The organism is Mycobacterium sp. (genome assembly GCF_035314665.1).
In the GTDB taxonomy this organism is placed as follows: Bacteria; Actinomycetota; Actinomycetes; order Mycobacteriales; family Mycobacteriaceae; genus Mycobacterium.
Window position 1 is genome coordinate 1 of record NZ_DATFZD010000433.1, and the last position, 44,591, is coordinate 44,591.

General features: G+C 65.7%; 55 protein-coding genes. 12 read left to right on the forward strand and 43 right to left on the reverse strand.

Going from position 1 to position 44,591, the window contains the following annotated elements; translation table 11 throughout:
- A partial coding sequence (locus tag VKI00_RS31385) for a S49 family peptidase (RefSeq protein WP_324446936.1) occupies window positions 1-607 on the reverse strand: 607 nt, incomplete at its 3' end.
- A gap of 66 nt (window positions 608-673) precedes the next feature.
- Between VKI00_RS31385 and VKI00_RS31390 the strand changes: the two genes are divergently transcribed.
- Together VKI00_RS31390 and VKI00_RS31395 are read left to right on the forward strand one after the other, a co-directional pair.
- A complete protein-coding gene (locus VKI00_RS31390) occupies window positions 674-1,600 on the forward strand; it encodes an LLM class flavin-dependent oxidoreductase (RefSeq protein ID WP_324446938.1) in 927 nt (308 codons plus the stop codon).
- Between the two features lie 112 nt (window positions 1,601-1,712).
- Window positions 1,713-2,945, forward strand: a complete 1,233-nt coding sequence (locus tag VKI00_RS31395) for a serine hydrolase domain-containing protein (protein WP_324446940.1) — start codon at window positions 1,713-1,715, stop codon at window positions 2,943-2,945.
- Here the strand turns inward: VKI00_RS31395 and rplO are convergent.
- The 10 genes from rplO to rplN form a co-directional block, all read right to left on the reverse strand.
- On the reverse strand, window positions 2,942-3,382 hold the full coding sequence (rplO, locus tag VKI00_RS31400) for a 50S ribosomal protein L15 (RefSeq protein ID WP_324446942.1): 441 nt from the start codon (window positions 3,380-3,382) through the stop codon (window positions 2,942-2,944). The two genes, VKI00_RS31395 and rplO, sit on opposite strands and share 4 nt — an antisense overlap.
- Complete coding sequence (rpmD, locus tag VKI00_RS31405; RefSeq protein ID WP_324446944.1) at window positions 3,379-3,606, reverse strand: 50S ribosomal protein L30; 228 nt, start codon at window positions 3,604-3,606, stop codon at window positions 3,379-3,381. The genes rplO and rpmD overlap by 4 nt, the downstream gene beginning before the upstream one ends.
- 2 nt (window positions 3,607-3,608) lie before the next feature.
- A complete protein-coding gene (gene rpsE, locus VKI00_RS31410) occupies window positions 3,609-4,325 on the reverse strand; it encodes a 30S ribosomal protein S5 (RefSeq protein WP_324446947.1) in 717 nt (238 codons plus the stop codon).
- Window positions 4,326-4,356: 31 nt separating this feature from the next.
- Entirely contained in the window at window positions 4,357-4,725 is a 369-nt protein-coding gene (gene rplR / locus VKI00_RS31415) for a 50S ribosomal protein L18 (RefSeq protein ID WP_324447130.1), read from the reverse strand.
- Between the two features lie 41 nt (window positions 4,726-4,766).
- A complete protein-coding gene (gene rplF / locus VKI00_RS31420; protein WP_324446949.1) occupies window positions 4,767-5,306 on the reverse strand; it encodes a 50S ribosomal protein L6 in 540 nt (179 codons plus the stop codon).
- A gap of 10 nt (window positions 5,307-5,316) precedes the next feature.
- A complete protein-coding gene (rpsH, locus tag VKI00_RS31425) occupies window positions 5,317-5,715 on the reverse strand; it encodes a 30S ribosomal protein S8 (protein WP_324446952.1) in 399 nt (132 codons plus the stop codon).
- 143 nt (window positions 5,716-5,858) lie between these two features.
- On the reverse strand, window positions 5,859-6,044 hold the full coding sequence (locus VKI00_RS31430) for a type Z 30S ribosomal protein S14 (RefSeq protein WP_324446954.1): 186 nt from the start codon (window positions 6,042-6,044) through the stop codon (window positions 5,859-5,861).
- Window positions 6,045-6,048: 4 nt separating this feature from the next.
- Window positions 6,049-6,621: a 50S ribosomal protein L5 gene (gene rplE / locus VKI00_RS31435; protein ID WP_324446956.1), complete on the reverse strand. Its 573-nt coding sequence runs from the start codon at window positions 6,619-6,621 to the stop codon at window positions 6,049-6,051.
- Window positions 6,618-6,941, reverse strand: a complete 324-nt coding sequence (rplX, locus tag VKI00_RS31440; protein ID WP_324446958.1) for a 50S ribosomal protein L24 — start codon at window positions 6,939-6,941, stop codon at window positions 6,618-6,620. The genes rplE and rplX overlap by 4 nt, the downstream gene beginning before the upstream one ends.
- A complete protein-coding gene (gene rplN, locus VKI00_RS31445) occupies window positions 6,942-7,310 on the reverse strand; it encodes a 50S ribosomal protein L14 (RefSeq protein WP_324446960.1) in 369 nt (122 codons plus the stop codon).
- Window positions 7,311-7,545: 235 nt separating this feature from the next.
- Between rplN and VKI00_RS31450 the strand changes: the two genes are divergently transcribed.
- Entirely contained in the window at window positions 7,546-8,694 is a 1,149-nt protein-coding gene (locus VKI00_RS31450) for a hypothetical protein (protein ID WP_324446962.1), read from the forward strand.
- 13 nt (window positions 8,695-8,707) lie between these two features.
- Here the strand turns inward: VKI00_RS31450 and VKI00_RS31455 are convergent, their stop codons facing one another.
- On the reverse strand, window positions 8,708-9,625 hold the full coding sequence (locus VKI00_RS31455) for a DUF4436 domain-containing protein (RefSeq protein ID WP_324446964.1): 918 nt from the start codon (window positions 9,623-9,625) through the stop codon (window positions 8,708-8,710).
- 288 nt (window positions 9,626-9,913) lie between these two features.
- Between VKI00_RS31455 and pstS the strand changes: the two genes are divergently transcribed.
- A complete protein-coding gene (gene pstS / locus VKI00_RS31460; RefSeq protein ID WP_324446966.1) occupies window positions 9,914-11,011 on the forward strand; it encodes a phosphate ABC transporter substrate-binding protein PstS in 1,098 nt (365 codons plus the stop codon).
- A gap of 4 nt (window positions 11,012-11,015) precedes the next feature.
- On the opposite strand, the gene VKI00_RS31465 is transcribed toward pstS, so the two are convergent.
- The 14 genes from VKI00_RS31465 to rpsJ all read right to left on the reverse strand — a co-directional run bounded on the left by VKI00_RS31465 (window position 11,016) and on the right by rpsJ (window position 20,760).
- Window positions 11,016-11,900, reverse strand: a complete 885-nt coding sequence (locus tag VKI00_RS31465) for a formylglycine-generating enzyme family protein (RefSeq protein ID WP_324446968.1) — start codon at window positions 11,898-11,900, stop codon at window positions 11,016-11,018.
- Window positions 11,901-11,904: 4 nt separating this feature from the next.
- A complete protein-coding gene (locus VKI00_RS31470; protein ID WP_324446970.1) occupies window positions 11,905-12,618 on the reverse strand; it encodes a hypothetical protein in 714 nt (237 codons plus the stop codon).
- Window positions 12,611-14,962: an arylsulfatase gene (locus VKI00_RS31475; RefSeq protein ID WP_324446972.1), complete on the reverse strand. Its 2,352-nt coding sequence runs from the start codon at window positions 14,960-14,962 to the stop codon at window positions 12,611-12,613. The genes VKI00_RS31470 and VKI00_RS31475 overlap by 8 nt, the downstream gene beginning before the upstream one ends.
- A 139-nt stretch (window positions 14,963-15,101) precedes the next feature.
- Window positions 15,102-15,491 (reverse strand): 30S ribosomal protein S17, encoded by a 390-nt coding sequence (gene rpsQ / locus VKI00_RS31480; RefSeq protein WP_324446974.1) that lies wholly within the window; start codon window positions 15,489-15,491, stop codon window positions 15,102-15,104.
- Complete coding sequence (gene rpmC, locus VKI00_RS31485; protein ID WP_324446976.1) at window positions 15,491-15,724, reverse strand: 50S ribosomal protein L29; 234 nt, start codon at window positions 15,722-15,724, stop codon at window positions 15,491-15,493. The genes rpsQ and rpmC overlap by 1 nt, the downstream gene beginning before the upstream one ends.
- The gene (gene rplP, locus VKI00_RS31490) at window positions 15,724-16,140 is read right to left on the reverse strand and encodes a 50S ribosomal protein L16 (RefSeq protein ID WP_324446978.1); all 417 of its coding nucleotides are present in this window, start codon (window positions 16,138-16,140) and stop codon (window positions 15,724-15,726) included. Before rplP ends, rpmC begins: the two co-directional genes overlap by 1 nt.
- 3 nt (window positions 16,141-16,143) lie before the next feature.
- Entirely contained in the window at window positions 16,144-16,989 is an 846-nt protein-coding gene (rpsC, locus tag VKI00_RS31495; protein ID WP_324446980.1) for a 30S ribosomal protein S3, read from the reverse strand.
- Complete coding sequence (rplV, locus tag VKI00_RS31500) at window positions 16,989-17,636, reverse strand: 50S ribosomal protein L22 (RefSeq protein WP_324446982.1); 648 nt, start codon at window positions 17,634-17,636, stop codon at window positions 16,989-16,991. The genes rpsC and rplV overlap by 1 nt, the downstream gene beginning before the upstream one ends.
- A complete protein-coding gene (gene rpsS / locus VKI00_RS31505; protein ID WP_324446984.1) occupies window positions 17,633-17,914 on the reverse strand; it encodes a 30S ribosomal protein S19 in 282 nt (93 codons plus the stop codon). The genes rplV and rpsS overlap by 4 nt, the downstream gene beginning before the upstream one ends.
- A gap of 19 nt (window positions 17,915-17,933) precedes the next feature.
- Complete coding sequence (gene rplB, locus VKI00_RS31510; RefSeq protein WP_324446986.1) at window positions 17,934-18,776, reverse strand: 50S ribosomal protein L2; 843 nt, start codon at window positions 18,774-18,776, stop codon at window positions 17,934-17,936.
- 25 nt (window positions 18,777-18,801) lie between these two features.
- Entirely contained in the window at window positions 18,802-19,104 is a 303-nt protein-coding gene (gene rplW / locus VKI00_RS31515) for a 50S ribosomal protein L23 (protein WP_324446988.1), read from the reverse strand.
- A complete protein-coding gene (gene rplD / locus VKI00_RS31520) occupies window positions 19,104-19,787 on the reverse strand; it encodes a 50S ribosomal protein L4 (RefSeq protein ID WP_324446990.1) in 684 nt (227 codons plus the stop codon). The genes rplW and rplD overlap by 1 nt, the downstream gene beginning before the upstream one ends.
- The gene (gene rplC / locus VKI00_RS31525; protein ID WP_324446992.1) at window positions 19,787-20,440 is read right to left on the reverse strand and encodes a 50S ribosomal protein L3; all 654 of its coding nucleotides are present in this window, start codon (window positions 20,438-20,440) and stop codon (window positions 19,787-19,789) included. The genes rplD and rplC overlap by 1 nt, the downstream gene beginning before the upstream one ends.
- Before the next feature lie 14 nt (window positions 20,441-20,454).
- The gene (rpsJ, locus tag VKI00_RS31530) at window positions 20,455-20,760 is read right to left on the reverse strand and encodes a 30S ribosomal protein S10 (protein ID WP_003873519.1); all 306 of its coding nucleotides are present in this window, start codon (window positions 20,758-20,760) and stop codon (window positions 20,455-20,457) included.
- Between the two features lie 404 nt (window positions 20,761-21,164).
- On the opposite strand from rpsJ, the gene VKI00_RS31535 reads away from it, so the two are divergent.
- Window positions 21,165-21,641: a hotdog fold domain-containing protein gene (locus tag VKI00_RS31535; protein WP_324447087.1), complete on the forward strand. Its 477-nt coding sequence runs from the start codon at window positions 21,165-21,167 to the stop codon at window positions 21,639-21,641.
- Here the strand turns inward: VKI00_RS31535 and VKI00_RS31540 are convergent.
- From VKI00_RS31540 to VKI00_RS31550, 3 genes are all read right to left on the reverse strand, one after another.
- Window positions 21,638-21,997, reverse strand: coding sequence for a nuclear transport factor 2 family protein (locus tag VKI00_RS31540; protein WP_324447089.1), 360 nt, complete (start codon window positions 21,995-21,997; stop codon window positions 21,638-21,640). The two genes, VKI00_RS31535 and VKI00_RS31540, sit on opposite strands and share 4 nt — an antisense overlap.
- Entirely contained in the window at window positions 21,994-23,544 is a 1,551-nt protein-coding gene (locus VKI00_RS31545; RefSeq protein WP_414687347.1) for a carboxylesterase/lipase family protein, read from the reverse strand. The genes VKI00_RS31540 and VKI00_RS31545 overlap by 4 nt, the downstream gene beginning before the upstream one ends.
- A gap of 192 nt (window positions 23,545-23,736) precedes the next feature.
- Complete coding sequence (locus VKI00_RS31550) at window positions 23,737-24,345, reverse strand: helix-turn-helix domain-containing protein (RefSeq protein ID WP_324447132.1); 609 nt, start codon at window positions 24,343-24,345, stop codon at window positions 23,737-23,739.
- A gap of 142 nt (window positions 24,346-24,487) precedes the next feature.
- Here VKI00_RS31550 and VKI00_RS31555 point away from each other — a divergent pair, with 142 nt between their 5' ends.
- The gene (locus VKI00_RS31555) at window positions 24,488-26,167 is read left to right on the forward strand and encodes an MFS transporter (RefSeq protein WP_324447093.1); all 1,680 of its coding nucleotides are present in this window, start codon (window positions 24,488-24,490) and stop codon (window positions 26,165-26,167) included.
- Here the strand turns inward: VKI00_RS31555 and mftG are convergent.
- The 7 genes from mftG to mftA form a co-directional block, all read right to left on the reverse strand.
- Window positions 26,066-27,502, reverse strand: a complete 1,437-nt coding sequence (gene mftG, locus VKI00_RS31560; RefSeq protein ID WP_324447134.1) for a mycofactocin system GMC family oxidoreductase MftG — start codon at window positions 27,500-27,502, stop codon at window positions 26,066-26,068. The genes VKI00_RS31555 and mftG overlap by 102 nt on opposite strands.
- 3 nt (window positions 27,503-27,505) lie before the next feature.
- Window positions 27,506-28,918 (reverse strand): mycofactocin biosynthesis glycosyltransferase MftF, encoded by a 1,413-nt coding sequence (mftF, locus tag VKI00_RS31565; protein ID WP_324447095.1) that lies wholly within the window; start codon window positions 28,916-28,918, stop codon window positions 27,506-27,508.
- A gap of 52 nt (window positions 28,919-28,970) precedes the next feature.
- Window positions 28,971-29,714, reverse strand: a complete 744-nt coding sequence (gene mftE / locus VKI00_RS31570; RefSeq protein ID WP_324447098.1) for a mycofactocin biosynthesis peptidyl-dipeptidase MftE — start codon at window positions 29,712-29,714, stop codon at window positions 28,971-28,973.
- A gap of 127 nt (window positions 29,715-29,841) precedes the next feature.
- Entirely contained in the window at window positions 29,842-31,041 is a 1,200-nt protein-coding gene (mftD, locus tag VKI00_RS31575; RefSeq protein WP_324447099.1) for a pre-mycofactocin synthase MftD, read from the reverse strand.
- A gap of 2 nt (window positions 31,042-31,043) precedes the next feature.
- On the reverse strand, window positions 31,044-32,213 hold the full coding sequence (mftC, locus tag VKI00_RS31580) for a mycofactocin radical SAM maturase (protein ID WP_324447101.1): 1,170 nt from the start codon (window positions 32,211-32,213) through the stop codon (window positions 31,044-31,046).
- A gap of 155 nt (window positions 32,214-32,368) precedes the next feature.
- Entirely contained in the window at window positions 32,369-32,752 is a 384-nt protein-coding gene (gene mftB / locus VKI00_RS31585) for a mycofactocin biosynthesis chaperone MftB (protein WP_324447103.1), read from the reverse strand.
- The gene (gene mftA / locus VKI00_RS31590; protein WP_324447105.1) at window positions 32,737-32,862 is read right to left on the reverse strand and encodes a mycofactocin precursor MftA; all 126 of its coding nucleotides are present in this window, start codon (window positions 32,860-32,862) and stop codon (window positions 32,737-32,739) included. Before mftA ends, mftB begins: the two co-directional genes overlap by 16 nt.
- A gap of 101 nt (window positions 32,863-32,963) precedes the next feature.
- Between mftA and mftR the strand changes: the two genes are divergently transcribed.
- A complete protein-coding gene (gene mftR, locus VKI00_RS31595) occupies window positions 32,964-33,560 on the forward strand; it encodes a mycofactocin system transcriptional regulator (protein WP_324447107.1) in 597 nt (198 codons plus the stop codon).
- A gap of 98 nt (window positions 33,561-33,658) precedes the next feature.
- Complete coding sequence (locus VKI00_RS31600) at window positions 33,659-34,714, forward strand: DUF2332 domain-containing protein (protein ID WP_324447136.1); 1,056 nt, start codon at window positions 33,659-33,661, stop codon at window positions 34,712-34,714.
- A gap of 11 nt (window positions 34,715-34,725) precedes the next feature.
- Here VKI00_RS31600 and VKI00_RS31605 read toward each other — a convergent pair whose 3' ends face one another.
- Window positions 34,726-35,532, reverse strand: a complete 807-nt coding sequence (locus tag VKI00_RS31605) for an alpha/beta hydrolase (protein WP_324447109.1) — start codon at window positions 35,530-35,532, stop codon at window positions 34,726-34,728.
- A gap of 73 nt (window positions 35,533-35,605) precedes the next feature.
- Here VKI00_RS31605 and VKI00_RS31610 point away from each other — a divergent pair, with 73 nt between their 5' ends.
- Window positions 35,606-35,959, forward strand: a complete 354-nt coding sequence (locus tag VKI00_RS31610; protein ID WP_324447111.1) for a DUF962 domain-containing protein — start codon at window positions 35,606-35,608, stop codon at window positions 35,957-35,959.
- Window positions 35,956-36,537: a TetR/AcrR family transcriptional regulator gene (locus tag VKI00_RS31615; protein ID WP_324447113.1), complete on the forward strand. Its 582-nt coding sequence runs from the start codon at window positions 35,956-35,958 to the stop codon at window positions 36,535-36,537. Before VKI00_RS31610 ends, VKI00_RS31615 begins: the two co-directional genes overlap by 4 nt.
- Here the strand turns inward: VKI00_RS31615 and VKI00_RS31620 are convergent.
- Window positions 36,534-37,715, reverse strand: a complete 1,182-nt coding sequence (locus VKI00_RS31620) for an NAD(P)/FAD-dependent oxidoreductase (protein WP_324447115.1) — start codon at window positions 37,713-37,715, stop codon at window positions 36,534-36,536. The genes VKI00_RS31615 and VKI00_RS31620 overlap by 4 nt on opposite strands.
- 37 nt (window positions 37,716-37,752) lie before the next feature.
- Entirely contained in the window at window positions 37,753-38,205 is a 453-nt protein-coding gene (locus tag VKI00_RS31625) for an Lrp/AsnC family transcriptional regulator (RefSeq protein WP_324447116.1), read from the reverse strand.
- 112 nt (window positions 38,206-38,317) lie between these two features.
- On the opposite strand from VKI00_RS31625, the gene ddaH reads away from it, so the two are divergent.
- Both ddaH and rocD read left to right on the forward strand, forming a co-directional pair.
- Window positions 38,318-39,181, forward strand: coding sequence for a dimethylargininase (ddaH, locus tag VKI00_RS31630; protein WP_324447118.1), 864 nt, complete (start codon window positions 38,318-38,320; stop codon window positions 39,179-39,181).
- A gap of 49 nt (window positions 39,182-39,230) precedes the next feature.
- Window positions 39,231-40,475, forward strand: coding sequence for an ornithine--oxo-acid transaminase (gene rocD / locus VKI00_RS31635; RefSeq protein ID WP_324447121.1), 1,245 nt, complete (start codon window positions 39,231-39,233; stop codon window positions 40,473-40,475).
- A gap of 18 nt (window positions 40,476-40,493) precedes the next feature.
- Here the strand turns inward: rocD and phoU are convergent, their stop codons facing one another.
- The 4 genes from phoU to tuf all read right to left on the reverse strand — a co-directional run bounded on the left by phoU (window position 40,494) and on the right by tuf (window position 44,554).
- Entirely contained in the window at window positions 40,494-41,159 is a 666-nt protein-coding gene (gene phoU, locus VKI00_RS31640; RefSeq protein WP_324447123.1) for a phosphate signaling complex protein PhoU, read from the reverse strand.
- Window positions 41,160-41,310: 151 nt separating this feature from the next.
- Window positions 41,311-42,138 (reverse strand): mycofactocin-coupled SDR family oxidoreductase, encoded by an 828-nt coding sequence (locus VKI00_RS31645; RefSeq protein WP_324447125.1) that lies wholly within the window; start codon window positions 42,136-42,138, stop codon window positions 41,311-41,313.
- A 186-nt stretch (window positions 42,139-42,324) separates the two neighbouring features.
- Window positions 42,325-43,191 carry an SHOCT domain-containing protein gene (locus VKI00_RS31650; RefSeq protein ID WP_324447127.1) on the reverse strand — a complete coding sequence of 289 codons (867 nt, stop codon included), beginning with the start codon at window positions 43,189-43,191 and terminating at the stop codon, window positions 42,325-42,327.
- 172 nt (window positions 43,192-43,363) lie between these two features.
- Window positions 43,364-44,554, reverse strand: coding sequence for an elongation factor Tu (gene tuf / locus VKI00_RS31655; protein ID WP_324447138.1), 1,191 nt, complete (start codon window positions 44,552-44,554; stop codon window positions 43,364-43,366).
- Window positions 44,555-44,591 lie beyond the last annotated feature (37 nt).

Below are 44,591 nucleotides of genomic sequence, written 5' to 3' on the forward strand. Positions count from 1 at the left end.
CGCGCAGGCTCTCCAGCAGCCGGGTGTCGGCCTCTCGATGCGCATCGGTGTAGCGGTCTTCGGTGAAAAGGTTGACCGCCGACTTGTATTCACCGCGCGCGACGAACTGCGCTTCGATGCCGGCCTTCTCCAGCGCGTCACGCAGGAACAGGGCGCTGGTGGCGAAGCCGATCAGCCCGACGGTTCCCGACGGCTGCATCCACACTTCGCCGAACGCCGACGCCAGGTAGTAGGACAGCGTTCCCGGATACGTCTCGGCCCACGCCAGCGACGGCTTGACCGTGGTGAACGCGGCGACGGCGTCCCGCAGCTCCTGAACCGGACCCGCCGCGGCCGCGGGAAGCTGCACCCGCGCGATCAGGCCGGCGACCCGCGGATCACCGGCGGCCCGGTGCAGCGCGGATACCGCTTCGCGCAGCACCAGGGGGCGGCCGCCACCGCTGATGATCGTCAGGGGGTCCAGGCCGCCGACCTCCGGCGGCGTGGCACGCAGGTCGAGTTCGAGCACGCAGCCCTTGGGTACGCCGTGGTGGCGGGCGGTGTCGACCCGGCGGGCAAATGCGCGCACCTCGTGGGCACCGGGCGGGTCGGGCAGGAAAGCAAACATATCTCGAGCCTACCGATGACCAGCGGCACCGCCGCGGGGACGGAGCGTGGACAGTACGTTAGAGGCGTGCGATTCTCCATTTCAATCCATCAGCTCGATCCCGCCGGATTCGACGCGAGCGGCACACGCGACTACCTGACTCGGGCCGAGGAGCTCGGATTCGAGGGCGGCTGGGTGCTCGAGCAGATCGTCGGGGCGGCGCCACTGTTGGCGCCACTGGAACTGTTGGCGTACGCCGCGGCCTGCACCCAGCGGCTGCGCCTTGGCGTCGCGGTGCTGGTCTCGTCATTGCACGATCCGCTTCAGCTGGCCTCGTCGGTCACCGCCGTCGATCGGCTCAGCCACGGCAGGCTGGACGTAGGAGTGGCGCCCGGCGGGGGCTTCCGCCAGTTCCCCGCGTTCGGGGTGGACAAAGCCACCTACATCAGCAGCTTCACCGAGGGCCTGGAGTTGATGAAGGCAGCGTGGTCAGACGAGCCGCGGGTGACGTTTCAGGGCCGGTTCCGCCAGGTCGACGACCTGCCGATCCAGCCGAAACCCACCCAGCGGCCGCATCCGCCGATCTGGTTCGGCGGCCAGGCCCCCAAGGCGCTGGCCCGGGCGGTGCGCCACGGCGACGCGTTCCTGGGTGCCGGTTCGTCGAGCACGGCGAAGTTCGTCGAGGCGGTGAAAACGGTGCGCCACGAGCTGGCCGAGCAGGGCAAGGATCCCGGCAAGTTCCGGATCGGCAAGCGCGTCTACTTGATGGTCGACGACGATCCGGCCAGGGCGCGCGAGCGCGTGCTCGCCGGGTTACACCGCATCTACGGCGCGATGCCCGGCATCGACGCGGTACCCGTGTCCGGCACGCCCGACGACGTCGCTGCCGGTTTGCGCGAAGTCATCGACGCCGGCGCCGAAATGATCCTGCTAAATCCGGTCGGCCGTGACCTCGCTGAGGATCGCGAGCAGATGGAACGCCTTGCCGCAGAAGTGATTCCGCAGCTACGCTAGGGTAGCTCACCGGTTGAGCCACGGCGTCGACGCGGCCTGTGCTCGATGTGACTGCCCGCCGAGTTCGATTAACAGGCCCGTGCCGGCGGGCCGGGCGCGATATAACCACTCAATGGTTCTCAAAGTCACCGTCTCGCCGGACCTGGTCGGCGGGGACGTCGACGAGGGTTATGGCAAGGTCGCCGATGCATTTCGCGCCAACTTCGCCTCCGGTCGCGAGGTCGGCGCCGCGATCGCCGTCTATCGCAACGGCGTCAAAGTGGTCGACCTCTGGGGCGGCTACCGCGACGGAATCGCCAAGGCGCCGTGGCAGCACGACACCATGGTCAACATGTTCTCAACAACCAAAGGTGTTGCTGCCCTGGCCGTTGCGTTGGCCGTGTCGCGCGGATTGTTCGGCTACGACGACAAAGTAGTCGACCACTGGCCGGAGTTCGCGCAGGCCGGCAAGGCCGACGTGACGGTCCGGCAACTGCTAGGCCACCAGGCCGGTTTGTGTGTGCTGAAACCAGCGCCAACCGTGCGGGATGTGGCCGACCCGGCGCGGCTTTCGGCGATGCTCGCGGCGCAGAAGCCCGCCTGGTCGCCGGGCACCCGGCACGGGTACCACGCGATCACGCTGGGCTGGTACGAATCCGAGCTCATCCGCCGCGCCGACCCGGCGGGCCGCACACTGGGCCGCTTTCTCGCCGACGAGATTGCCGGGCCGATGGGGCTGGACCTGCATATCGGCCTGCCGGATTCGGTGCCGCACGAGCGGGTGGCACACCTGCACCACTGGAAGCGCGCGGAATCCCTACTTCACCTCAATTCCCTAGCGCCCGCCCTCGTCGCCGCGTCGCTCAACCCGGTCGGACTGCTCGCCCGTGCGGGTTGCCTACCAAGTGATGTGAGCCCCTGGGACGGCGACTACAACCGCGACGAGGTGCGCGCCATCGAGATCCCATCGGCCAACGGGATCGGGACAGCCGGCGCCGTCGCGCAGCTCTACGGAGCCGCCACGACCGGGGATGCCGCGCTGAGCCTGGCGCCAAACGTGCTCGACGAGCTCATGGCCGAGCCCACGGAGCCGAGCCACGGGCTGCGGGACCGGGTGCTGCACGTCGACGTCGCCTATTCGCTCGGATTGGCAAAGCCGGTGCCGTTGCTTATGTTTGGATCGTCCGACAAGGCTTTCGGCACACCGGGTTTCGGCGGCTCATTTGGCTTCGCCGACCCGGACACCGGAACCGGGTTCGCCTATTTGATGAACCGGCTCGGTTTCCACCTGTGCAGCGACCCGCGAGAACTGGGGGTGCGCCAGGCGCTGTTCCGCGACGTGTTGGGCGCGCGCCCGCAAGCCTAGAGCTCGGTAGCCGAGCCCCCAGCGGCGGTGATCTTCTCCCGGGCGCTGCCGCTGAACTTGTGTGCGGTGACATCCACCTTGACGGTCAGTTTGCCGTCGCCGAGGACCTTGACGAGCGAGTTCTTGCGCACCGCGCCCTTGGCCACCAGCTCGTCGACACCGACCGAACCGCCTTGGGGGAATAACCGATTGATGTCGCCGACATTGACGATCTCGTATTCGGTGCGGAACCGGTTGCGGAAACCTTTGAGCTTGGGTAGCCGCATGTGGATCGGCATCTGCCCGCCCTCGAAGGTCACCGGCACGTTCTTACGGGCCTTGGTGCCCTTGGTGCCGCGGCCCGCGGTCTTACCCTTGGAACCCTCGCCGCGTCCGACGCGGGTGCGCTTGGTCTTCGATCCGGGCGCAGGCGCCAGGTCGTGCAGCTTGATCGTCATTTCGTGCTACCTCCCGCCGTGTCAGCCGGCTCCACCTCGACCAGGTGACGCACGGCCGCGATCAGGCCGCGGGTCTGCGAGTCGTCCTCGCGGACAACCGAATCGCGAATCCGTCGAAGCCCCAAGGTGCGCAAGCTCTCGCGCTGCTTCCAGCGAGCACCGATCGTGCTGCGCACCTGGGTGATTTTCAGCTGAGTCTGTTGTGCTGCTTTTCCTGCGGCCATGGTTATGCCGTTCCTTCACGTGCAGCGTTGGCGGCGTTCCCAGCGGCGGCCAGCTGTTCGCTTTCCCGCCGGGCGCGCAGCATGCCGGCCGGGGCGACATCCTCGATCGGCAGTCCACGCCGGGCGGCCACCTCCTCGGGCCGCTGCAAGAGCTTGAGCGCGGCCACCGTGGCGTGCACCACGTTGATCGCGTTGTCGCTGCCCAAGGACTTGGCCAGAATGTCGCGCACGCCAGCGCATTCCAGCACCGCCCGGGCAGCACCACCCGCGATCACACCGGTACCGGGGCTGGCCGGACGCAACAGCACAACGCCTGCCGCGGCCTCACCCTGCACCGGATGCGTGATGGTGCCACCGATCAGCGGCACCCGGAAGAAGCCCTTACGCGCCTCCTCGACACCCTTGGCGATGGCGGCGGGGACTTCCTTGGCCTTGCCGTAGCCGACACCGACCATCCCGTTGCCGTCGCCGACGATGACCAAAGCGGTAAAGCTGAATCGCCGACCACCCTTGACCACCTTCGAAACACGGTTGATGGTGACAACCCGCTCGAGGTAGTTGCTCTTGTCCCCGTCGCGGTCGCGACCGCCGCGGCGATCGTCCCGACGGCCCCGGCTCTCGCGGTGGTCACGGCCCTCGCCGCGGTTGTCACGGCCCTCGCCGCGACCCTCACCAGTGCCCGTCGCCTGGCCGGCCGTCCTGGCCGGTTGCTCCGCCATTATGCGGTCCTTCCAAAGTCGTTGCTTGTCATCAGAACTTCAACCCGCTCTCGCGTGCGGCGTCGGCCAGTGCCGCGATCCGCCCGCCGTAGGTGTAGCCACCGCGGTCGAACACCACCGTTTCGATTCCGGCCGCTTTGGCCCGCTCGGCGATCAACTGACCGACCCGCACACTGTGGGCCTTCTTGTCGCCGTCGACGCCCCGCACGTCGGCCTCGATCGACGAGGCCGCCGCCAGCGTGGTGCCCGTGAGGTCATTGACCAGCTGGACGTGGATGTGCCGCGACGAGCGGTGCACCACCAGGCGCGGACGCTCCGAGGTGCCCGAGATCTTCTTGCGCAGCCGCGCGTGCCGCCGCAGCCGGGACTTCCGCCGCGCGGCGGATACGCTCTGCCCCACCGACTTTGGTGCGGTGGTATCAACTTTTGATGGCGCCATGACTACTTACCTGTCTTTCCGACCTTGCGGCGGATCTGCTCACCCTCGTAGCGCACGCCCTTGCCTTTGTACGGGTCGGAGCGGCGGAGGCGACGGATGTTCGCCGCGATCTGGCCGACCTTCTGCTTGTCAATCCCGGAGATGGAGAACTTCGTCGGCGACTCGACCGCGAAGGTGACACCTTCGGGCGGCTCGATCACCACGGGATGGCTGTATCCCAACGCGAATTCGAGATTGGAACCCTTCAGCTGCACGCGATAGCCCACACCGAAGATCTCCATCTTCGTGGTGTAGCCCTGCGTCACCCCGGTCACCAGGTTGGACACCAGCGTGCGCGACAACCCGTGCAGCGACCGGTGGTGCCGCTCGTCGTCGGGACGGGTGACCACAATGGCGCCATCGTCGTTGCGCGCCACGGTGATCGGTTCGGCGACGCTCAAGTTCAGCGTGCCCTTGGGCCCCTTGACCGAGACGCTCTGGCCATCGATCGTCACCTCGACCCCGGTGGGAACCGGAATCGGCTGCTTACCAATACGCGACATGGTTACCCCCTCACCACACGTACGCGAGGACTTCGCCGCCCACGCCCTGTCTGGCTGCCTGGCGGTCGGTGAGCAGGCCCGAGGAGGTCGAGATGATCGCGACGCCCAGACCGCCGAGCACCCGTGGCAGGTTGGTGGACTTGGCATACACCCGCAACCCCGGCTTGGACACCCGCCGCAGACCGGCGATGCTGCGCTCCCGGCTGGGCCCGTACTTGAGCTGAACGACCAACGCCTTGCCGACGCGTGCGTCTTCGGTGCGGTAGTCGGTGATGTAACCCTCCCGCTTGAGGATCTCGGCGATGTTCGCCTTGATCTTCGAATGCGGCAGCGTCACCTCGTCGTGAAACGCCGAATTGGCGTTGCGCAGACGTGTCAAAAAGTCTGCGATCGGATCCGTCATCGTCATCGAGCGCTACTCCTCTTCATCGCTGCGCTCTGTATCGTCGTTAGCGCGGTCATGACAGCGGTGTTGCCTTCCTCGCAGTGGTTCCCGATCCGGGCCTGCTGCGCACCTGTTTTCGGTTTGGTCTCGTCGGGTCGTAGCCGGTGTTACCAGCTGCTCTTCTGCACGCCGGGCAGCTCGCCGGCGTGCGCCATCTCTCGCAGGCAAATCCTGCACAGCCCGAACTTGCGGAGCACCGCGCGCGGGCGGCCGCACTTATTGCAGCGGGTGTACGCGCGCACCTTGAACTTGGGCTTGCGCGCGGCCTTGATCACTAATGCCTTCTTCGCCATCTGGTCAGTTCTCCTTGAACGGAAAGCCAAGGGCCCGCAACAGCGCTCGCCCCTCGTCGTCGGTCGTCGCTGAGGTGACGACGGTGATGTCCATGCCTCGGACCCGGTCGATCTTGTCCACGTCGATCTCGTGGAACACCGACTGCTCGGCCAGCCCGAAGGTGTAGTTCCCGGACCCGTCGAACTGCTTGGGCGACAGCCCGCGGAAGTCGCGGATACGCGGCAGCGCAATCGATGTCAGCCGGTCGAGGAACTCCCACATCCGATCGCCGCGCAGGGTCACCCGCGCGCCGATCGGCATGCCCTCACGCAATTTGAACTGCGCGATGGACTTTCGCGCCTTGCGGATCTCCGGCCGCTGCCCGGTGATCAGCGCCAAGTCGTTGACGGCGCCGTTGATCAGCTTGGCGTCACGGGCGGCGTCGCCGACGCCCATGTTGACCACAACCTTCACCACGCCTGGGATCTGCATGACGTTGGCGTACTTGAACTGTTGATTGAGCGCATCCCGAATCTCGCCGCGGTAGCGCACCTTGAGCCGTGGCTGAAATTTCACCGGGGTCTCTGCCGTCGTCATGCCTGGATGTCCTTGCCGTTGCGCTTGGAGATACGGACCCGCTTGCCAGTCTCCTCATCGACTCGGTAGCCGACTCGGGCGGGCTTGCCGTCGGAGTCGACCACCATCACGTTGGAGACGTGAATCGGGGCTTCCTGCGTGACGATCCCGCCCGACCGCGCGCCGCGCTGGTTGGTGGAGATCGGGGTGTGCTTCTTGATCCGGTTGACGCCCTCGACGAGGACCTTGTTGCGGGTCGGGTAGGCCTGAATCACCTTGCCCTTGGCGCCCTTGTCCTTGCCCGAGATAACCAGGACGGTGTCACCCTTGTGGACCTTCACCTACAACACCTCCGGGGCGAGCGAGACGATCTTCATGAAGCGCTTCTCCCGCAGTTCGCGGCCTACCGGCCCGAAGATGCGGGTGCCACGCGGGTCGTTGTCGGGCTTGATGATGACGGCGGCGTTCTCGTCGAACTTGATGTAGCTGCCGTCGGCGCGGCGGCGCTCCTTGACGGTGCGCACCACCACGGCCTTGACCACCTCACCACGCTTGACGTTGCCGCCGGGGATGGCGTCTTTGACCGTCGCCACGATCACGTCGCCGATACCGGCGTACCGACGCGACGAGCCGCCGAGCACGCGGATGCACAAGATCTCCCTGGCGCCGGTGTTGTCGGCCACCTTCAGCCGCGATTCCTGCTGAATCACTAGATCTCCTGACCTGGTTCACGTATGCACGCCCACGCGTGGACGGGCCGGAGGACGCCGGAGTGCATGGTCCAACAGACCCGTCGTGCATGGTCTTCGTCGCCGAAGGGCACGCGGGGCTGACGGGTAACTCTTGGGTGCCAGCCGAGGTCTGCCCACGGCAACCCCTAGAGTCTAGGTGAAGACCTGCTCAGAGCCAAATTCCTGCCCGACGGCGGAAGGGCGACGGTTGCACGTGCTGGTGGGAGTTTCGACGTGGGTCCTGCGCGCCTGCCTGGCGCTGTCCCTAGTTCTCTGCGCTTCCTGCGCCCACCTGCCGGTCAAGGGCCGGGGCGCCGCGCCGACGCCGGGGAAATCTGTCGGGCGCCCCGGCTGTGGACCGCCGATCAGCTATCAGGTGTTCCAAAAGGACGCCTTCGGCGCGGACTGGTCGAAGACCAACGACCTGCTGGCCTACAACGCCAAGGGCAGCGACGGCCGCTACCACATCTATACGGTCAAACCTGACGGCACGAACCCCGCACAGTTCGGACTGGGCGGGGCGAATTTTCCGCAACGCACCACCGGCTCGCCGGTGTGGAGCCCGTCGGGCAAGTTCGTCGCGTTTGTCGCGGAGAAGCCCGACCCCCCCGGCAACTCGGTACCCGCGACACCGGGATGGGGTAGCTACTCGGACCTATGGGTGGCCCGTGCCGACGGTTCACACGCCTGGCAGCTGACCGACGTCCCGACCGACAAGGACCACGGCACCATCATCGCGGAATTCTCGCCCGACGGCCGGCTGCTGGAGTGGACCGAGCGCACCAAGTCCCCGAAGTTCCTGAACCCGAACCGGTTTGCCGGATTCTGGGCGATCAAGGTCGCCGACTTCAACGTCAGCCCGGACGGCACACCGTCGCTGTCCGACATCCGTACCGTCTCGCCCCCCGGCGACGCCTTCAACGAAACCGGTGGATTCTCCGCCGATTCCTCGTCTTTGGTGTTCACCAGCGACTTCGAAACACACAACATGTGGCACAACCAGATCTACCGCCTCGACCTGAAGTCCGGTGCAACCACCCGACTCACCCGAGGCGACAGCTACAACGAGCATCCCCGTTACACCCCCGACGGGCAGGTGTTGTGGATGAGCAACGCCGGCAACCCGTCACACGGCACCGACTGGTGGACGATGAGCGCCGACGGATCAAACCCGCAGCGCCTCAGCGACTTCAATGCCGACGGCCACGCCGATGCGATTGGGCACAAACCGGTGTACGCGACCGTCGTTCAGACCGCCAACTGGGGCCCCGACAATAGCTACTTCTACGGCGACGTCGAGACCAATCTCTTGACATCCGACAGCGTGATAGCGCGGGTTGCGCTCACCTGCCACGGCTCTTGACCTCGACGCGGTGTCAGTCCCCTTGCCGTACCCAGGAGTAGACGTACAACGCCATCGCCGTCGCCAGCGCCAGCAGCACCCACTGCACCAGGGCCTGGTCGATCATGGAACCCGGCGGTGGGGCGCCGGGAAGGATATTTCGCAGCGGAACGATCGCGAACAGGTTCGCGGCATACCAGGTGGCGAACGGCGGCACGAACTTTCTTCGGCCCATCGCCATCGGAATGGCCACCAGCAGCGCCAAGGTGGGCAGGCTGATCAGGACCACGATGATGCCCAGGTCGAAGATCAGCGGGCCCTTGGCACGCTCCAGGGTGAGGACCACGTTGCTGGTGTTGTGGCTTCCGGTTTCGCTGGTGTCGGTATTGCGCTGGACTGCGGCGTCCCAGCCGTCCATCGATCCGGTCACCTGGACAACGGCGGGGATCCGTTTGCGGTCGGCGCCGGTCCCGACGAACACATCGGCCGACTGCGGCTCGGTCCGGTACGAGTCGAACGGCCAGCTGCCGGGATTGCCGTGCGCCTCGATCGTGGTGTTGACCTGCGCCGGCGCTTTACCTTTCGGGAATTGCAGGTCTCCGAGATCGTTCGGCGGATACAGCCGGACGGCGATATCGGTGTTCAGCTCGTCGAAGCGCTTGTCGTACAGCGACTCGCCCGGATAGATCAGCACGTTCACCGCGAGGCGATTCGTCGTGGGCTTCAGCTCTTGGAGGCGTATCTGCACAACGGTGTCATCGGGGCCGGCCTGGCTGAGGTCCAGTGGCGGCAGCGGACCCTCCGATTTCTGTAGTGCTTGGACGCCGAGCAGCGACAGGGCGTAGGCGACGAAGAAAGCCAGCAGAATAGCCAGCCCGATGATGGTGCCCCGTCTATGCCCCTTGTGCGCCGGCGGTGACGGCGGCGCTGTGGGCGGAGCGTCAACGCTCATTGGTCGCTACCGGAAAGTCGTGACAGTCGGCGCAGCACGGGCTCAGGTTAGCGAATGCCGGAGCCGACTGCGCGGCGAAATAACTTTGCCGGCAAGACTCCAAAATTCCGTCACCCGTTGGCCATCCTTCGGTAACTCGCAGTTCAAGATTGATCGCCGATCGGCAATTCGACATCGCAACCAGGCGGCAGGCCGGGCATTGACCAGTTAGTCTGATGTTTGGTTGCATGCGGGTTCCGGTAGCTGCAATTCTCAACACGTATCGAGTTACGGGGTGAGGCAATCAAGATGAAGCACAAGCGATTAGTCGCCGCCGCGAGTTTGCTGGCTGCAGGCACAATCGTGCTGTCGGGATGCGAGGTCCCACACACCAGCATGGCCTACGCCGGCGAGGTGGTGAACTGCGGCGGCAAGGCGACGATCAACGCCAGCGGCTCGACGGCGCAAGCCAACGCGATGAAGGGGTTCATCAGTGCGTACGAGAAGGCCTGCCCCGGGCACACACTGAACTACACAGCCAACGGGTCGGGCGCCGGAATCAGCGACTTCCTAGCCGGCAAGACCGATTTCGCCGGATCGGACACTCCGCTGGACGACGACCAACACGCAGCCGCCAAGCAGCGATGCGGCTCCGACGCCTGGAATCTGCCCGTGGTGTTCGGCCCGCTGGCCATTACCTACAACCTTTACAACGTCGACTTTTTGGTGCTGGACGCGTCCTCGCTGGCCGGGATCTTCAACGGCAGCATCAAGCGGTGGGACGACCCGGCGATCACGGCGCTCAACGCATCGATGCCGTCCGAGGACATCAAGGTCGTCTACCGCAGCGACAAATCCGGCAGCACCGCCAACTTCCAGGCCTACCTGCAGGCCGCTGCCGGCGGCGACTGGACCCAGGGCACCGGCAAGGAGTTCAAGGGCGGCGTCGGCACCGGCGCCAAAGGCAACGACGGCACCTCGGCGATGGTGAAGAACACCGAGGGCGCGATCACCTACAACGAGCTGTCATTCGCGATGGATGAGGGACTTTACGCCGCCGAGATCAAAACCCCGGCGAGCCGCAAGTCGAGGCGCCCGGTACGCATCGGCACCGACTCGGTCGGCAAAACCATCGCCGGGGCCAAGTTCGTCGGCAAAGGCAACAACCTGGTGCTCGACCTCTCGTCGTTCTACAACCCCACCCAAGACGACGTCTACCCAATCGTCCTGGCCACTTACGAGATCGTCTGCTCCAAGTACGCCGACCCCCAGGTCGCCCAGGCGGTCAAAGCGGCCCTGCAGGCGATGCTGGGCCCCGGTCAGATCGACCTCGACAAGCACGGCTACATCCCGCTGCCGCCCGACTTTCAATCGAAAGTCATCGGCGCGGTAGCCGCCATCAGCTGATCTGTCAGGGCAGATCGCTTACACATCGGAACCCGATGTGGGTGGTCGCCGTGTCCTGCGATTGCGGTGACCGCGCCGCCGGCCGATACCGGTGGCAGTACTCGGGTGCGCACAGGTGCGAGCCGCCCTTGAGCGTCTGGGCAATGGTCGGGTCGGCGGGTCCCGACGGCGCACAACAGGCCTTCGGCGGCTCATCGAGCCGGTGGTGGGCCGAAAATTCGGTCGCCGTCCATTCCCACACGTTGCCGATCATGTCGAGAAGGCCGAACTCGTTCGGCGGGAACGCACCCACCGGCGATGTTCCGGCCCAACCGAGCGCACCGTCGTTGCGGTAAGGGAATCTGCCCTGCCAGGTGTTGGCCATCAGCTTCCCGTCGGGCTTTTCCTCGTCGCCCCAGGCATACGTGGTGGTGGCTCCGCCGCGGGCCGCGTACTCCCACTCGGCCTCGGTCGGCAGCCGCCGCCCGGCCCAGCGCGCATAGGCCGCCGCGTCGGGATAGGCCACCTGGACGACCGGATGGTCGGCCCGGTCGGCAACGTCGCTGTCCGGCCCGAACGGGTGCCGCCAGCTTGCGCCCGGCGCCCAGACCCACCATTGCCGCCAGTCGCGCAGGTCGACCGGGCCCGGCGGCGGACGAAACACCATCGCGCCCGCGCGCAGCTCTTTCGCGTCGGCTCCCGGAAAGAGCGCGGGGTCGATGGGTTGCTCGGCGACCGTCAGATACCCTGTCGCGGAGACGAATTCGGCAAATTGAGCATTGGTCACCGGATGCCGTTCCACGGCGAAGGCGGACACGCTCACCGTGTGGATCGGCGCTTCCTCGGGGTAAAAGCTCGTCGAGCCCATCCGGAACGACCCGGATGGCAGTTCGACCAGCTCGGTGCGCATACGTTCAGGGTATGACCACCGCGAAGTCTTGCATCAGCGCGGTTTTCGCCGCGTCGAATCCGGGCGCGCCGGCCGACCCTTCCAGGTGCGTGGTGACCAGGTATTTGTTTGTGTTGGTCCAGATGTGGGTGATCCGGTCGGCGAAGTCGAGCGTGCCCGGCGGCCCGAGGAATGTGCCGGTGAGCTTCTGGCTGCTGTAACCGCAGAACTTGGCACCCACCGTGTCCACCTGTAGGTCGGGCTTGGAGCGCCGCAGCATGGCCGCGTAGTCGGCGAAGGCCGCGGCGGGGTCGAGCGTTGTCGTGGCGATGGTCACCGTTCCGGTCATGCCGTCGGGTCCGTTGAGCGTCAACGCCACATCGCCTTGTCCGGGATCAGAAGTCCAGCCGTCGGGCGCCGCGACGGTAATTCTCGGTGCGGCCGGATCGGAGACCTGCGCGACGGTGCCGATGCCGATCCCGGTCGGCTCCGGAAAGCAGACGAATGCGTTGGGCGGGATGTGGTCCGGCAGCGTCTCCTCGATCCCGGGAACCGGCTTACCGCCGCTGGTTGTGGGCTGCTGCGTCGCCGAGGAGTTGGTCGTCGTGGCCGCGGCCGACCCACCGGTCCAGGCGGCGACCCCGTCGACGGTCCTGACGCATCCCGACAGCACAGCGATCGCCACCAGGCCGGCCGCCGCCAGCACAGCCCAGAAAGACCTCGACGGGATCTCAGTCACGTGAAAAAGCCAGCGCCAGTTCCTTTTCCAGGTCTTCGTACGGCCGGCCAGTCAGGTCGACCGCGACTTGGGCGATGGTGCCGCCGGTGAACGCGAACGGCGCTTTGTAGCGGCTGGACACCGCCGAACCGCCGTTGCGCCCGACGGTGATACCCGCACCCGCCAGCCCGAACGTTCCGGGGTGGGATTGCACATCCGCCAGCGTGCCGACCACGTCGTCGTCGATGAACATCGTGACGTCACCGAGGGGCGTATGGCTGTTCGCGACGGTGCCGGTGCGCGAATAGCTAACGCCGAGCAGATGTCTGCCCAACGGCACCGCACCCGACGAGGAAACCAGCTGCTGGCGCTCACCGAGGAAGTTGTACACGTAGTGCAACCGTCCGTCCTGGATGAAGAGCACGTGCCCGCCATGGGCGCCACCCTGCTTGAACAGCACACCTTCGGCGCCGGTGGTATCGACCGTCACGTCGGCCAGCAGAGCGAAAGAGCGCCCGCGGATTTCGGCGGCGGCACCGATACCGACGTCTGCGCAATCGGGATAGTAGGTGTAGCTGGACCGCTCGCCGACCAGATAGGGCCGGAACCTGGTCAGCGTTTCCATCAGGTTCAGATCCGCCAGCGGCAGACCGTTGTACTTGCCGGCCTCGGAAAACCACAGCGCCTTGAGTTCTTCAAGCTTGTCGGGCTGTTCGGCGGCCAGGTCGTGGCATTGGCTGCGGTCGGCCTCGATGTGAAACAGCTCCCAGCGATCGGCGTCGAAATGCGACCAACCCGCGGGCGTGGCCGCATGCACGGTGTTGGCGAACCAGCCCCGATGCCAGATCCCGCGGGTTCCCAGCATGGTGTAGAACTGGGTGTGCTTGCCCGTATCGGCGGCCGAATCAGCAAGGGCCGCTTTGAAACTCAACCCGTCCAGCGGCTTCTGCGCGACGCCTTTGACAGTGTCCGGCGGCGCCATGCCCAGCAGGTCGTAGACCGTCGGGGTGATGTCGCAGACGTTGACGTAGTTGTCGCGGACCTCGCCGTGCGCCGCAATACCGTTGGGCCACGAGATGATTGCCGTGTCCGCGATACCACCCTCATGGGAGGCGTAGCGCTTGTAGAGCTTGTAGGGCGTGTTGAAGGCCATCGCCCACCCAATTGGGTAGTGGTTGTAGGTATCCGGTCCACCGAGGTGGTCGAACACCTTCATGCTCTCTTCGACCGTGTCGATGTAGCCGTTGAAGAACTTGCCCTCGTTGACCGATCCGTTCGGACCGCCCTCGCCACTGGCGCCGTTGTCGGAGATCACCACGATGATGGTGTCGTCCAGTTGACCGGATTCCTCGAGATAGTCCAGGATCCGGCCGATCTGGGCGTCGGTGTAGCTCAGGAAGCCGGCGAACACCTCGGCCATCCGGCTGAACAGCTTCTTCTCTTCGTCGTTGAGCGAGTCCCACGGCCGCACGGTGTCCTGCAACGGCCAAGGCTCACCGTTGGGGCCCTTGACGTCGAGATACGGGTTTACGGGCGACAATTCGGTGTCCGATGGGACGATCCCCATCGCCTTCTGCTTTTCCAGCGTGATCTCGCGATAGCGCTCGTAGCCCATGTCGAACTTGCCGGCGTACTTGTCGGCCCATTCTTTGAAGACATGATGCGGGGCGTGTCCGGCGCCGGGGCACACGTAGCTGAACCACGGCTTGTCCGGCGCAATCACCTTGGCATCGCGAATGAATTCGATCGTCTTGTCGGCGATGTCCTTCGACAGGTGGTAGCCGTCCTCGGGTGTGCCGGGAGGGTTGACCGGGTGGTTGTCGTAGACCAGGTCGGGGTACCACTGATCGGTCTCGCCGCCCAGGAATCCGTAGAAGCGTTCAAAGCCGCGGGATGTCGGCCAGTGCCGCTTGGTCGACGCCATGTTCGACTCTTCCAGCGGCGTCAGGTGCCACTTGCCGACGCAGTAGGTGTTGTAGCCACGTTCGTTGAGCGCCTCGGAAAGCAATGCGGTATCGGCCGGAACCCGACCGTTGCAGTTCGGAAAACCATCGGTGAATTCCTCGATGGTGGCCATTCCCACGGTGGTGGCGTTGCGGCCGGTCAGCAATGACGCCCTGGTCGGCGAGCACAGCGCGGTGGTGTGGAATTGCGACAGCCTTACGCCCCGCTCGGCGATGCGCATCATCGCCGGCATCTCGACCAGGCCGCCGAAGCAGTCCCAGGTCGCGATGCCGGTGTCGTCCCAGACCAGGTACAGGATGTTCGGCGAGTGGTCCGGCGCGGTCGGTGCGGCGTACGGCCCCCAGTCCGGCTCCGAATCACGGATGTCCAGTTCGATCTTGCCGTTGAACTCAGTCGTCATCGCCGGCCTCACTCTCGTGGTGGACCCCCAGAATCCCGGAAGAAGCCTATACCGGCGAGCTGACGACTGACGAGGGAATCCAAAAGCCCCCAAAAACATTCAGGTTTTGGGGGCTTTTGCGAATGTTGGCCTGGGGCGGTTACTTAGCCTTCTCGAGGATGTCGACGAGCCGCCAGCGCTTCGTTGCCGAGAGCGGACGAGTCTCCATCAGCGAGACGCGGTCGCCGATACCGGCGATGCTGTTCTCGTCGTGCGCCTTGACCTTCGTGGTGGTCCGGATGATCTTGCCGTACAGCGGGTGGCGCCTACGGTCTTCCAGCTCGACGACGATGGTCTTCTGCATTTTGTCACTCACCACGAAGCCGATGCGGGTCTTACGCCGACCGCGCGGCTTCGGAGTGCTCGGTGTGTGCTTAGGGCCCTTGGCATTGGCCGCCGTCTCTTTCGCGGCGGCGGCTTCCGGAGCGGCCTTAGCTGGAGCCTTGGCCGGGGCCTTGGCGGTCTTCGCGGGGGTTTTCGCTTCTGCCATTACGAGTCCTCACCATTGGGGCCCGCGGCCAGCCCGAGTTCACGTTCACGAAGCACGGTGTAAATGCGTGCGATCTCCTGGCGCACCGTGCGCAGTCGACGATTGTTGTTGAGCTGACCGGTCGCCATTTGGAAACGCAGGTTGAACAGCTCTTCCTTGGATTCGCGCAGCCGCGCGGTCAGCTCCTCGTCGGTGAGCTCGCGCAGTTCGCCAGGGGAAACTCCCACTGCCATCAGAACTGCTCCTCTCGAGTAACGATGCGTGCCTTGATCGGCAGCTTGTGGATTGCTCGGGTCAACGCGTCCCGGGCGATCGTTTCATTCGGGTAGCTGAGCTCGAAGAGAATCCGGCCGGGCTTCACGTTGGACACCCACCACTCCGGCGAGCCCTTACCGGAACCCATTCGGGTTTCCGCCGGCTTCTTGGTCAGCGGGCGATCCGGGAAGATGTTGATCCACACCTTGCCGCCACGCTTGATGTGCCGGTTGATGGCGATACGCGCTGCCTCGATCTGCCGGTTGGTGATATAGGCATGCTCCAGCGCCTGGATGCCGTAGTCGCCGAAACTCACCTGTGTGCCGCCGCTCGCGAGCCCGCGTTGACGCGGATGGTGTTGCTTGCGGTGCTTGACTCTGCGGGGAATCAACATGATTCAGCTCTCCGTACTCTGCGTCTCGAGGGCCGGCTCGTCAGCCGGCGGTGCGGCCGGTGCAATCGAAGCCTCCTCGGCGCCCGAGGCGGCGCGTCCGGCCTCGGTGCTGGTCGCCGTCGTGCCCGCGGCGCCGCTGCGGCGCGGACGGGTGCCCGACGGCCGTTCGCGGCGCGGACGTTCGCCGCCGGCGGCAGACGGAGCGACCAGTTCGCGCTTGCCACCAACGATGTCGCCCTTGTAGATCCACACCTTCACGCCGATGCGGCCGAAGGTGGTCTTGGCTTCGTACAAGCCATAGTCGATATCGGCACGCAAGGTGTGCAGCGGAACCCGGCCTTCGCGGTAGAACTCCGAGCGGCTCATTTCCGCGCCGCCGAGGCGGCCCGAGCACTGCACCCGGATGCCCTTGACGTTGGGCTGACGCATGGCCGACTGGATGGCCTTGCGCATCGCACGCCGGAACGCCACGCGGTTGCTCAACTGCTCTGCGACGCCTTGCGCTACCAACTGGGCTTGCGACTCAGGGTTTTTCACCTCGAGGATGTTCAGCTGGACCTGCTTGCCGGTCAATTTCTCCAGATCCGCACGGATGCGGTCGGCCTCGGTGCCGCGGCGGCCGATGACGATACCCGGCCGGGCGGTGTGGATGTCCACCCGAACTCGGTCCCGGGTGCGCTCAATCTCCACGTCGGCAATCCCGGCGCGTTCCAGACCGGTGGACAGCAGCCGACGGATCGCCACGTCCTCCTTGACGTACTCCGCGTACTGCTTGTCCGCATACCAACGGGACTTCCAGTCGGTCGTGATGCCGAGGCGGAATCCGTGCGGATTGATCTTCTGGCCCACTACTGCGAGCCTCCCTTCGCTTCCGAAGTCGCGTCAGTCCCAGTGGACTTCGCGGCGGATGCCTTCTTTGCGGGCGCCTTCTTGGCCGGAGCCTTCTCAGCGGTTGCCTTCTGAGCGGTTGCCTTCTCAGCCGGAGCCTTCTTAGCCGGCGCTTTGGCAGCGATTGCCTTCTTTGCGGGCGCCTCTTCGGCGGCGGCCTTCTTGGCCGGCGCCTTCGCGGCGGCGGCCTTACTGGCCTGCGCGCGACGCGAACGCGCCGCGCTGGCGGATTGCGAACCCCGCGCATCCTTGGTCGGCCGGCTTTCCACCACCACGGTGATGTGGCTGGTGCGCCGGCGAATCCGGAAAGCGCGGCCCTGCGCGCGCGGACGGATCCGCTTGGCGGTCGGACCGTCGTCGGCGTAGACGGAGGCCACCACCAGCGTCGCCGGGTCCAAGCCGTCGTTGTTCTGCGCGTTGGCGGCGGCGCTCGCGATGACCTTGGCCACCGGCAGGCTCGCCGCCTGCGGTGCCCAGCGCAGAATGTCCAGCGCTTCTGCCACCGACTTGCCACGCACCAGGTCAATCACCCGGCGTGCCTTGGTCGGCGATACCCGCACGAACCGTGCCTTGGCTACCGCAGAAGGAAATTCAGTCGGGGCGCTCATCGCCGCTTGGCCTTCCGGTCGTCCTTGATGTGTCCCTTGAAGGTGCGTGTCGGCGCGAACTCACCCAGCTTGTGGCCCACCATCGCCTCGGTAATGAACACCGGCACATGCTTGCGGCCGTCGTGAACCGCGAACGTGTGACCGATGAAATCGGGAATGATGGTCGACCGGCGCGACCAGGTCTTGATGACCTGCTTGGTGTTCTTCTCGTTCTGCACGTCGACCTTCTTCAACAGATGGTCGTCGACGAACGGACCCTTCTTCAGGCTGCGTGGCATCTTCTAACTCCTCGACTTCCTAGCGCCCGTGCTTCTTGCCGGTGCGCCGGCGCCGGACGATGAGCTTGTCGCTGGTCTTGTGGCTCCTGCGGGTACGGCCCTCGGGCTTGCCCCACGGGCTCACCGGGTGCCGACCACCGGAGGTCTTGCCCTCACCACCGCCGTGCGGGTGGTCGACGGGGTTCATCACCACACCACGTACCGACGGCCGCTTGCCCTTCCAGCGCATCCGCCCGGCCTTACCCCAGTTGATGTTGGCCTGCTCGGCGTTGCCGACCTCGCCGACGGTGGCGCGGCAGCGCACGTCGACGCGACGGATCTCACCGCTGGGCATCCGCAGCGAGGCGTAAGTCCCTTCCTTGCCGAGCAATTGGATGCTCGAACCGGCCGAGCGAGCAAGCTTGGCGCCGCCACCCGGCCGCAGCTCGACCGCGTGGATCAAGGTACCGGCCGGAATATTGCGCAGTGGCAGGTTATTGCCCGGCTTGATATCGGCGTTGGCGCCGGACTCCACTACGTCGCCCTGCGACAGGCCTTGCGGCGCAATGATGTAACGCTTTTCGCCGTCCAGGTAGTGCAGCAGCGCGATGTTCGCGGTGCGGTTGGGATCGTATTCGATCTCCGCGACCTTGGCGTTCACGCCGTCCTTGTCGTTACGGCGAAAGTCGATCACCCGGTAGGCACGCTTGTGCCCACCACCCTTGTGGCGGGTGGTGATGCGGCCGTGCGCGTTGCGTCCACCACGCCCGTGCAGCGGTCGGACCAACGACTTCTCCGGTTCGGAGCGTGTGATCTCGGCAAAATCGGAGACGCTGGCACCGCGGCGACCCGGAGTCGTCGGCTTGTACTTGCGAATTCCCATATCTGTTAAGTCTCTCTATCCTCGGCTACGCCGGTGCTCCGAACAGGTCGATCGGCTTGCTGCCGGGCGCCAGCGTCACGATGGCGCGCTTGGTGCTCTTCCGCTTGCCGAACCCGGTCCTAGTGCGCTTGCGCTTGCCCTGACGGTTGGCGGTGTTCACCGCCGCCACCTTGACCGAAAAGATCTTCTCGATCGCGATTTTGATTTGCGTCTTGTTCGAATCGGGGTGCACCAGGAACGTGTACACGTTGTCGTCGATCAGCCCGTAGGACTTCTCCGAGATGACCGGGGCCAGAATGATGTCGCGGGGGTCAGTGACGGTCGCCATCAGGCCGAAACCTCCTCAACTGACTTGGTGTTGGCGGTGATGTAGGCGTTCAGCGCCTCGACGGAAAACACCACATCGTCGGCACGCAACACGTCATAGGTGTTGAGCTGGTCCGGCGACAGGATGTGCACACCCGGCAAGTTGCGCACGCTCTTGGCACTGGTCTCGTCGCTGCGTCCGATGACCACCAGCACCTGCTTGCGGTCGGTCAACGTGCCCAGAAAAGCCTTGGCGCTCTTGGTCGACGGGGTCTGTCCCGCCACCAATTCGGTGACCGCGTGAATGCGACCATTGCGTGCCCGGTCCGACAACGCACCGCGCAACGCGGCGGCGATCATCTTCTTCGGAGTGCGCTGGCTGTAGTCGCGAGGCGTAGGACCATGCACGACGCCACCGCCGGTGAACTGCGGGGCGCGCGTCGAACCCTGTCGGGCGCGACCAGTGCCCTTCTGCCGGTACGGCTTACGACCACCGCCGCGAACCTCACCGCGGGTCTTGGTCGAGTGCGTGCCCTGCCGGGCCGCGGCCCGCTGCGCCGTCACCACCTGGTGCATCAGCGCGATGTTCGCGGGTGCGTCGAACAGCGCGGCCGGCAGCTCAACCGAGCCCTCGGTCTTGCCGGCCGGCGTCTTGACGTCAATCTTTTGCGCTTTCCCAGCCTTCTCGGTCTTCTGGGTAGCCATTACTTCTCACCTCGCTTGATCGCGCTACGGACCATGACGAGTCCGCCAGTGCGGCCTGGCACGGCGCCCTTGATCAGCAGCACGCCGTTCTCGGCATCGACCTTGTGCACCAAGAGGTTCTGCATGGTGACCCGGTCGTTACCCATCCGGCCGGCCATCCGAGTGCCCTTGAACACCCGCGCCGGGGTGGCGCAACCTCCGATGGAACCGGGACGACGGTGTACCGCCTGAGCGCCGTGGCTGGCGCCCTGCCCGCGGAAGCCGTGCCGCTTCATGGTTCCGGCGAAACCCTTACCTTTCGAGGTGCCGGTCACGTCGACATAGGTTCCGGCGGAAAAGATCTCGGCCGTCAGCTCCTGGCCAACTTGGTAATCGCCCGCCGCTTCGGCGTCGTCGAGACGGAACTCGGCCAGGTGCCGGCGTGGGTTGACGCCGGCGGCGGCGTACTGACCGCCCAGCGGCTTGTTGACCTTGCGTGGACTGATCTCGCCGTAGGCCAGCTGCACCGCGCTGTAGCCGTCAAGTTCGGGTGTACGGATTCGGGTCACCACGTTCGGCCCGGCCTTGACCACCGTCACAGGGACAACGCGGTTGTTCTCGTCGAACACCTGCGTCATACCCAGCTTGGTGCCCAGAATGCCCTTTCTCGCCATTGCTCGCAGATCTCCTACTGGATGTTGACGTCGACGCTGGCAGGCAGATCGATGCGCATCAGCGCGTCAACGGTCTTCGGTGTCGGGTCGAGGATGTCGATCAGCCGTTTGTGGGTGCGCATTTCGAAGTGCTCCCGCGAATCCTTGTACTTATGCGGTGAGCGAATGACGCAATACACGTTCTTCTCAGTGGGCAACGGCACCGGACCCACCACGCTGGCGCCAGTCCGGACCACCGTCTCGACGATCTTGCGCGCCGAGGCGTCAATGGCCTCGTGGTCGTAGGCCTTGAGCCTGATGCGGATCTTCTGTCCCGCCACGCTTCTCCTACCTCACTTCCAGTGCCGGTGACCCGGTGTTCCGTTGAGCGTCGATCACCAGAATCGATCTGGCGTCCGCGCTCGCATGTTGCGCCGCTGTTTACCTGTCGTGGTTCACCGGCCCCCGCGGTCGGGTGTGTCGCCCGCACGCAGCCTGGTCCGCGATCGAAATTCGTCGCGCTCCAAGATTGGGACCGGACGCGCCCGTTTGGACGCCGGTCGTATGCCCGACCAGGCGGAAACCCGGCGCAAGGCAACCTGAACAGTATGCCCTAGATCCCGTTATCGGCCAAATCTCCTCGACCCGACGATCAGTCCGGCTGATCAGCGGCGTCGACAGCAGCGACGCCAGGCCCGCGCAGCCCCGGACGACGCCTCCTTACTCCAGAGTAAGATACGTCGGCATGACAAGCCAGACCAGCACATATGCCGCGTGGCGGCGGCTTTCCGGCCGGCCCGGTGGCACCCTGCTCTTCTCAGCGGCGGCGATGGTGCGGGTTCCGTACTTCGCCTCGGTCCTCCCACACGTCGTGCGGATGGAGCCGGGTCTGGCCGAGGTGCGGGTGCCCAAGTGGTTCCTGGTCTACAACCACTTGCATACCGTCCATGCCATCGCGTCCTGCAACGCCGCCGAAGTGGCGATGGGAATGCTGATGGAGGCCACCGTGCCGCGCAGCCATCGCTGGATACCGAAATCGATGACGGTGCAGTACCTGGACAAGGCCACCACATCGTTGCGGGCACGGGCTCAACTCGACGTACCGGATTTCACCCAGATCACCGAGGGCGTCGAGCTCGTCGTGCCGGTGTCGGTGACCGACCGCGAAGGCACCGAGGTCGTCCACGCCGACATCACCACCTGGGTCACTCCGGTTGGCTAGCAGCGCAATTGGCAGGTTCCGTGCCCGCGGCGCACCAGGCCGCTGTCGAACTCCAGCACTTCGTTCACCAGGGCGCCGCTCTGGTTGCGGTAATTGATGACCAGGACCGACTCGCCCTGATAGACAGCGACGATGTCGAAGTGCAGGTCGGGCATCGTTTTCAGTGCGGCGCACCAGTATTCGCGTAAGTCGACCTTACCGCGTACCACTCCGTGGGAATCCGGCATCACCCGGGCCGCGACCGGTGAGGTGAAGACGACATCGTCGTGAAAATGTGCCAGCACCGCGTCGACGTCATGGCGGTTCCAGGCCGTAACCCAATCTTCGGCGAAGACGCCCGGTTCCGGTGTGCTCACGACCTGCCCTTCAGCGACGCCCAGAACTCGCACTGGTGTGCTTGCTCGAAGTTGGTGATGACCTTGGCTCCGCCCGGGCGCAGCGACATCCAGAAATTGTGTTCGGGATCCCCACCTTTCGCCGGCCATTCCGGCAGGCCCTTGGCCTTCGGTGCGCCGTCGGCGACGAAATGGCTCCAGTAGCTGATCATCTGGTCGGACAGAATCCGCTGTTCGGGATCCATCCGCGGTGTGCCGCCGACGGTGAACAGATAGCGCAACTCCAACGAGTGGCTGGCGCCGACGGGAAATGGGGCCGCCCGCAACGTCTTCGGTGCCGGTGCGTGGGGGTCGTCGAACTCGTAGGTATACACCGGTGCGCCTTGGCTCAGCGAGTCGGCCAATCGGTCTGCGACGCAAGAGAAGACGCCATCGGTGACCGCCGCCGAATAGGCAAGCGACGCGTCGCCGCCGTAGTGGTCAGGCGGGTAGTGCGCCACCACCGGGGCGCCGTCGGCGCCGAAGATGTCTGCGAGCAAGCGTGGGTACTCGGCGGCCCGGACGCCCCGGCCCATCTTCAAGTACCGCAGCGCCGCGAACAGGGTGAACTCGTCGTGGTTGACGCCGATCAGCACCGGAACCCGGGCCGCCCGGCCGTCGGCGAACGCCGCGACCGGCCCGTCGGGCAACAGAGTTGTCCCGGTGACCGGACCGGAGAGCGCGTCGGAGTCCCCGATGGAGACGTACCAAGGGGGACGGTCGAGCTTGCTCGCCGGTAGCGCGCGCAAACACGCCGCGGTGCTGGCCGGATTGCGGCAGCCCGCTGCCGCCGCGTAATCCACGCTGCGGCGCTGCCCAGTCGCCAGGTCGGCCTGCGCCTGACACGGCGCGCTTTGGATGATCGCCGCGCGGAACAGCCCCGCCGACCCGGGCGCCACCAGGTGATCGCACACCGACATACCGCCCGCGGATTCGCCGGCGATCGTCACTTTGCGCGGATCGCCGCCGAAATCGGCGATGTGGTCGCGGACCCAGCGCAGCGCGGCCTGCTGGTCGGCCAGCCCGTAGTCTCCGACGCTGTCCGGCGGTCCGAGCGACGGGTGCGCCAAGAAGCCCAACGCGCCCAGTCGGTAGTTGATCGTCACGACGACGATGTGACCCTTGGCGGCCAGCCATCGCGCGTGGTACATATCGCCGTTGCCGTTGACGAATCCCCCGCCGTGGATCCACACCATCACCGGGCGCTTGTCGTTGCCTCGGCCGCGCGGCGGCGTCCACACGTTGAGGGTGAGGCAGTTTTCGCTGGTCGCCTTGCCCACATGCGGGTCGGGTCCGGTGTCTTGCATGCACTGCGGCCCCGGTTTGCTGGCATCCAGCATCCCCGACCACTTCGCCGCCGGCCGTGGTGGCTGCCAGCGCAGCGCGCCGACGGGTGGTGCGGCATACGGAATGCCTTGGAACAGACGGTAATCCGCGGCGGCCATGCCGCGTACCACGCCCATCGAGGTGCGCACAACGCCGGCATCCAGCGGGCCGGCATACGCCGGTTCATGCTTCACAGATGTGATGCCGCCCCGCCCACACGCCAACGCCGCCAAAGCCGTCACCAGTAGGACGGCCCAGGCTCGTCGCAGACGAGACGATCGGGTCGGCACGAAAACCCAGCGTACGGATCGAGGAAAACCGCTCGCGGGGAATCGGCGATCACGGCCACTAGAAAACCTGCAGTTGACTGCCCGGCACGACTTTCGTCGGCGGTCTCAAGCACCTGCCGATTCGTTGCGAGCTTCGTTGAGCGGCTGGTTCTGCGTGCGCTGCACATGCAAGAAGCCGTCCACGGCGGCGCGCGCGCATTCCCGGTAGTCGAAGTCGGGAAGGGTTGACAGCCGGCCCAACACCACCGGACCGATCAGCAGGGCGATCGCCCGCGGGCGGTCGATCTCGCCCAGCTCGGCGGCCTCCGGGCTGTCGAAAATGGCATCGAACGGCGCGGCGTACTGGTCGGCAATACGCTCCCGCAATGTACTGATCGCCGGGCTGTCGGCGGTGCGGGTGCGACGGGATTCTGGCAACTGTTCCAAGTCTCGCCCCAGCGCCAGCCAACTCATCGCGGTCAGCATGCCGGCGGCCTCGGAGATCGATTGCCCAAATGCCAGCACCACCCCGATGAGCCGGTCGCGCAGCGGATCAGTATCGCAAGGCATCGGCGCGGGCGGTATCAGGCTGTTGAATGCCGCTGCCAGTAAATCGTTTCCGCTCGGGAAGTGGCGATACAAAGTGGCGCGGGCGACATTGGCACCACGTGTGACCGCATCGACGGTGACCGCGCTTGGACCACCGGCGCGAAGCAGCGCGGTAGCGGCTTCCAGCAACCGAGCCCGTGAACGCGCCGGCCGTGGGTCGGTCTTATCGGTGATGTAGACCACCTCCCGTTTACCAGCAAGATTATCCGTCTACCTACAAGACTGTTAGTCTCGAAAGTGACCCGTCCCCGAAAGGAGACGCATCGCCATGGTCAATACCTACGCCCGGTCTGACCAGCGTACTGAAGCGCCCGCCCCACTCGGTTCGAACCGGGCCCGAATCTGGACGATGGTCGTCGCCTGCATGGGCGTGACCCTGGTGATTGCGTCAATGGTCGCGCTGAACACCGCGCTGGGCGACATCGCCGTGACCACCTCGGCGACGCAGACGCAGCTGACCTGGATCGTGGACTGCTACTCGGTGGCGCTGGCTTGCCTGCTGTTGCCGGCCGGGGCCATCGGCGACCGCTACGGCCGCCGCGGCGCCTTCCTTATTGGGCTGGCCACATTCGGGATCGCTTCGCTGGCGTCGACGGTGTTCACCGATCCGCTCGAGCTCATCGTGGCCCGCGGTGTCGCCGGCGTCGGGGCGGCGTTCATCATGCCCGCCACGCTGTCACTGTTGACGGCCAATCACCGCGACGACGAGCGGGCGAAGGCCACCGGCATCTGGGCGGGCGTCGCGGGATGCGGCGCCGTCATCGGCATGCTGGGATCCGGAACGCTGCTGCATCTCTGGTCGTGGCGATCCATCTTCTGGGCCTTCGCGGGCTTTGCGGCGCTGATCTTCGTCTTGGCATGCACCGTGAAGTCCTCCCGCGACGGCGAGGCCACTCCGCTGGACTGGGCGGGTGCCGGGCTGATCGCAGGCGCTGTCGCGGTTTTCGTGTACGGCGTGCTCGAAGCACCCGCCCGCGGGTGGACTCACCCGTTGGTCTACGGGTCGATGATTGCCGGGGTGGCACTGGCGTTGGCGTTTGGATTCGTCGAAATGCGACGGCGCCATCCGCTCCTCGACGTTCGGTTGTTCCGCAGACCGGATTTCGCCACCGGATCGGCCACGATCACCGTGTTTTTCATGGCAATGTTCGGCTTCTTCTTCGTCATCATGCAATACATCCAGCTGGTCATGGGCTACAGCCCGATCCAGACCGCATTCGCGTTGAGCCCCCTGATGGCGCCCATGCTGACGTTGTCCGTGCTGTCCCCGTGGTATCTGCCGCGAATGGGTCTGCGGCTGGTGACGTTCATCGGCCTGCTGCTCATCTCGGCCGGGTTCCTGTGGATGCGGGTCCTGCAGCTCGACTCCCCGTACTGGGACATGATGTGGCCGCTGCTGGTGATGAGCACCGGCATCGGATTCTGTACGGCGCCAAGCACGTTAGCGATCATGACGGCGGTGCCCGACGAGAAGCAGGGTGTCGCCTCTGCCGTCAACGACACCACCCGCGAGGTCGGTGCCGCCGTCGGGATCGCGCTGGCCGGTTCCATCCTCGCGGCGCGATATGCCCACGTCGTGGCTCCGCATCTGGCAGGCTTCCCGGGTCCGGTACGCTCGGCGGCCTCACATTCGCTGGCTCAGGCCTTGGAGATCTCCAAAACGCTTGGCCCGCGAGGTGGTCAACTCGCCGAACTCAGCCAAGCCGCATTCCTGCGCGCGATGGAAACGTCGATGCTGGTGCTGGGACTGATCATCGCCGTAGCCGCACTGGTGATCGGCGCCTGGGCGCCGGGCCGCGACGGTCAGCAGTTGCGGCCGGTGCGGCGAATCCTCGCGCGCCTGACGTCAGCCGACGAACTCGGCCGCCCGGTGTCCCAGCATCACGATGCTGGCGTGCGGGCCGCGGCTGGTGATCGCGGGCAGGACGGATCCGTCGATCACCCATAAGCCGTCGATGCCGTGGACGCGGCACCGGTGATCGACGACGGCCGCCGGATCCCCTGCGCGGCCCATCGGGGCGCTGCCGCATAAATGCTGCGACGTCGACCAGGCCGGTTCGCCGACTTTGGTTGTCGGACCGGCCAATTCGCGGGCCAACTCGCAGCCCCGGGTTAGCGCGGCCACGTCGTGGGGTTCGCTGTCGTAGCGATGTTCGATTCGCGGCGGCAGCGCTGCGTCGGCGGAGACCAGCGAAATGCGACCCCGGGCCCGCGGCTGCATGAGCGCTACACCGATGTGCGGCCAGTCCGGATGACCCGCCGTGCCGTCGCCGACCATCGCCACGAAACCGCCGGTATAGGGTCGTATCTCGAGGTCATCAGGGGTGCTGAGCACGACTTCGAGCACTGGTCGACCGGGAGCGACCTCCCAGTCGGTCGGCAACACCCATTCCGGATGGTCGCTGCAGGCCATTCCGACCGGCAAGCCGGCCACCACGTCGACCCCGGCGGCACGCAGCATCGCCGGGTCGCCGATGCCGGAAAGCATGAGCAGGTGTGCGGACTCGATCGCCCCGGCGGACAGCACAATTCGATCAGCGGCGGCCGAGATCGGGCCGCCCGGACCGACGGCGTCGACGCCCACGGCCCGACTGCCCGAGAAGCGCAGCCGGATCACTCGTGTCTGGGTCAGAACCGACAGATTCGCTCGTCCCGATGCGGGCAACAGATAGGCGGCACCCGAGCCGGTACGCACGCCGTCGACGATGTTGAGCGGGACGGCACCCACGCCCACCGAGGCATTTGCCACGTCGTTGAGATCGGGGATCCAGGCAAACCCGGCCTGCTCTGCCGCATCTACGAAAGATACTGTACTGCCGGTGATTTCGCGAGTGCGACGAACCGGGATCGGGCCGTCGGCCCCGTGCGCGGGCCCGGCGAAATCCAGGTCGGTCTCGATAGCCCGGAAGTGACCGATGACGTCCGACCACGCCCACCCGGGCAGTCGGTAGCCGTCGAAGTCTCGTGGCAAACCGCGGCAGAAGTATCCGCCGTTGACCGCACCAGAACCCCCGATCGTCGCGCCGCGCATGATCGTGATCTGGCGAGCCGGCCGGTCGGTCAGTTGCGCCTGGTAGCGCTGGACAAGCGGACTGGCGGCGCCGATCGGCAGCCGCAACCCGTCGGTCGTTTCGGCCCGCAGCGCGAGATCGGCGAGCCCGAGCCCCGCCTCCAGCACGGTTACCACACAGCTTGGATCAGCCGAAAGACGATTCGCAACAACAGATCCCGCGCTTCCAGCACCGACGATCAGCACATCGCTGTGCAGCGCAGCTGCGGTCAGGAGTCAGACCCGAATCTGCGGCTTGAGCGGACCGATGTTGCGCTCCCGCACCACGCCGTACCACAGCCCGAGGCCGTAGGCCAGATCATCGAGACGCTTGAGCACCAGGTAGGTCAGCAGCCCGATCGGTTTGGCGTCTTCGTCGGCGAACCGCCGGCGGCTGGCCCAGTCCACCACCCCGTCGACGACGGCGGCGACCAGCACCACCCGGCGGCATGGCCTGAATAGAACGGCCGCCAGCAAGGCGACGGGCCAGTAATGCCGGCAAATCGCCGAGGCCAGTTGCATCGCCGCCGACCAAAGGCCGCGGGCGGCCACCGCCAGTACATCCGAGATCTGGGTGTCGGCGCCCTGCAACGTCTTGGCGATCCGCCGACCCGTTAGCCCGGCCACGAGCAGCGACGCCAGATAGCTGAAGCTCGAGCCGATGGCCATCAGGATCCACGCCGCAAGTGCCCATCCGGAGATCATCAGCGGCGCGATCTTGTCCGGGTGCCGCACCGACAACGGGGCGGCGGAACCACCGTAAAACGCTTTGCGCGCAATCCAGTCCCGCAACTGCGTTCGATGATCGTGCCCCACCTGGGCGATCGGCTCGTAGCGCAGCCGGGTACCCGCTTCGACAAGTCGCCAGCACAGATCGACGTCCTCACCGGAGCGCAGGGTCTCGTCGAAGCCGCCGATGTCGCGCAGGTTGGACGTGCGGCAAATGATCGCCGCACTGGGCACATAGGAGACGCTGGTGTACGGGATGACAGGGGCTTCACGCTGCCCGAGGTCCAGCGATGAGCGCACCGCCTCGTAGCGAGCTACCAAGTGGTCGGTCTGGGCCAGACCCACGATCCGCGGGGCGACCAATGCCACCGTGGGATCACAGAAATGACCGAGCAGCACCTCCAGCCAGCCGCGTCGCGGGACGACGTCGGAGTCCAAGAAGGCGACGTAACCCGACTTACAGGCGGCAAGACCGGTATTGCGTGCTGCCGCAGGCCCTTTGCTTTGCTCATGGCGCAGTACTTCGATGTCGGAGTGCGGCCCGGCAATGTTGTCTCGCTCGATCGGTGTCGATGAGCCGTCGTCGACGACGATGATCCGCAGGCCGCGCAATGCGGCGACCAACCGACGCAGGCCATAAGGGTTGTCCCGCACGGGAATTACGACGGTTACGTCGCGGTGCGACGGTCCTCCCGCGGGCCGCGGGTGAGCCACTGTGGCGTCCAGCAGGGTTCGGGCCAGCTCGGCGCTCACGGCGTCGTGGACTTTGAGGCGGCCGTCGGCGAGCATGTCCTGGGCGGCCGGCGCCAACCGCAACAACCGGGTGGGCGAGCCACCCAGCAAAGCGGAGCCTTGGCCGAGCACCCTGACCCGGCGGTCGACTTGCACAGCAAATCCATCCGGCAACCGCGCCTGAGTCATGAGCGCCGCTCCTCAGTGCCGGCTGCGCCAGCACCGTCGTCGTCGGCGCGGGTCATGTGAGCATCCCGTCCGTCGCGGGCGCCCAACGTCTGACCCGGCTCAGGCAATCGTCGACCATCTCCGCGAGCATCCGCTTCCCCTCTGTAGCGGTCGCCGTGGTCGGGTCACCCAATACGCCAAGTTCGCTGACCGCCGCGACTCCCCCGCGTCGCATTGACGGTAGCAGGTCTGACAGCGGCGCGCCGTTGCCCGCACGCCACCGGTCGGTCAGTACGTCGGCCGGCGAAATATGGAGCAATACCGAAGTTTCTGCGTGACCGGCATGGGCGTCGGAGCCCGCCACCGCGCAGGGTGACCATCCGGCGTCACGCCCTTCGGACCGCAGTTGGGCCACCGCGCGGCGAAGCGCCCTGACGTTGCCGCCATGGCCGTTGATGAAGACCAGCCGCTGCGCCCAGCAGGTGGCCGACCTGCCATACTCGACCAGCAGCATGGTCAGCGCTTCGGTGCCGATGGAGATGGTTCCGGGGAAGCTTTGGTGCTCGCCGCTGTCGCCATAGGCGATGGACGGTGCCGCGACCCAGTGCAGCTGGGGGTCGCCGGACAGGCGGGCGGTGACCCCGTTGGCGACGGCGGTCGCGATCCGGGTGTCGGTGTCCAGCGGCAGGTGGGGGCCATGCTGTTCGGTGGATCCGACCGGAATGGTTACGCCCAGCGACATGCCTTGGAGTTGGCTCGACGTCGAGCCCCCTAGTCCGGCGAGGACAACCACTCGGTGATGGTAAGACGAATTCACCTGTCGTGCATCGGTTGTTGGCGCACTCGAAAAATTTTTTGCCGCCGCCCGTTCACTAAACCCGGTCACCGGTGCCACGTCCGCCCCGTGAGCATCAGCAAGCTCGCTGGTCCCGCGCTCGGCGGGGCTACGCCGCTCCCGGCCCGGACGGGGGAACCCCGAGGGCTCGGGCGAACCCGGCCGGCACCAGGATGTCGTCCGGGTTGAGGTCGTGCACGGAAGCTCGCCCGAGTCCCATCAACGCCGAGTCGATGCCACCGCGAAGAATGTCGAGGACGTTCTCGACGCCCGGTTGCCCCGCGGCCGCCAGGCCCCAGAGGTAGGCGCGGCCGATCATCACCGCACGCGCTCCCAATGCCAACGCCTTGACGACGTCGCTGCCCCGGCGGATGCCGCCGTCCAGCAAAACCTCGATCTGGTCGCCGACCGCGTCGACAACCGCGGGCAGCGCGCGGATCGACGCCGGCGTGCCGTCCAGGTTGTTGCCGCCGTGGTTGGACACCGAGATTGCTGAAACACCAGCATCCACAGCCCTTTTGGCGTCATCGACCCGCATCACGCCTTTGAGCATGAATGGGCCGTCCCACTGCTCGCGCAACCAGGCGATGTCCTCCCAGGTCGGCGGCGGCGTCGCCATCCACTCCCCGTAGGCGGCGAAGAACGGCGGTCCGAGCTCGCCGCGGGGGGCCTGGTTGGGCACCCGCAGGTCCGGCGGGCGCAGCGTCTTCCCGTACGTCCACAGCCAGCGCGGGCGAATGATCGCCTCCGGCGACAACTTCAGGATGGTCCGCAGGTTCATCTGCTCCGGGATCGCGGGGCTACCCCAGTCCCGCCCATGCGAGAACGACCAGTCGGTGGTCGCGATCAAGCCAACGGCGCCGGCCTGCCGAGCCCGCTCAACGCGCTGCGCAATCGCCTCACGCCCGCCGAGCCAGTAGACCTGAAAGAACAGCTTGGGGTTGGCGGCGATGACCTCTTCGATCGGCTTGCTGGCGAACGATGACAGCCCCATCGCCGTGCCGCGCGCCGCGGCGGCCCGCGCGACGGCCACTTCACCGTCCGGATCGACCGCTTGCACACCCGTGGGCGAGATGATCACCGGCAGCGAAATCTCTTGACCCATCACAGTTGTCGAGAGGTCGCGCTTTTCGACGGCGCCGACCACATGAGGCGCGAAACCGAGCTCGCTGAACGCCTCGACATTGTCGGAGACGCTCAGCCCCTTCTCGCTGGCGGCGACCAGCGCGGCATAGACCGATTTCGGCAGCCGCCGCTTCGCCCGTTGCTGGGCGATGGCGACCGTCTCGAACCAGACGTCACGGGCCACGGCTAGACCGGGCTTTCGTTGCAGAGCCGCTTCGGGATGGTCAGCGTCAGCGGCACCGGGCCGCTGCCGCGCCGACCATGCGAGTGATCCCCGGCGGGGCGAGGCTTGTCGCGCTCTTGCGCCAGCGCCGGCGTTCCGTAGCCCTGAACGCATTCCGGGTCAGGGCCGTCGATCGGCAGACCGGTGAAGAACTTCGCCGCCATGCATCCGCCCCGACAGCTGTCGTAATGCCCGCAGCTTCCGCAGGCGCCGGCCGACTGCGGCTCGCGCAGTTCCCGGAATAGCGGGGCGTTCTTCCAGACATTGTCAAACCCGCCGTCGGACAGGATGTTTCCGGCAAGGAAGCGATCATTGATGGCGAACGGGCAGGCATACACATCGCCGACCGGATCGATCAGGCACACCACCCGCCCGGCTCCGCACATGTTCAGACCGGACAGCGCCCCGGGTTCGCCGAGCCCCGACAGGTGGAAGAAGGAGTCGCCGGTCAACACCCGCTCACCCTTGGCGACCAGCCATTGGTAAAGCTGGACCTGCTGGTCTGCGGTTGGGTGTAGCTCATCCCAGACATCGGCGCCGCGGCCCGACGGGCGCAGCCGGGTGATGCGCAGTGTGGCGCCGTAACGGTCTGCCAGCGCGGCGAATTCGTCGAGCTGGCCGACATTGTGTCGGGTCACGACGACGGAGATCTTGGCGTCGGAGAATCCGGCGGCGGCGAGGTTCTCCAGGGCACGAATGGCCATCGCGTAGGACCCGCCACCCCGGATGGCGTCGTTGACCTCGGCGGTCGCGCCGTCCAGTGAAATCTGGACGTCGACGTAGTCGCTGGCGGCCAGCCGGGCGGCCACCTCCGGTGTGATCCGCACTCCGTTGGTGGAGAACTTCACGCCGACGTGGTGCGCGGTGGCATAGTCCACCAGCTCCCAAAAGTCGGGCCGCACAGTCGGTTCCCCACCACCGATGTTGACGTAGAACACCTGCATGCGTTCCAGCTCGTCGATGATGTCCTTGCAGGACTGGGTGGACAGTTCCCGCGGATCGCGTTTGCCCGACGACGACAGGCAGTGCACACACGCCAGATTGCATGCGTACGTCAGCTCCCAGGTCAGGCAGATCGGTGCGTCCAACCCGCGCTCGAACTGCTCGACCAGTCGTGGCACGACTGCTGTCATGCGCGCCGCTCCTCCTCATCGCTTCGCTCTGCATCGTCGTCGGCTGCTGTCATGCGCGCCGCTCCTCCTCATCGCTTCGCTCTGCATCGTCGCCGGCTGCTGTCATGCGCGCCGCTCCTCCTCATCGCTTCGCTCTGCATCGTCGTCGGCTGCTGTCATGCGCGCCGCTCCTCCTCATCGCTTCGCTCTGCATCGTCGTCGGCGCGTGTCACGCCCGCCTCCTTCGGTTCACTGCGCACCAGCATGTGCGAGCCGGCCAGCACGCCCAATGCATGTAAGTAGGGCCCCTGCCGGGTGTCCTCGATTCCCGCGGCGCGACAGGCCGCTCGAATGTCTGGGTGGTCGGCCAGGGACTGCACCACCGTAAGAATGGTGCGGTTCTTGAGGAATGACAGTTTGCGGGTGCCGAAGTGATACAACAACGCACCGAACGGCTCGGGTCGCACGGCCACCTGCGGGTGCAACCGCCATGCGCGTCCGGGATCAAACGCGCACTCGCCCGCCTTCGCGGGGGCACTCACGATCAGTAGACCCCGCACATCCCGTCGATAGATACCTCTTCCACCAACGACTCGGTGACGAGTTCGGTGTTGGATGTCGCCGGCAGGGCGGCTCCGGCGTCCCGCTCGGTCTGCTGGTTCGGCTCCATGACGTTGCCTTTCGTTATCGGGGTCTCGACAAGTCGCGTCGATCCGGTGAGAATCTTGGTCAGGATATGGCATCGAGTGCCGAAATGGAAGGGCGGGTCTCATGCTGGAGCAGGCGCGGGTCGGCCGGCGCCGTTCCACGACCCCGCAGCACATCACCGATGTCGCGCTGCGGCTGTTCGCCGACAGCGGCTTCGCCGAGGTCAGCGTCGACGACGTCGCACAGGCCGCGGGCATCGCGCGTCGCACCGTGTTTCGTTACTACGCCTCCAAGAACGCAATTCCTTGGGGAGACTTCGACGCTCACCTGCAGCACCTGGGCGAACTGCTGGACCATCTCGATCCGGGCATGCCGCTCGGGGCGGCGCTGCGCGCTGCGCTGTTGTCGTTCAACACCTTTGACGAGTCGGAAACCATCCGACATCGGCAGCGAATGCGGGTGATCCTGCAAACCGCTGAGCTGCAGGCATATTCGATGACGATGTACGCCGGCTGGCGCGAGGTGATCGCCGAGTTCGTCGCACGCCGATCGGGCAGTCGAACCACCGACCTGCTGCCCCAGACCGTCGCATGGATGCTGCTCGGCGTCGCCCTGAGCGCCTACGAGCACTGGCTGGACAACGAAACCGTGTCGTTGCCGCAGGCCCTCGGCGATGCGTTCGACGTCGTCCGCGCCGGACTCGACGAGCTGGACCGATGAGCCGCGCCGGCGACGATGCAGAGCGAAGCGATGAGGAGGAGCGGCGCATGAGCGAGGCCGGCGACGATGCAGAGCGAAGCGATGGGGAGGAGCGGCGCATGAGCCCCACCGGCGACAGCCGCCTGCTGCGGTCTCTTCAACTCCAGGGCCAGATCTGCGCCGGTATGGGCTCGCCGATGTACGGCGACGTGTTGGATCGGGTGACCGCCGACGTGGAAGCCGGTGGTGTCTTCGCCGCCATCCTGTCCGGGCACGAAGACGATTCCGGTCGGTTGGCGCTGCCGCTACGCCTGCTGGGTGGGCTGCACCGGCTGGCACTGGACGGCGGCGCCTCGAATTTGCGGCGCTGGTATCCGAGTACGGGCGGAGGGTGGGATGCCGACGCGGCTTGGCCCGACATCGTGCGCGCCGCCTCCGACCACGCCAACCAGCTGCGCGCCGCCCTCGATCAGCCACCGCAGACCAACGAAGTGGGCCGGGCCGCCGCGCTGATCGGTGGGCTGCTGATCCTCACCCACCGATTCGCCTTGCCGATAAGGCTTTTCGAAATCGGATGCAGTGCCGGACTAAACCTGCGCGCCGACTATTTCCGCCTTCACTATGCGGGCGGACAGTGGGGCCCGGCCGACTCACCGGTCACCATCGCCGACGCGTGGCGCGGCCAATTGCCTCCCGCCGCGGCCCTGCGAATCATCGAGCGTAGGGGCTACGACATCGCGCCGCTCGACGCGACCACCCGTGACGGAGAATTGACGCTGCTGAGCTACGTCTGGCCCGATCAGCCGGAACGGCTGGATCGGTTGCGTGGGGCGATCAGCATCGCCCGGCGCGTCCCGGCGCCTTTGCAGCGACGCAATGCCGTCGACGCGGTTGCCGGCCTGCGCGTCTCCGCCGGCGTGCTCACCGTGCTGTGGCATTCCATTATGTGGCAATACCTCTCGGCGGACGATCAGGCCGCCGTCCGCGCCGGGATCGACGCGCTCGGAGCGCAAGCGCGGACCGATGCACCGTTCGCCCATCTGACCCTGGAGCCGCAGCGACGAAATCCCGATGCACCGGTCGAGTTCGCAGTTCGCGCCCGATGCTGGCCGGGTGGTGACGACACCCTACTGGCCGTGTGTTCGCCCCACGGGCCGCCGGTGACCTGGGAATAGAGCGAACGCGATCATTGCACGCTGCCGCGTGCGGCGGCCAAGAACGGCTCGGCGATTGCCAGGAATCCCGCGGGGTCTGAGGAAAACGGGATGTGGCCCGTTGGCAATTCTTCCAGCCGCGATCCCGCGATCGCGGCAGCGGTGGCCCGGCCGAATCGCATCGGGATTGCGGTATCATTCGATCCCCAGACAACCAGGCATGGCGCCGTGATGCGGTCGGCGTGTGGCCGCAGATCGTATTCGGACCTGGCGAAACTGCGCCACAATGCGGCCGTAAGAGCGGCACCGTCCGGCGTCTTCGCTCGTGCCAGCACGCGTTCTTCAACGGCGTGGTCGTTGTCGCTCGTCGCCTTCATATAGCTACGCACAAAACGCGGCAGGACGCGTTTCATCACCGCGGGCATTCCAAGCGTTCGGCAGTACAGGTTGGCCACCGGGCCGGCGATGAATCCGCCGGAATTGACCAACACCAGCCGCGAAACCCGTTGCGGGTCAGTGATCGCCAGCCGTGCCGCGGCGAAGCCGCCGACGGAGTTGCCGACAAACGCGGCGGGTGGCAGGTCCAGTGTGGTTACGACGTCGGCAAGGACGTCGGCGAACAACGCCGCGGTGGGCGGATGACTCGGCGCCAGAGTCGGTGAGTCGCCGTGCCCCGGCCAGTCCAGTGCGATCACTCGGTGGTCGCGACAAAGGCTCGGCACGATCGCGTCGAAGTCGTGGCGATCATGCAGCGTCGCATGCAGCAACACCACCACGGGTCCGTCCCCGTCGTCGCTGTAGGCAACTTCTCCCATCCGGGTCTGGACCGTGTTGACCATCGTCATTCCTTTCATTGACCGACCGGTCGGTCGACCATATCATTGTCAACATTCCGATCTCAAGGAGTAACCGATGACTGTTCCTTCGCCCGACGCCCCGTTTGCCGAGAAGATGGCCTACTACAAGACCCAACACACCAGCCGTGGCGTGAAATTCACGCACATGGTCGGAACGCCGGTGATCGCGGCCGGAATCCCACTGCTGCTGGCCAAGCCGCGGGTGGGAGTGCCGATGTTTGTCGGCGGCTGGCTCTTGCAAATCGCCGGGCACCGCTTCTTCGAGCACAACCTGCCCTCGACGCACAAGGGCTGGATCACCTATCAGCTCACCGGGGTCATTCACATGTGCGAGCAGTACGGTGAGCTGCTCGCGCGCCGCAGTCAGCGCAAAGCCGCACGCAAGCCGGTGGTTAGAGTGCTCACATGACCTCGACGCCGTCCGCGGTGCCTACCAGGCCGACCGGCGGGCGCAAGGAGGCAATGGCCAGAACTCGAGAATCGCTCATCGACGCCGGCCTGCGGCTGGCCGAACGCACCGGGCTGGCCGGCTTGAGCGTCAATCTCATCGTCGGTGAAGCCGGGGTGGCGAAGGGCACGTTCTTTCACCACTTCGGCGACCGCGCCTCGTATCTGCTTGCGCTGCACCGTGAATTCCACGAACGGTTGGCCACCCAGTTGCAACCCGCGATCGCCGGCGTGCCGCCCGGGCGCCGTCGGCTGATCATTGGCGCAAACACGTACCTCGACGGTTGCTTACGCGACCGCGGTGTGCGCGCCCTGCTGCTGGAAGCGCGCGCCGAGCCGGCGGTTACCGACGAAATCAAACACCGCAACAAAGCAGCCGCAGAGCTGTTCCAACCCGACTTCGCCGCACTGAAACGCCCACACCCGTACGAAAGCGCGCAGTTGTGGGTCGGCATGCTCGCGGAAGCCGCGCTCATCGAACACCAAGCCGCGAAAGCACTCCCCGACATCCGCGAAGCGCTCGAGCGGTTCTTGAATTAACCCAGCACCTCGGAAATCGGTACCGCGGCAGCGATCTTGGCTCGCATCTTCATGACCTTGCCCGGCATACCGCCGCCGACAACACCGGCCACCGCGCCGTCACGCTCGTAATAAGCGAGGAATTTGCGACCGTCATCCTCGACGACGTGCACGGTGTCGGTGGCGATCGGCTCACCCAGGCACTGGATCTTCACGTCGTACTGATCGCTCCAGAAATACGGCAGGACGACGTTGGACGGCGCGTCCTGCCCGAGCATCGCGGGCACCACGACCCGCGCCTGTTCGGCAACGTTGCTCCAATGTTCAACTCGCACTTGATGTCCCGTCGAGTCGCGCCAAGAGGCCACGTCGCCGAGCGCCCACACGTTCGGTGCGCTGGTCCGTCCGGCCGCATCACAGATCACGCCGTTGTCGACCTCGACACCGCTGCCGTCGAGCCAGTCGGTCGCCGGCCGCGAGCCGATGCCGACCACCACCAGGTCGGTCATCAGCTCGGTGCCGTCGGTCAGCAGCACACTCTCGACATGATCGTGGCCACGGACCTCGGCCACCCCGACTTCGGTGCGCACATCGACACCTTCGGCGCGGTGCAGGCGCGCCACGAGGTCGCCGATCTGGGCACCGAGGACCGCGGCCAGCGGCGCGGGCTGCGGCTCCACGAGCACGACGTCGACCCCCAGGCCCCGCAGACTGGCCGCCACCTCACAGCCGATGAAACCCGCGCCGACCACAACCGCGTGCCGCGCAGAAGAAGCGTGTTTGCGCAACGCGAGACTTTCATCGAACGAGCGCAACACCCGGATGCCGTCCAGGTCGGGAAAGGCCGGAATGCGCCGCGGCACCAGGCCGGTCGCGATCACGAGTTCGTCATAGCCGAGCGTCGTTCCGTCGTCGAGAGTCACCGTCTGCGCCGCGGTGTCCAGGCGGGTGACCGCCGATCCGAGCCGCAACGTGATGTTCTGCTCGTCGTAGAACTCGCGCGGTTTGAGCGTCACGTCGTCGACTTCGCTGCGCAGCACCTCCTTGGACAACGGCGGGCGATCGTAGGGCAAGTGGACCTCGTCGCTGACGATGGCCAGTGAGCCGGCATAGCCCGCCTTGCGCAATTGCTCAGCGGTCCGGGTCGCGGCGAGCCCTCCGCCGACGATCAGTATTCCGTTGCCCGAGCTAGTGGTCATTGGGAGTTCATACACGATTGCGGCGGCGGATGGCCGCTCACCCCTCGGCCCGCGACCGGTCGATGAGATTGGTCAGCACGACGATACTTTCCGTGCGTTCAATGTCGGCGCTTGTCCGGATGCGCTCCAAAGCGTCTTCCAGATGCCGCATGTCGTGCGCCAACACACGCAGGATGGCGTCGGCGGTCCCGGTCGCCGTTGCGGCACTGACCACCTCGGGAATGTCTATCCAGGCCTGGCGCAGCTCGTCCGGCGAAATCCTGCCGTGGCAGTAAACCTGTACGTAGGCCTCGGTGTTCCAGCCCACCGCGCTGCGGTCGATGACCGTGGTGAAACCCCGGATCACCCCGTTGTCGAGCATCCGGTCGACGCGACGCTTGACCGCCGGTGCCGACAGATTCACCCGCTCACCGATCTCGGCGAACGTCGCCCGGGCATGCTGGGCCAGCACGGCGAGGATCTGCTCGTCGATGCCATCCAACCGGTCCATCGCGCCTCCCCACAACAGACTGCCGCAATACGGCATCTGGCGCAACAAAATAGGGCTGTATAAGCAACGGCCGGTGTTTGATTGCGCCAGATCCTTCCCATACCGTCGATTTATGACGATCTTTGCGGATGCTGCGGCGCGGGGCCCGGCGCGTAAGACCGTCACGGCGAACGAACGCACAGCGCGGATTCGGCACTACGCCATGACGCCTCCGCGGTTTTTCGCCGTCGACTATGCGATCAACCCGTGGATGGACACCGACACCCCGGTCGACACCGCCGTCGCCGTCGCGCAGTGGGAACACCTTCGCGACACCTACCGCCAACTGGGACACGTGGTCGACCTCGTCGCACCGGTTCCCGGCCTGCCCGACATGGTCTATGCCGCCAACGGCGGACTGATACTCAACGGCGCGGCGGTGGTGGCGCGATTCAAATACCCTCAGCGCCAACAGGAATCCCTCGCCTATACGGTCTGGATGAAGGGCCAGGGATACACTCCGGCGCAGACTCGCCACGTCAACGAGGGCCAGGGCGACCTGCTGCCGGTCGGCGAGATGATTCTGGCCGGGCACGGTTTTCGCACCGATCCGCGGGCGCACGCCGAGATCGCGGAGATCTTCCGTCGCCCTGTCGTCAGCCTGCAACTGGTCGATCCGCGCTTCTACCACCTCGACACCGCGCTCAGCGTGCTCGACAAGACCACCATCGCGTATTACCCGCCGGCATTTGCCGAATCCTCACGCGCACAACTGGAAACGCTGTTTCCCGACGCCATCGCGGTGGAGAGCGCCGACGCCTACGTTTTCGGCCTCAACGCGGTATCGGATGGTCGCCACGTGGTGCACCCGGCGGCCGCGGTGGGTTTCGCCGAGCAGTTGGCCCGAACCGGCTTCGAGCCGATCGGGGTAGAGATGTCCGAGCTGCTCAAGGGCGGCGGATCTGTCAAATGCTGCACACTGGAGGTGTATTCGTGACCCGCGCCGGCGACGATGCAGAGCGCAGCGATGAGGAGGAGTGGCGCCAATGACCCTGCCGGACACCGTGCCCGCCAGCCCCGGCGCGCTCACCGCATCGGCGATCACGCTCGACGAGCGCCACGCGGCACACAACTACTCGCCGCTACCAGTCGTTGCGGCCAGCGCTGAGGGTGCCTGGATCACCGATGTCGAAGGTCGCCGCTACCTGGATTGTCTGGCCGCGTATTCCGCCGTGAATTTCGGGCATCGCAACCCCGAAATCATCGCGACAGCGCATGCCCAGCTCGACCTGGTCACCCTGGTCAGCAGGGCATTTCACGCCGAACCGCTCGGACGGTTTTGCGCCGCACTTGCGGCGCTGTGCGACAAGGACATGGTGTTGCCGATGAACAGCGGCGCCGAAGCGGTCGAGAGCGCCATCAAGGTCGCACGCAAATGGGGCACCGACGTCAAGGGCGTTCCGGCCGGACACGCGAATATTGTCGTGGCCGACAACAACTTCCATGGTCGGACCATCAGCATCGTCAGCTTTTCGTCTGACCATTCGGCGCGCGCCGGATTCGGACCGTTCACGCCCGGCTTCCGTTCGGTCCCGTTCGGTGACGCCGACGCGCTGGCCAAAGCGATTGACCAGCACACCGTCGCGGTGCTGTTGGAGCCGATCCAGGGTGAGGCCGGCGTCATCGTGCCACCGGACGATTACTTGCCCGAGGTGCGACAAATCTGCCAGGCGTACAACGTGTTGATGATCGCCGATGAGATCCAGTCCGGCCTGGCCCGCACCGGTCGCACCTTCGCCTGCGACCACTGGGATGTGGTGCCCGACGTCTACCTGCTCGGCAAAGCGCTGGGCGGCGGAGTTGTGCCACTGTCGGCGGTGGTAGCCGATCGCGAAGTCCTGGGGGTGCTGCATCCCGGTGAGCACGGTTCGACGTTCGGCGGAAACCCTTTCGCGGCCGCGATCGGCGACGCCGTGGTCTCGATACTGGCACGCGGCGAATTCCAGGACCGCGCAGCGCACCTCGGCAGGCGCCTGCACTGGCGGCTGCGAACGTTGATCGGTGATGGCGTGGTTGCGGTGCGCGGCCGTGGGTTGTGGGCGGGCGTCGACATCGATCCGGCGCTCGGCACCGCTAAGCAGCTCAGCCTGCGACTGGCCACGCGAGGTGTGCTGGTCAAGGACACGCACGGATCAACGTTACGATTCGCTCCCCCGCTGGTGATCACCGCAGCGGAAATCGATTGGGCGGTCGACCGATTCGCCGATGCGCTGACCGAGATGGCGAGCTAATTCGATTCGATGCCAGCGTTATATCGGCCGCGTCTCGCCGTCGGAGGACCTCCCAGTCATCTGGAAGATAACCCGATGCGCCAGTTGGACAGCATGGTCGGCGAAGCGCTCGTAGTACCGACCCAGCAGCGTCACGTCGACGGCGGCGGCCACACCGTGCTTCCATTCGCGATCCATCATCAGGGTGAATAGGTGGCGATGCAGGTCATCCATCGCGTCGTCTTCTCTGCGGATGCGCGCGGCCTTTCTCGGGTCGCGCGACAACAGCACCTCTTGCGAGCTGTTACCTAATTTGACTGCGATCCTGCCCATTTCAGCGAAATACCCGTTGACCTCTTCGGGCAATGCATGCTGGGGATGACGCCAGCGGGTGATCTCGGCGACGTGTAGGGCCAGCGCGGCCATCCTGTCGATGTCGACCGTCATTCGGAGGGCGCTGACGATCGCCCGCAGGTCATTGGCAACCGGCGCTCGGAGAGGCGCCAGCAGCACAAACGCGTTCTCCTCGGCGACGGCGCTCATCGCGGCGATTTTGTCGTGGTCGCTGAGAACCTGTTCTGCCACTAACAGATCCGCCTGCAGCAGGGCCTCGGTTGCGTGTTCCATGGCAACTCCGGCCAGCCCACACATCTCGCCGAGGTGCTCGGTTAACCTCGCGAGTTCCGTATGATAGGCGGTTCGCATTCCACTCAAGATACGTTGTCAACCTTGACGATACAGTAAAGAGAGATGTGAAGTCGCATTGAACGGCCGCCTACGTTTGATCCCGACGGCTATTGGCACGAGCCTGAACTCACCCGCGTTGGACGAGATCCCGCGTGGAACTCTCGAAATTTCAGTACTTCAACACGCCTTTGTCGACGGGGATCTGCGCTCCCGTCAAGGTGCCGGAGCCGTCGCCGGCCAGGAACGCCACCACGTCGGAAACCTCTTCTGAGCTCATAAAACCATTGGGCTGCAGCAGCATTGGTCCGAAGCTGTGGATGTAGTGGGGATGCTTGCCGAAGATCTCCGTCATCAATTCAGGCTCGATCATCGGCGTACCGACCGAGTAGGGATGGATGGAATTGACCCGAATGCCGAACTCGCTCAGCTCGATTGCGAGCGTGTTGGTCAGCGCGACGAGGCCATGCTTGGACGCGGCATAGTGGCCGTTGCCCGGGGTGGCCTTCAGCCCGGCCGACGAGCTGACCACGACGATGGAGCCGCCGTTGCCGGCTTCGATCATCGCGGGGATCGCCGCGCGCAGGGTGCGAAACGTGCCCGTCAGGTTGACGTCGATGACGGTGTCCCACTGCTCGTCGGTCAACTCCCAGATCCGTCCCCAACTGAGTACGCCCGCGTTGGCGATCAGGATGTCGAGCCGGCCGAACTGCTCGACGCCGTCGCTCACCAGCTGCCGCACCGCGGCATCGTCGCGAATGTCGACCTCGCGCGCTAATACCTTGCGCCCTTCGGCTTCCACAGCCCGCACGGTCTCGGCGAGATCCTCCGGCGTGGCGGCCGGATAGCCGATGCTGTCGGACACCGGCGCGCAGATGTCGAGGGCGATGATGTCGGCACCCTCTCGAGCCAGCCGGACCGCATGCGCCCGGCCCTGACCGCGCGCGGCACCGGTAATCAACGCCACCCGCCCTTGCAATGCCCCGGATGCACCAGACACAACAGCCCCTTTCACCGACTGTCGATCAGGCTAGCAGCGAAACTGAAACGTGTTTCAGCCCGGCGACGATGCAGCCGGAACGGCTGAGGAGAAGCCGGGTAATTCAGCTTCGGCCCGGCGACGATGCAGAGCGAAGCGACGAGGAGGAGCCGGGCAGTCTAATCGCCTACCGGGTCGTGGCTACGGTCAGATGTCGGAGATGATCTGCGCCCGTTTGCTGGCGTATTCCTCGGCGCTCAACGCACCGGATTTGTGCAGCGTCTCCAACTCCTGCAGCCGCTGAGCAACGGACGCCTGCGGTGGCGCCACCCCCGCCGCCGCGGCTCCCACCCCGGCCGCGGCGGGTGCGGGCTGCTGCTGAGCGGCGGCGCGCCGCACCACGGCCATGATCTGTTGACGCACGGCCGGATAGTTGCGGATGTCGACCGTGCCGCTGAAAGGCAGGTTGTTGGCTTTGTAGATCTGCAGGATTTCCATCAGCGGGCCGGCCTGCCCGCTCAGATCGTAGGTCCTGTTGTCCTCGGTGCTCGTGAACTGCGCGGGAACCACGCCGCAGATCAATCCGCTTGCTTGCCAGTCGATCTCGAAGTCACGCGTGTTCGGGTCCACCCACACGACGAGCTTGCGCGCCGTCACGATGGCCTGTTTGGTGATGTCGACGGTAACCCGCTTGCGGCTGTCGAACTCGAACCCGGGTCCGCTGATGTGCAGGTCCAAATTGACGACCGGCCGCTCGTTGATGCGCATGCCGGTTTCACCCAGCCCGGTGATCTGGGCCATCGTCAGCACCCCGGTCTGGTGCAGAGCGGCGCTTTTGGCCGACGACTGGGCGCCGCGGTTGGCCAGCCACAACGCGACCACCACATCGGCGACCGTGATCAGCAGCCCGACCCACAGCAGCCACGAGGTGCTCTGCTGGACCATCGAGGTCGCATCGGTGCCAAAAGAACCCATCATGCTGGGCAGCACGAAGTACGTGATGAGAAAGATCGGGCCGACCAATCCTCCACACACCAGGACGACGATCTGGGCTCTGATATAGCGCGCTAGCATGGCATGCTCCTACGTCGGCCGAACCCGGACGATGATGCAGGTCAGCGTATCGCCGTGGAGCGGGAAATGTGCTGCTCTGGAGCGAATTGTCGGTTTGCTGTCACGACCAGGAAAGCGCCACTTCACGCAAAACGGCGCCCACCCCCTCGGGTGAGCGCCGCTTGCTGTCGAACTACTTGATGATCTTGGTAACCCGGCCGGCGCCGACGGTACGGCCACCCTCGCGGATGGCGAACCGCAGACCCTCGTCCATGGCGACGGGCTGGATCAGCTTCACCGAGATGTCGGTGTTGTCACCGGGCATCACCATCTCGGTACCCTCCGGCAGCGTCACCACACCGGTCACGTCGGTGGTGCGGAAGTAGAACTGCGGACGGTAGTTGTTGAAGAACGGCGTATGCCGGCCGCCTTCGTCCTTGGACAGGATGTAGACGCTGCCCTCGAACTCGGTGTGCGGCGTGGTGGTGCCGGGCTTGACCACGACCTGGCCGCGCTCGACGTCCTCACGCTTGATACCACGCAGCAGCAGCCCGACGTTGTCGCCTGCCTGGCCCTGGTCGAGCAGCTTGCGGAACATCTCCACACCGGTGACCGTGGTCTTGGCGCTGGTCGGCTTGATCCCGACGATCTCGACTTCCTCGTTCACATTGATCACGCCGCGCTCGACACGACCGGTTACCACGGTGCCGCGGCCGGTGATGGTGAAGACGTCCTCGACGGGCATCAGGAACGGCTTGTCGGTGTCGCGGACCGGGTCCGGGATCGACTCGTCGACAGCGTCCATGAGCTCCTCGACGGTCTTGACCCACTTCTCGTCACCCTCGAGCGCCTTGAGCGCCGATACCTTGATCACCGGGGCGTCCTCGTCGAACTCCTGGGCGGCCAGCAGCTCGCGGACCTCCAGCTCGACGAGCTCAAGCAGCTCTTCGTCGTCGACCATGTCGGCCTTGTTCAGCGCGACCAGGATGTAGGGCACGCCGACCTGGCGGGCGAGCAGCACGTGCTCGCGGGTCTGCGGCATCGGGCCGTCGGTGGCGGCGACCACCAGGATCGCGCCGTCCATCTGGGCGGCGCCGGTGATCATGTTCTTGATGTAGTCGGCGTGGCCCGGTGCGTCGACGTGCGCATAGTGACGCTTCTCGGTCTGGTACTCCACGTGGGAGATGTTGATGGTGATACCGCGCTGACGCTCCTCGGGCGCATTGTCGATCTGGTCGAATGCGCGCGACTCGTTCAACGTCGGGTACTTGTCGTGCAGAACCTTGGTGATAGCCGCGGTCAGTGTGGTCTTGCCGTGGTCAACGTGACCGATGGTCCCGATGTTGACGTGCGGCTTCGTCCGCTCGAACTTCGCCTTCGCCACTTCTGTGTCCTCCTGGACTTGTTGGTGCTTGTTAAAG

Bases quoted from the DNA above. Each gene is read 5' to 3' on its own strand.
- mftC (WP_324447101.1), bottom strand. From the start codon at position 32,213: ATGACAGCAGTCGTGCCACGACTGGTCGAGCAGTTCGAGCGCGGGTTG.
- VKI00_RS31600 (WP_324447136.1), top strand. From the start codon at position 33,659: ATGAGCCCCACCGGCGACAGCCGCCTGCTGCGGTCTCTTCAACTCCAG.
- rplB (WP_324446986.1), bottom strand. From the start codon at position 18,776: ATGGGAATTCGCAAGTACAAGCCGACGACTCCGGGTCGCCGCGGTGCC.
- mftR (WP_324447107.1), top strand. From the start codon at position 32,964: ATGCTGGAGCAGGCGCGGGTCGGCCGGCGCCGTTCCACGACCCCGCAG.
- VKI00_RS31625 (WP_324447116.1), bottom strand. From the start codon at position 38,205: ATGGACCGGTTGGATGGCATCGACGAGCAGATCCTCGCCGTGCTGGCC.
- VKI00_RS31620 (WP_324447115.1), bottom strand. From the start codon at position 37,715: ATGACCACTAGCTCGGGCAACGGAATACTGATCGTCGGCGGAGGGCTC.
- rpsS (WP_324446984.1), bottom strand. From the start codon at position 17,914: ATGCCACGCAGCCTGAAGAAGGGTCCGTTCGTCGACGACCATCTGTTG.
- rpmC (WP_324446976.1), bottom strand. From the start codon at position 15,724: ATGGCAGTGGGAGTTTCCCCTGGCGAACTGCGCGAGCTCACCGACGAG.
- rplD (WP_324446990.1), bottom strand. From the start codon at position 19,787: ATGGCTACCCAGAAGACCGAGAAGGCTGGGAAAGCGCAAAAGATTGAC.
- VKI00_RS31455 (WP_324446964.1), bottom strand. From the start codon at position 9,625: ATGAGCGTTGACGCTCCGCCCACAGCGCCGCCGTCACCGCCGGCGCAC.
- pstS (WP_324446966.1), top strand. From the start codon at position 9,914: ATGAAGCACAAGCGATTAGTCGCCGCCGCGAGTTTGCTGGCTGCAGGC.
- VKI00_RS31475 (WP_324446972.1), bottom strand. From the start codon at position 14,962: ATGACGACTGAGTTCAACGGCAAGATCGAACTGGACATCCGTGATTCG.
- VKI00_RS31395 (WP_324446940.1), top strand. From the start codon at position 1,713: ATGGTTCTCAAAGTCACCGTCTCGCCGGACCTGGTCGGCGGGGACGTC.
- rplO (WP_324446942.1), bottom strand. From the start codon at position 3,382: ATGACGATCAAGCTGCACGACCTGGCGCCTGCGCCCGGATCGAAGACC.
- rplF (WP_324446949.1), bottom strand. From the start codon at position 5,306: ATGTCGCGTATTGGTAAGCAGCCGATTCCGGTTCCCACCGGGGTCGAG.
- rplV (WP_324446982.1), bottom strand. From the start codon at position 17,636: ATGAGCGCCCCGACTGAATTTCCTTCTGCGGTAGCCAAGGCACGGTTC.
- VKI00_RS31610 (WP_324447111.1), top strand. From the start codon at position 35,606: ATGACTGTTCCTTCGCCCGACGCCCCGTTTGCCGAGAAGATGGCCTAC.
- rocD (WP_324447121.1), top strand. From the start codon at position 39,231: ATGACCCTGCCGGACACCGTGCCCGCCAGCCCCGGCGCGCTCACCGCA.
- VKI00_RS31535 (WP_324447087.1), top strand. From the start codon at position 21,165: ATGACAAGCCAGACCAGCACATATGCCGCGTGGCGGCGGCTTTCCGGC.
- rplE (WP_324446956.1), bottom strand. From the start codon at position 6,621: ATGACGACGGCAGAGACCCCGGTGAAATTTCAGCCACGGCTCAAGGTG.
- rplW (WP_324446988.1), bottom strand. From the start codon at position 19,104: ATGGCGACCGTCACTGACCCCCGCGACATCATTCTGGCCCCGGTCATC.
- rpsE (WP_324446947.1), bottom strand. From the start codon at position 4,325: ATGGCGGAGCAACCGGCCAGGACGGCCGGCCAGGCGACGGGCACTGGT.
- VKI00_RS31465 (WP_324446968.1), bottom strand. From the start codon at position 11,900: ATGCGCACCGAGCTGGTCGAACTGCCATCCGGGTCGTTCCGGATGGGC.
- mftA (WP_324447105.1), bottom strand. From the start codon at position 32,862: ATGGAGCCGAACCAGCAGACCGAGCGGGACGCCGGAGCCGCCCTGCCG.
- VKI00_RS31615 (WP_324447113.1), top strand. From the start codon at position 35,956: ATGACCTCGACGCCGTCCGCGGTGCCTACCAGGCCGACCGGCGGGCGC.
- VKI00_RS31605 (WP_324447109.1), bottom strand. From the start codon at position 35,532: ATGGTCAACACGGTCCAGACCCGGATGGGAGAAGTTGCCTACAGCGAC.
- VKI00_RS31650 (WP_324447127.1), bottom strand. From the start codon at position 43,191: ATGCTAGCGCGCTATATCAGAGCCCAGATCGTCGTCCTGGTGTGTGGA.
- phoU (WP_324447123.1), bottom strand. From the start codon at position 41,159: ATGCGAACCGCCTATCATACGGAACTCGCGAGGTTAACCGAGCACCTC.
- VKI00_RS31555 (WP_324447093.1), top strand. From the start codon at position 24,488: ATGGTCAATACCTACGCCCGGTCTGACCAGCGTACTGAAGCGCCCGCC.
- rpsH (WP_324446952.1), bottom strand. From the start codon at position 5,715: ATGACGATGACGGATCCGATCGCAGACTTTTTGACACGTCTGCGCAAC.
- VKI00_RS31430 (WP_324446954.1), bottom strand. From the start codon at position 6,044: ATGGCGAAGAAGGCATTAGTGATCAAGGCCGCGCGCAAGCCCAAGTTC.
- rpmD (WP_324446944.1), bottom strand. From the start codon at position 3,606: ATGGCCGCAGGAAAAGCAGCACAACAGACTCAGCTGAAAATCACCCAG.
- ddaH (WP_324447118.1), top strand. From the start codon at position 38,318: ATGACGATCTTTGCGGATGCTGCGGCGCGGGGCCCGGCGCGTAAGACC.
- rplP (WP_324446978.1), bottom strand. From the start codon at position 16,140: ATGTTGATTCCCCGCAGAGTCAAGCACCGCAAGCAACACCATCCGCGT.
- rplC (WP_324446992.1), bottom strand. From the start codon at position 20,440: ATGGCGAGAAAGGGCATTCTGGGCACCAAGCTGGGTATGACGCAGGTG.
- mftF (WP_324447095.1), bottom strand. From the start codon at position 28,918: ATGACTCAGGCGCGGTTGCCGGATGGATTTGCTGTGCAAGTCGACCGC.
- rpsQ (WP_324446974.1), bottom strand. From the start codon at position 15,491: ATGGCAGAAGCGAAAACCCCCGCGAAGACCGCCAAGGCCCCGGCCAAG.